The organism is Salarchaeum japonicum (assembly GCF_049705945.1).
GTDB classification, from domain to species: domain Archaea; phylum Halobacteriota; class Halobacteria; order Halobacteriales; family Halobacteriaceae; genus Salarchaeum; species Salarchaeum japonicum_A.
The window spans coordinates 379,460-430,595 of sequence record NZ_JBNAMV010000004.1 but is presented as its reverse complement, the minus strand read 5'-3'; the positions used below and the strand labels follow the sequence as shown (position 1 = coordinate 430,595).

Below are 51,136 nucleotides of genomic sequence, written 5' to 3'. Positions count from 1 at the left end.
CTGGGAGAGGAAGTCGACGTCGCCGCCGGCGTCGCGGGCGCGGGCGGTGAGGGTGTCGAGTTCGGGCGTGGTGTATGCGCCGGCGAAGTCGATGGGTTGGGTGAAGCCGGCGTAGTGGACGCGGCCGCGTTGGCTGGGGCCGAGGACGGCGTCGCGGCGGCGGAGTTTCATCGCGGCGCTGTCGAGGTCTTTCCGCGCGAGCAGTGGGGCGCGCGGGTCGACGACGGCGACGGAGGATTCGTCCTCGTCGCGGAGGAGGTGAGTGACGGTGTTGCCGACGCGCGCGTCGTAACTGGAGCCGACTTGGACTTCGAAGCGGGCGTCGTCGGGGTCTTCGAGGGCGTCGGCGACGACGCGGCGGAGGTCGGCTTCGGGCGGTCGGCCGGTCTCGTGCGCTGCCGGGATGTCCTCTGCGGGCGGGTAGTTCACGAGGAGGCGGCCGCCGCTGGTGGCGGCGGCGACGCACGCGTCCTTCACCATCGCCTCGTACAGTTCGGTCGCTTCCGATTCGGTGAGCGGCGAGGTGTCCGGGAGTTCGGGGAGGACGAGGCCGTCCCGGGGCGGGTCGGCGAGCAGGACGTGAACGGTCATACGTCCCCGTGACGCGGGCGCGCCCTAAAGTCGATGATTACGGCTAAGGGCCTCCGGGGTGAGACGCGGGTATGGACTGGGATACGCCGGTCGGCGCGCTCGCGGTGCTCGGACTGTTCGTGGGCGCGCTCGGCGCGCTGGTGACGCTCGGAACGAACACGCTCACTGACCCCGCTGGGTACACGGTTGCGTCGGCGGGTGCGACGCTCGCGTTCGTGTGGGGTGTCGTTGCCGTCGTCGCGCTCGTCGGCGCGGGGAGTGCGGCGACGAAGACGACGCCGTACTGGTAGCGTCCCGCGAAAGATGGCTTTTTGACCCCCGGCGTCGAACCCGTGCGTATGGACGACATGTACGACCCGTCGGGCCGGGACTGGCCGCACGACCCGGACGGCGAGGAGGGTAGCGAGGGCGGACGCCAGTACGGGATGGCCGTCCTGTCGAAGAAGATCGACGAGGAGGAGGACTTCCCGCTCCAGAAGGACGCGTTCGTCGAGGAGTACGGCGACGACCCCGTCCGCATCAACTACGAGAAAGTCGTCTCCGTCTCCGAGATCTTCGAGCACGTCGAACCGGCGGAGTTCGAGACGAAGGTGGAGTTCTGGAAGAAGGTCGGTGACGGGATGCGGTCGGGCGGTCTCTGGGAGTTCCAGCCGCAGGCTTAGAGCTGGTTTTCCGCTTCTCGAGCGGCCCATTCGGCGAACGCGCCGGTTTCGGCCTGCACTTTCTCTTCGAGGAGGTTCACCGCGACCGAGTTCGCGCCCTCGGGGATGATGAGGTCGGCGTTCTTCTTCGTCGGTTCGACGAACTGTTCGTGCATCGGTTTCACCGTGGAGAGGTATTGGTCCATCACGCCTTCGAGTTCGCGGCCGCGTTCGAGCACGTCGCGGTCGATGCGGCGGAGGATGCGGACGTCCGCGTCGGTCTCGACGTAGATGTGGAGGTCGAGCATCTCGTTCAGCCGGTCGTCGTAGAGCGCGAGAATGCCTTCGAGGACGATGACGTCGGTTGGTTCGACGGTGACGCGTTCGTCCTGGCGGAGGTGTTCGTTGAAGTCGTACTGCGGCATCTCGACGGCTTCGCCGGAGAGGAGGCTGTCGAGGTGGCTGCGGAGGAGGTCCCACTCGAACGCGTCGGGGTGGTCGTAGTTGGCGTCCGCGCGCTCCTCGAAGCTCATGTGGCTGAGGTCCTCGTAGTAGTTGTCGAGGGGGACGCGGGTGACGGATTCGCCGACGTTTTCCGTGATTTCGCGGGCGACGGTGGTTTTCCCCGCACCCGTTCCGCCGGCGATGCCGATGGCGAACGAGGGATCGGTCATTACTCACTCGGAGTCCGGACTGGCGTTTACAGTCTTCGGCTTCCGGCCGCGCCCGGTATGGCGTCCCACGCGCCTAAGGCTATCGGGGAAACCGTTTAGTCCGAATGTGTGGTAGGAGTTACCATGAATGGTGTGCCCGTGCGGGAGGTGATGGACCGTGACTACGTCGGCGTGAGCGAATCGGACAGTCTCAGCGCCGCCGTGGGAACCATCCGCGAGGCGGACGCGACCGGCGCGCTCGTTCTCCGCGGCGGCGACGCCGTCGGCTACCTCTCCACGAGCGACATCCTCGATTACCTCGCGGATGCGGGCGCGCTCGACGGCGCGGTCGGGGACGCGATGACTGACGTACCGCCGTCGCTTCGCCCGGAGGCCGCCGTTGAGGACGCCGCCGACCGCCTCGCGACCGCGGACACCCGGCACGTCGTCGTCGCGAACGGCGAGGGCGTACTCGGGCTCGTGGACGCGACCGACCTCGTTCGCGCCGGTCCCGACGCCACCACGCCGCTGCGCGCCGGCGACACGCCGGAGTCCGCGACGCCCGACGACCGGGTCGGCGAACCGGACGACGCGTACTCCCATCGGAGCGTCTGCGAGGTCTGCGGGTCGCTCGCGGACAGCCTCTCGAACTCGAACGGCCAGCTCGTCTGCGCGGACTGCCGGACGGTCTAGTCGAGCGTTCGTGACACCCAGCCGGTCGCGCCGCGCGGGTACGGCTCGTGGTACTCCCGCGGCTGCACGGTTCCGGTGCGGTCGGTCGCGCGCACCACGACCTCGTGTTCTTCGCCCGGTGCGTCGTACGTGAACCGCCAGCCGCGCCACGCGTCCGCCGCCGCACCGTCCAGCATGGGGTCCGTGGCGTCCGCCGGAACCCGGGCCGGGAGCGGGTCGGTGAGGTCGGCGTCCGTCCACGTCTCCCCGCCGTCCGTCGACACCTCGACGCGTTCGATGCCGCGCGTTCCCGCGTACGCGTGCCCGGCGACCTCGATTCGTCCACCCGAGCGGTCGACCGCGTGGAGTTTCGCGACGGTGTTCACGGGGCCGGTGCCGTGCCAGCCGCGTTTCTCCCAGTAGCCCTCGACGGGCGTCTCCGTGACTTCGAGTTCCGTCACCCACTTCACGTTCACCTCGCCCCAGTGACCGGGAACGAGGACGCGCGCCGGCGCGCCGTGTTCGCGGGGAAGCGGGAGGCCGTTCATCCCGAACGCGAGCAGGCCGTCCTCGACGGCGTCGAGCGGGACTTCCATGTAGAATCCGTCTTCGGCGCGCATGACGAGGCAGCACGCGTCCTCGGTGAGCGAGGCGTCGTCGAGCAACGCCCGAACCGGAACGCCGGTCCAGAGCGCGGTGTCGAGTTTCGTTCCATTGAGGGGGTCGCTCACGCAGCGCAGCGTCACGAACCGGTGTTCGGTCGGGAACGACTGCACGCTCGCGAGGTCGTGCGTCCGCTCGGCCTCCACCGCGCCGGTCACGTCGAGCGTCCAGCCGTCCCGGTCCGGCGTCGGATTGACCGCGTTGATGTCGACCTCGTAGAACTCCGTGCTGACGAGCGGCTCCAGTTCGGGCACGTCGAACGACGCCGCGAGCGCGCGGTCGAGCAATCGGCCTTCCGTTCCGGTTTGCGCGGCTCGATCGCGCCCGCCGCTCGCGGTGTCTGACGAACCCGACGACCCGAGAAGCCAGCCGCCGGCGGAGAGGCCCGCGGCGCTCAGCACGCCCGCGAGAACCGAACGGCGGTCCTCGTCCACCTGGCCGGGTTTCCGCGGGCGGAACCGGGACGCCGCGACCGGGAGCGTCGCGCCGGCGCTCGCGGCGACTGCGGACCCGAGCGCGCCGACCACGCCCCAGCCGACCGCGACCGTCGCCGCGGCGACGACGACCTCAGCCGGGAGGCCGGTGCGTCGGGCGGCCTCCCAGGCGAGCACGGTAACGAAAGCGTACAGCGCGACGACGGCGGCGAGCGCGCCCGCCAGCACGAGCGACTGCGCGGTGCTGCCGAGCGACTGGATGCCGACGCGAACGAGCACGGCCGGCGCGGCGTCCACGAACGCGGACGCCACCGGCGCCGCGACGAACTGCGGCGTCCGTCCCGCGAACCCGTAGGACGCCGCGAGCGCGCCGACTCCTGCGGCACCCGCGAGTCCGAGGGTGGTCGCGCGCGCCCGACACGCCCTCGCCGCCCGCGAAACGACGCCCATGTTTGGGGGTATTTCACACGGTTGCGTGAAGCGTCTTTCGCCAAAGGCAACGCCTATACGCGCCCCGGAGTAGGCTTCGAGTGATGGCGATTCGGACTCTCGACGACCTCGACGCCGCCGGGACGACAGTCGGCGTGCGCGTCGACATCAACAGCCCGCTCGCGAACGACCGCTCGCTCGCGGACGACGCCCGCCTGCGCGCGCACGTCGAGACGCTCGACGAACTCCTCGACCGCGGCGCTCGTGTCGCCGTGCTCGCCCACCAGGGCCGCCCGGGCGGCGACGAGTTCGCCCGCCTCGAACCCCACGCCGACCGCCTCGACGAACTGCTCGCGGGCCCGGTGTCGTACTGCGACGCCACCTTCACCGTCGGCGCGCGCGACGCCGTCGAGTCGCTCGACGACGGCGAGGCCGTCCTCCTCGAAAACACGCGGTTCTACAGCGAGGAGTACATGCAGTTCGACCCCGAGCGCGCGAGCGAGACGTTCCTCGTCGAACGCCTCGCGCCCGCGCTCGACGCGTACGTGAACGACGCGTTCGCCGCCGCACACCGAAGCCAGCCGAGCCTCGTCGGATTCCCGCCCGTGCTCGATTCGTACGCGGGCCGCGTGATGGAGACGGAACTCGACGTGCTCGGGCACGTGAACGACCAGCCCGACCCCCGCGTCGACATCGTCGGCGGCGCGAAAGTCGCGGACTCCATCGACGTGGTGCGTCACGTCCTCGAACACGACCTCGCGACTGAAGTCCTCACGACGGGCGTCGTCGCGAACGTCTTCATGCTCGCCGCGAGCGTCGACATCGGCGACGCGAGCGCCGCGTTCGTCCGCGAGGAGGGCTACTGGGACCAGGTGGAGCGCGCCGCCACCCTGCTCGACGGCCACCGCGACCGCGTCCGCCTCCCCGTCGACGTCGCGGTCGAACGCGACGGCGAGCGAACCGAAATCGACCGGGACGCGCTCCCACCGCACGCCGGCGAGGCGGTGATGGACATCGGCCACGACACCATCCAGGCGTACGCTGAGACTGTCGCGGACGCCGGCACCGTCGTCCTGAACGGACCCGCGGGCGTGTTCGAGGACGACACGTTCGCCGCGGGGACGCGCGAACTCTTCACATCGGTCGCCGAGTCCGACGCGTACAGCGTCGTCGGCGGCGGAGACAGCGCGGCCGCGATTCGACGATTCGGTATCGAGGGCTTCGACCACGTCAGCACCGGCGGCGGCGCGGCGCTCCGCATGCTCACCGGCGAACCCCTGCCCGCCGTGAACGCGCTCGACCAGTGACGACCGTCGAGGCGGCGACCACCGACGACCTCGACGCGCTCGTCGACCAGTGGGTCGCGCTCGTGGACGACCAGCGCCGCCACGGCACGCACTTGCTCGCCGCCGAGAATCGCGCCGCCGCCCGCGGCGTCCTCGGCCAACGCATCGCCGCGGACCAGCTCCGCGTCGCCCGCGACGACGACATCCTCGGCTTCGCCACGTACTACCTCGAAGAGGGACTGTACGACCAGAACGCCACCCGCGGCATCATCGAGAACATCTACGTCGCTCCCGCGCACCGCGGCCGCGGAATCGGCTCCCGACTCCTCGACGCCGCCGAAACCGAACTCGAAACACGGGGCGCGGACGCGCTCGCCATCGCCGTCATGGCCGACAACGAACCCGCCCGCCGCCTCTACGAATCCAAGGGGTACGCGGCCCACCGCGTCATCCTCGAAAAACCGGCCGAAAGCGATACCCACACAAACCCCGAGAGCTAACCTCGACTCGCGCCAAGGGAGCTTGGGCGGTTCAAGCACTCGATTTGTAATCGAGAATTCGAGGGTTCAAATCCCTCCCTTGGCTTGCACCTTTTTACTTCGTCGGGAACGCTCGCTCCGCTCGCGTCCCGCTCCTCGCAAAAACCTGCACGAAAAAGTCCCGCGCTCACTCCGTTCGCGCGGCGGGTCTCGGAGTGACTTCCCCTGCGCGTCCCCTCATCGCTGTGAGCTTCGGAGGATGAGCGGGCCGATGGCGAGGGTGCGTTTGGCGATGGTGGCGATGCGGGCGATGTAGGAGACGAGGAGGAGGAAGGGGAAGACCGAGACGGTGAAGGCGGTGGCGACGAGCCAGAGGACGTTCTGGACGCCGAGCGTGCTGCCGGGGACGGGGCCGGTGCCGAAGAACCCGAGCATGCCGCCGGTGACGACGAGGGCGGGGACGGAGACGTAGAGGATGAGTTGGGAGAGGTCGATGAGCGCCCACTGGAAGTAGAGCGTCTTGATGTGTTCGCGGGCGGGGCCGAACATGGAGAGCGCGGTGTGGAGGTCGTCGAGCAGGTGGCTGGTGTCGTCGCTGACGTCGTCGCCGTACTCGCTCTGGAGGCGTTCGACTTGGAAGATCTTCCAGCCGTAGTTGAAGTCGAGGGCGGCGTGTAGGACGTCGAATTCGCCGAACTGTGCGCCTTCGAGTTGGGTGCGGACGGCGTCCGCGTTTCCGGTGAGGCTGTCGGTGAATTCGTCGATTTCCTCGCGGAGGTCGTCGTTGTCGCTGCCGGAGACGGAGTCTCGGAGGGTTTCGGCGCGGCGCTGGGTTTCGTCGACGAGTTTGCGGAGGAACGCGGACGGGTCGACGGGCGAGGGATGGCCGTACATCTCGCCGACGAACTCGCGGAAGTCCATCGTGTTGCTCATGCGGTCGTGTTGGTCGCCGAGAGGCCCGTTCTCCTGGGAGATGACGAGCTGGCTGATGGTGACGATGAGGGTGGTGCCGGTGATGATGGCGCCGAGCATCGTGGAGAAGATGGTGGCTTTCGTGTCGCCGGTGCCGAGGTTCGCGGCGAGGCCGTTCAGGCTTCCGACGGCGACGAACGCGACGAACACGAACGCGGCGAGCGCGCCCGCGACGGCGAGGCGGTTCGCGCTCAACAGCACGCGGAGCTTGAGCGGGTTCTCGTCCGCGCGTTCGCGCATGGTGTTCGCGGTGGAGATGTCGGCGGTGTCCTCGGCTGTCTCGATGTCCGTGTCGGCCCCCGCGTCGGCGTCCACGTCCCGGTCCGGCGACGTGCTCATCGCTCCACCGGGCGTTTGAGTACGAGGAACTTCGTCCCGCCGTCCGCGTAGTCGATGGTGTCCACGAGCTCCCAGCCGTCAGCGCCGAGCTCGTTCAACGCATCCTTCGGGTCTGTGGCCTCCTTCCGCGTCGCGCCGCGCGGCGGCCGCAAGGTCTCGTACTCCCACTCCCGTGACATAGGAAGTGAAGACGGATGCAATCGGAAAAGGGGTGGCGGCTATCGGGTCCGCGTGCCGAACGCTTACCGTCCCGCGCGCAGAACGCGGGGTATGGACGAGTCACTGAGTCCGGGACTGGGTACGTCGGGGAACGACGAGGCAGCGCAGTGCGCCGAATCGGTGGAGACGGCGCTCCGCCTCGGATACCGACACGTCGACACTGCGCAGATGTACGACAACGAGGCGGCGGTCGGCGAGGGCGTCGCGAACGCCGCTGTCGACCGCGAGGACGTGTTCGTCGCGACGAAGATTCATCCGGACAACCTCGCGCCCGCGGACGTGCGCTCGACGTTCGAGGAGAGCCTCGACCGCCTCGGCACGGACTACGTGGACTTACTGTACGTGCACTGGCCGATGAGCGCGTACGACGCCGCGGAGACGCTGGCGGTGTTCGACGAACTCTACGCGGACGGCCGCGCGGCGAACGTGGGCGTGTCGAACTTCTCGCCCGACCTGCTCGCGGAGGCCGTCGACCTGCTCGACGCACCCGTGTTCGCGAACCAGTTCGAGTGCCATCCGTTCCTCCAGCAGGACGAGTGGCGCGCGGCCTGCGAGGAGCACGGCGTGATGCCGGTCGCGTACTGCCCCATCGCGCAGGGCGAGGTCGTCGGGCATCCCGTCCTCGAATCCATCGCGGACGACCACGACGCCACCGCCGCACAGGTCAGCTTGGCGTGGCTGGACGCGAAAGGCGTCGTCCCGATTCCGAAGGCGACCGGTGAACCCCACCTCCGGGAGAACTGGCACGCCCGCGACCTCGAACTCAGCGACGGCGCGGTCGCGCGCATCGACGACATCGAGCGCGAGGAACGCCTCATCGACCCCGACGCGGCCCCGTGGAACCGATAGACTCGGAAGACTGAAACGACGACCCCGCGTATTCTGGGTGTGGCTCGGCCGCTCCGATTCAGGTACTCCGGCGAGGGATGGAGCGACCAGCGGGTGCGCCGCGACCTGCTCGAACCGCTCGACGACAACCTCGGCGCGACCGCCCGCGACCCCCGGTTCAGTCCGCCGCCGGAGTACCGCGCGCGCCGCTTCGAGATGGAGAACGGCGACCTCGCCGTGTTCGCGTGGCGGACTGACGGCCCGGGGGCGTACTGGCTCGGGAACACGGAGACGCCGAGCGCGCTCTGGCGCACCGACAAGCGCGATTTCGAGGACGCGCCGTACGCGATTTCTCGCTGGGCGCAACGCGAGTTCCTCGACACGCTCTTGGAGGAGGAACCGTGGCTCGCGCCCTACCGCTATCTCGCGTGGTTCTTCCTGCCCGTGCTCTCCTCGAAGGACGGCCGGGAGACGACGCGAAAGTTCTTCCGCGAGCACGCCGCGGGATTTCCGGACGCCGACCGCGCGGACGCCCTCGAATTCTACGACGACTTCCTGAAGGCGGGTGTCTTCCAGGAATATCGTCACGAGATGGCGTCGAAACTCGGGACGAGCGCGGAGTTCGACCTCGTGCGGATGAGCGCGACGATGAGCGAGTTCAACGTCGCGTACGTCCTCACGGAAGCGGGCTACGACCTCACCCCGGAAATCGAGGTGTCCACGGGGCACTCGCTCGACTTCCGCGCGGACGACGCCGAGGGGAACGGCGTACTCGTGGAGGTGACGCGCCCGAACCCGCCGTCGCGGCGTATCGCGAACTCGCCGATAGCGGCCGTGAAGGAGACGGTGGACACGAAGACCCGCGGACAGCTACAGGCGCACGGCGGGGGCGCGGTGTTGTTCGTGGACTGTTCGAGTTTCCGTGACGACGACTGGCAGCGAATCCTCGACGAACGCCCTGACGTCGGCCATCGGCCCGCGGTCGTGTTCCGCCTGCGGCCGGACGGCTCGCGCGCCGGGTACGCGAAGGGCGGCGTTCCGCTCGACGTGGACTTCGTGCTGGAATCCGCGACTTCTTAGGTGAAGCGGCCCCATCCGCGAGTAGATGAGTGAGTCCGCCTGGGAGTCCGTGTTCGGGTTCGACGAGCCGTACGCGAACCAGGCGGACGCGATAGAGACCGCGATCGAGGTCGGCAGACACCGGGGTTTTCTCGCGATGGAGGGGCCGTGTGGGACTGGGAAGACGATGGCCGCGCTGACGGCGGGCGCGACGCTCGTCCGGGAGACGAGTCGGTTCGAGCGAGTGCTCGTCGTCACGCCCGTGAAACAGCAACTCCAGCAGTTCGTGGACGACCTCCGCACGATGAACGCCGAACGGGACGAGCCGATGAACGGCGTGTCGCTCGTGGGGAAGCGCGACCTCTGCCCGTACGGCCGTGAGGACGTGTTCCCGCGGGACGCGAGCACGCACGAGCGCTGCGACGACCTCCGAGAGAACACCGCGGCCCTGGTGGAGGGCGGGGAAGGGTCGACGCGCGGCACGACGACCGGCGAAGCGACGGCGGCGCTCCGGCCCGAGGACGCGCTGGAGGACGCGTGGTGGGACGCCGCGACCGCGCGACGCCTCGCCCGCGACGCCCGCCACGACGACCCCGAGACGCTCTCTGGCGCGCTCGCGACCGCGGGCGCGGAGTCGCCGTACGTCCGCCACCAGCCGAGCGCGCCCGACGAAGTCAGCGACGAGGACACGCTCTACTGTCCGTTCGAGGCGGACTGGTACGGCCGCGAGAAAGGGTCGCCCATCGGGTTCGAGGCGGGCGAGAACCACGTCGTCACGGTGGAGGAACTCCTGCCGGGCGCGGTCGAGTACGGGACGTGCCCGCACCGCGCGCAGTCCGTCCTCCTCGAACACGCCGACGTCATCGTCGGGAACTACAATCACCTCTTCGACCCCGGGACGCGCCCGCTCCTCGAAGGCCTGCTCGACGAGGGGACGTTCGTCGTCGTGGACGAAGCCCACCGGATGGAAGAGCGCGTTCGCGACCTTCTGAGCGACCGCATCGGCCGGCACACGCTCGTTCGCGCGCGCAACGACTTCCAGACGCTCCTCCAGTACGCCCGGCAGAGACACGAGAACGAGCGCGAGTTCGACCAGAAACTCGGTGACTACGGCGCGACCCTCGACGCCGTGGAGGACGCGAAGAACCTCGTGGACGATATCATCGGCTGGCTCGACGACCGCGTCGAATCACACCTCACCAGTGAGTACGGAACGCTCGCGCCCGACCGCCTCCCGGAGCGCGACCTCGAAATCCCGCTGCGGGACCCGGAGACGGACGAGGTCGACGACCTCACGGAGTGGGCGGAGGAGTCGGGGTACACGGGCGGGCTGTGGCGGTCGCTCGGAGAAGTGGGGTCCGCGGTGGAGGCCGTGCTGAACGAGGGCGACAACGACCGGCAGTGCGTCTGCACGAGCGTCGGCGTCCTCCTCGGCGCGTGGTGGGAGCGCGACCACGTCGAGTTCTTCCGGGAGATAGAACTCGAACACGCGCCCGCCGACGCCGCGTCCGTCTCGCGGACGTACGAGGAGGCGTACACGCCCGCGCTCGTGACCTATAACTGCATGCCCGGCGACCAGATACGGGACGTGCTCGAAGAGGTCGGCGGCGGCGTGCTGATGAGCGCGACGCTCGAACCCATCGACGTGTTCCGGGAGGTCGTCGGACTGGACGCGCTCGCCGACGCCGACGACCGGCCCGTGGTGGAGCGCACGTACGACATGGTGTTTCCGGAGTCGAACCGCGCGAGTTTCGTCGTGGACGCCGCGCCGTTCACGCGCTCGAACCGCGGTGAACCGGGCGAACCCACGCGAACGCGCGACCAGTACGAGTACGTCCTGCGAACCGTCGCGCGGAGTCCCGGGAACGTCCTCGTCTGCATGCCGAACTACCGGGAGGCGGCGTGGGCGGGCGAGTACCTCGCGGACGCCGTGGAGAAGGACGTGCTCGTGGATTCGAGTTCGTCGAACGAGGCGACGGACGAACTCAAGGCGGAGTTCTTCGCGGGAGACGGGAAGGTGCTCGTGACGAGCACGCGCGGCACGCTGACGGAGGGCGTGGACTACGACGGCGAGAAACTGGCGGCGTGTCTCGTCGTCGGGATTCCGCTCGTGAACATCGGGTCGCCGCGCGTCCGCGCGGTCCGGCACGCGTACGGCGAGGCGTTCGGCGAGGAGAAGGCGTTCGAGTACGCGCTCACGGTGCCCGCGGTTCGGCGCTCCCGACAGGCCATCGGACGCGTCATCCGCGGACGGGACGAGGTCGGCGTGCGCGTGCTCGCGGGCCGCCGGTACGTCGAGGGCGCGCGCCACTCCGTCCACGAGTACCTCTCGCCGGAGGAGCGCGCGGAGTTCGTGCGGATGTCGCCGGAGTTCCTCGGCGACCAACTCGACACGTTCTGGCGCGACCACAAGTAACGTGGTTCTCGGGCACGTACCCCGCACATGGTCGAAATCAGGACGCCCGACGAGCGGTCGTGTCTCCGCTGCGGGCGACGCGAGGTATGGGACGAGGACGCCGGCGCGTGGCAGGTCGGCGGCGACGCTGTCGGAGACGTGTACTGCATCCACGATTGGGACGTCACCGGCGAGTTCACGCCGGTCGCGAAGCCGTAGCGAACCCGCCGTCGGTCCGCTGGACGTGCCCCGTCTCGCGGAGCGACCGCAGGACGGTGAGGAGCGTGAGCTGCGAGAGGTCGAGCGCGGCCTGGATGTCCGCGAGCGACGCTGTTCCTTCGGTTTCGAGGTAGAGGTAGACGAGTTTTCCGCGTGCCGACGCCACGTCGTTCGGTATCTGTCGTTCGCTCATTCGTCAGCCGGCGAAACGGATACGACGAACATAAACACTAGCCTCGACGTTCGTCGAAACACGTGGGTTTTAGCGCGCGCGCCGCATATCGGTGGGCGTGACCGAGCGACGCCACGACCGCCTCGACCGCCATCCAACGGTCGGGCCCGGCAACTCTCTTCGGCACTGGCCGGACGCCGTCCACCCGCTCCGGGTGGCGCTCAACTACGTCGTCATCGTACTCGCGCGCATCACGCCGAGCATGCGACTGAAGAACTGGCTGTACACGACGTTCCTCGGAATGACGGTCGAACCGGGCGCATCCTGGGGACTGGAGGCGACGCCGGACGTGTTCTGGCCGCACCTCATCACGGTCGAAGCGGACGCTATCATCGGGTACGACGCGACGGTGCTCTGCCACGAGTTCCTCCAAGACGAGTACCGGACCGGCGAGGTCGTCATCGGCGAGCGCGCGATGATCGGCGCGGGCGCGATAGTGCTCCCCGGCGTCGAAATCGGCGAGGAGGCGCAAGTCGCGGCGAACAGCCTCGTCGCGGAGGACGTGCCCGACGGAGCGACGGTCGCGGGCGTCCCGGCGGAAGTCGTGGACTAGTCGATGACGCGGACGACGCCCGAGCGAAGCACGAGGTGGTTCGGTACGACGTACTCCGTGCCGTCGTCCTCGATGCGCGTGACGAACACGTCAACTTCCTGCACGAACCCCTCCATGTCCTCGACGCGAATCGTGTCGCCGATACCGTAGGGTTCGGTGAGGAGGAGGTAGAGACCGGCCGCGCCCGCGGCGAGCAGGTCGCGGGTGGCGACGACAGTGAGGACGATGCCGGCGGCGAGGTAGGCGGCGAACGCGACGACCAACGCCGTCGTCGCGACGCCGAGCTGGCTGAGCGCGACCAGCGCGGCGACGAACACGACGCTGTACCGGGCGGCGACGGGAATCACGCCGATTTCGGGGAGTTTGACGCCGCGGAGTCGTTCGCTCACGGCGAGTTCGGCTTTGTCGCCCGCGATGAGGCCGACGACGAGCACGACGAGCGCGATAACGACGTTCGGGAGGTAGCCCGTCACCTGCACCCAGAGAGCCGTCGCCAGAAGCGGGTTCACGACGCGCACCGCGAGGACGATGGCGACGCCGTAGATGACCCAGCCCGAAATGCGGGCGACGAACGCCGTCGTTGTCGTCCCGAAGTCGCGGGCGGTGCGCTCGACGCTCGTGCCCTCGACGGCGTCGCCGACGCCGAGCGCTTCCATTACGCGCTCGTTCATTCGGCGCGCGAGCACGCCGGTCACGAACCCGAGTGCGACGATGACGGCGGCGAGGATGTAGTCGTAGTTCTCCGCGACGAACTGGGATACCTCCATCAGTACGCCTCCGGGTCGAGTTCGAGGACGAGCTCGCCGCCCTTGAACGCGCGAACCAGCCCGTCGCTCTCGGAGAGCACTACCGAGACCGCGTTCGTGTCCCGCGTGATGGACGCCGCGGCCATGTGGCGGGTGCCGAGTCCCTTCGGGATGTCAACGCCCTCCGCGCTCGGTTCGAGGTAGCGGTACGCGGACGCGATCTTCCCCGAGTCCGTGATGACGAACGCGCCGTCGAGCCGGGAGAACTCCTTCAGCATCACGTTCACGATGGGGTCGCCGACGTGGACGTGCGACTTCTCGAACGGATTGTAGGAGAGCGGCCGGCTCTTGTTCATCACCTTCCCGGCGTCCCCGACGACGAACAGCGCGCCCACGGGCTTGCCCTTCTGGCCCTTCCGGCCGAGTTCGATGACCACGTCGAGCACGTCCCGGATGACGCTCGGGTCCGCGCGCGAATTCACGAAGAGGTCGTAGATGCCGGAGTGCGCGGAGTCGTCGGCCCGTACGCGACTTATGGTGTCGATGTCGTCCCCGAAGACGCTCGTCGCGCACGCGAGCAGTTCACCGTCCTCCACGACGCCGTTGTCGAGCGCGCCCTCGACGCCGAATCGAACGCGCTCCGTCACCTCCGCGAAGTCCAGGGGGAGTTCGACGAACTCGTCCGCGCCGACCGTGTTCTCCTGCGCGACCACGACCACGTCGGTGTCTTCCAAGTCGGTCGCGCGCTCGTAGTACGACCCGCTCGGCGAGAACAGGAAGAGCGCGTCGACGCCGTCCACGAGGTCGGTCGCGAGACCGGGGAGCGAACTCATTACTGCTACGTCGTGTGCGGGTTACGAAAAGGATTGTGGGCCGTCAGACGCCAGTCAAACGACTTCGTCGTCGAGGTACGCGCGGATGCGGTCGTCGTCGATGTGTTCGAGCAGGCGGTCGTGCGCGCGCTCCCGGAGGTCCGCGACCGCTTCGGGGCTGCGCCGGGTGGCGAACGCGTCGTCGATGTACTGCTCTCTGCGGTCGTCGTCCGCGTCGTCGGGCGTCTCGCTGTCGTACCACTCGCGCCAGCGCTCGCGCTCGGCCCAGTCGCCGGTGAACTCGGAGTGGGGGCGCAGCCAGTCGTAGTGCGCTCGAACGCCCTCGGGGTAGCCCTCGCTCGCGCGGTGGTCGGCGATGAGTTCGCGCGCGACGTGCGCGCCCGTTCCCGCGGCGATGATGGCTTGCGCGTTCCGCTCGCCCGCAGGCGCAGCGACGTACAAGCCTTCGACGCCCACGCGGCCGTCCGCGTCGGCGTACTCGGGGTCGAAGTGCTCGTAGGTCTCGCCGCCGTGGGCGTGCTTCTGGAACGCCTCGTCGCCCAGAATCTCGCGGAGATAGCTGCCGTCGTACCACGCCGCCGCGACCACGTACCGCGTCTCCACGGTCCGGCCCTCCTGGGTTTCCACGACGAAGCCGTCCTCGGTCTCCTCGACCGATTCGACCATGTCGGAGACGAGCGCCGCGCCCGCTTCCTCGACGTGGTCGTGCAGGCGGTCGCGGAGGGTTTCGGTGTCGATGCCCGCGGGGAACCCCGGGTAGTTTTCGATGAACGCCGCACGCGCGAGCGCCGCGTTCCCGCGGTCGAACACCATCGTATCGAGGCCGTACCGCGCGGTGAACACGCCGGTCGAACAGCCGGTCGGGCCGCCGCCGACCACGACCACGTCCCGGTCCGCCATCAGGACTCACCCCGCACGATGGAGGCGACGCGGGCGCGGTCGAACAGTTCCTCCTCGGCGTCGAACGTGTCCGGGAAGAGCCCGCGCGCGGCGGTTTCGAGCTGGAACAAGTGGATGATCGGGCCCTGGTAGGTGAGGCCGCCGTAGAACACGCGGCCGTCCTGCACCGCGGTGAGCCGGCTCGCCACCTCGTCCTCCTGCATGGGCTTCACGATGTTCTCCTGGAAGTAGGCGTCCGAGATGTTCCCGGAGAGACGGACGGCGATTGCGTCCGGGTCGATGTCGAGGAGCGTTTCGTAGTCCACGGTCGCGCCGCCCGCCTGCGCGTCCGTCACGCCCGCCTCGGCGAGCGCGTCGTCCACGCCGAGGTCGCGCCACTGCTTCGATGCCGTTCCCTCCCCGACGAGATAGGGGTAGAACGAGTCCGGCGGAACGCCCGCCGACCCCGATTTCTCTCAACCATACTCGTTTAGGCCAACCTAAACACTAAAGCACTTTCGAAAATTTGGCGAGCCTAAAACTCGCCCAACACGCACACCGAACCACTCACTCTATGTCGTTCCTCACCCAGAACCGGATTCGAACTATCGTCAGACTCACTCCGTTCGTCTAACTGAGTTCAGAATCCGCTCCGAGCGACTTTCGTCCTCGCGTCGCTCGGACAGAAAGTGCGCGGGACCGGATTCGAACCGGCGAAGGTCTACACCATAGCGTCCTAAGCGCTACGCCTTTGGCCTGGCTTGGCGACCCGCGCGCGTTCGTCGGTAGCCGCGTCCCCCACAAGTACGTAACGCATCCCTCCGTGGGTTTAAATTCGGGAACGCCCAATCCGGGGTATGTACCGGGCGGGCGACGAGGTGGACCAACGGGAGTGGCTCGCGGAACTCGACGCGGTCGCGGACCGACTGGAACTCGAAAGTAGTGCGCGGTCGAACGCACACGACATCTTCCTGTCCACGCTCCCGGACGAGGACCGCTCGAAGCAGGCGGCGCTCGCGGCGAGCGTGTACGCGGGCGCGCTCATCGCGGGCGACCAGCGCTCCCAGTCACGAGTCGCGGACGCCGCGGGAGTGTCACGGCTCTCCGTGCAAGGAAAATGGAAGGACTTGGTCGAGGAAGCCGGGTTCGACGCGCCGGACTGGTAGTCTACTGTTCCTGCGCCCGCCCCTCGCGTTCGGGCGTGACGGTTCCGTGCTCGTCGATTTCGCCCTTCACGATGCGCGTCGAGGAGATGACGTCGCCGTCGTCCGCCGTCACGTGGTCGACGACCTCGATGTCGAGCGGGTCGAACCCGCGTTCCGCCCGGAGTTCGTTGATGCGCTCTGCGCCCGCCTCCGTCTCCGGGGAGACGATGAGCACGTCGAACTTCTCCTCCGTCGCCGCGATACCGGTCGGTTCGTCCAGTTTCCGTACGTCGAACTCGCGGTCGTACTCGTCGGCAAACCGAGAGAGTTCGCGTTCGAGGTCGGCCTTCCGCTCCGCGAACGGCCGCACGTACCGCTCCTCTACGCGGGTCTTCGGCGCGAGGTCGTCGCTCGTCAGCCCGACGGTAACGTCACCGAGTTCGAACGCACGCTCGAAGAGCGCGCGATGGCCGTCGTGAATAGGGTCGAACGTCCCGCCGAGGGCCACGTCCATATCCCGGGGGAAACGCCGCGCGCGTTTATCGGTTGGGGTTCTCCTGCTCCGCGTCCTCCGTCCCTTCTACCTCGATGTGCACTGGTTCGTTCTCGTCCGCCGCGTCCTGGTCGCCGCCGAGGTACGTGTCGAGGTTGAACACGGTGTTCAGTTCGTCCTGCACGCGCCCGACGACGCCGCCGACGAGGTCGCTCGGCGCGATCGCCGTGTACTCGTAGGGATTGTTGCCCGCGCCCTCGCTCTCGCGCTTCCGCCGGTCCACGGTGTCCTCGTCGTTCAACTCCGCGAGCGCCTCCCGGACGGTGCTCGGGTAGAGTCCGGTGCCTTCCGCGATTTCCTCGCTCGTGCTGTTCGGGTGCTGGCGGAGGTAGACGTAGATCTTCGCACGCGTCTCCGTGTCGAGCACCCACGAGAGGATGTTCACCACGCGGTCGTCGAATCCGGCCTTCGCTCGGTCCCGGGCGTTCCGGGCGTCCTCGCTGTCCTCTGAATCAGACATGTGTCGCCTCTTGCCCGACGAAAGTCGTCCAGCGATTAAAACGCTTTGCTCAGAGCCGAATCGAGTCGTAGAGCGCGCCAGCACCGTCTTCCTCACGGATGCGTCGCTGTCGCGCAGCCCCGCTCTCCCGGTCGTACACGTCCCGGATGCCCGAGACGCCGAGTCGGTCCGCCTCCCGCTCCACGACCTCCCCGAGTTCGATGACGCCGCCCGCGGGTTCGAGGAAGGACGCGTCGTGTCCGTGGCGAAGCGCCCGCCACTTGTTCTCGTCCAGGAGTTCCCGCCGAACGTCCGTCCCCGGTTCGCCGTCCTCGTAGCGCTCCGCGAAATCGACGACGAGCGCGTGCGTGTACTCCACGAACGCCTCCACGACCGCGGGGTCGTGCTGGCCGTCCGGCGCGCGGATTTCGACCGTTCCGTGGCCCGAGTGCGGGCGCACGTCGAACCAGAGTTCGCCGCGGTCCTCGATGCTCCCGTCCTCGACCATCCGGCGCTCGTACGCCTCGAACGCGTCGTAGTCCGTGAACGCGGTTGGCATCCCCGTGTTCGGGAGGTTCTCGAAGACCTTCGCGCGCGCCGACGCCAGCCCCGTGTCGAACCCGTTCCAGAACGGCGAGTTCGCGGATAACGCGAGCATCACGGGCAGGTACCAGCGGATCTCGTTCGCCACCCACACCGCCTTGTCCGGGTCGTCCACGCCGACGTGGACGTGGAGGCCCGCGGTCGTGTTCCGGTGCTGTGGGTACTGGATGCGCTCCAACTGCGAGCGATACCGCGGTTTCTCCGCGTGCTCGTGCTCGCGCCACCGAGCGCCCGGATGCAGGCCGGCGGCCGCGATGCCGAGCCCGTGCGACTCCGCGTACTCCACGAGCGCCTCACGGACATCCCGAATCGCGTCGCTCGCGTCCGCGAGGCCGTCGAGGCGCGGCGTCTGCGTCTCCACCACGAACTTGAACAGTTCGTGGTCGAGGCGGTCGTCGAGCAACGCCGGCGGGTCGCCGTCGTACACCAACTGGTCGCTCCCCGCGGTCGGTACGCCCGACTCGTCGACCACGAAGAACTCCTCCTCGACGCCGAGCGTCCCGAGTTCCGTGAACGCGTCCCGCGAACCCGTTACCATTCGCTCGTCCGTTCTTCGGCCGCGAATAAATAAGCCCGGATGCCGGCGAGCACCCGCCGCACGTCCACGCCCTACTTCGGTCGCGCGACCACGCCGAGGTGGTCGGCGTGATAGGGTTCGAGGCGCTGGGTCTCCAGGACCTCATAGGCGGATTCGAGGTCGGCGAGCACGTCGTCGAACACGTCCGCGGGGTCACGGGTCACGTCCTCGCTGCGCGCCTTGAACGCGGCGACCAATCGGCCGTCGTCCGCGAGGAACTCGGCGTTCTCGGTCGCGACGCGCGCCTGTCCGCGGGTCGCCACGTCCTGCACCACGGCGTCCACGTCCGCCTCGACGACGTGCGCGTACGTCGCCGGCTTCCGCGCGTCCTTCAGGAGCGGGAACAACCGCGGCCGGGATTCGGCCACGTCGAGCAGGTCGCGGACGGGCCGGGGCGCGAACTCCACGGCATACGTCGGTCCCGCGAAGTCCGCGACGTGACTCACGGTCGTGCCGTTCGCCGCACCGAGGTAGAGCACCGTCTCGCCGCCCGCGAGCCCCGTCTCCATCTCGTGTTCGAACATCGCGCCCAGTTTCGAGCGGTTCGGGTTCCAGCGCCGCCAGCCGTCCGCGACGGGTTCGCCGTAGGCCGGTTCGCCGCGGGTCGCCAGCCACTCCTCCTCGTTTCCGTCGAACGCGCGCCGCTCGACGCCGTCGGGGAGACTCATTCGTCACCCCGCGAGCGAATGCGCTCGATGCGCTCGTCCAGTTCGTCCTCGAGTTCGGGCCGCCGGTCGCCCGCGTAGTGGTCGATGCGCGCCGCGATGCTCAGCTTTCCGGCGAGCGCCCGCGCGGCCGACCCGCGCTCTTCGGGGCGCGTCCCACGGACGTACTCGTGGACGTAGATGACGCCGTGCTTCGGGGACGGCGCGTGCCCGCGGAGGTGCGCGAACAGCGCGTCCTCCGCTCCGAGCACCTGCACCGTGCCGGACGGCATCTTCGCGAGCGACTCCAGGCCGCCCGCCTGCTCGACGAGCTGCGCCGCGAGCGTCGGCCCGGCGAGCATCGAGAGGTTCGGCGCGACCACACGCGCCTGCTCCTCCACGTACGCTTCGAGGTCCGCGCGCTCGTTCGCCAGGTCGCGCACGCGCTCCGCGAGCGACACCACGCGCTCCTCCGTCACGTCCTCGGGGTCGCGCGCCGCGACCTCCCGAGCGTACTCGACGCCCGTCCCGGACTCGTCGAACAGGCTTCCCGCCCACTCGGCAACGCGCTCCGCGAGTTCGTTCACGGTGTCCGTGAGGTCCGCGACGCCGCGGACCGCGTGCACCAACTGCTGGTCGCTCGCGCGCTCGCGCTCCCGAACCTCCGTTCGCGCGGCCGCCACCGTCGCGGCGTGGAGCGCGTCGTAGTACTCGTCCGGGCTCTCCGCGAACCCAGCCGATACCGCCTCGTTCGGCCAGTCCGCGGGCGCGTCCGCCGACCCCTTGCGAACGCTCGCCGAGAGCGCACCCACGTCGTCGGCGTCACCGCTCGCGAACCATCCCTGCGTCATACACTGGACTGCACGCCGTCCGCGTAAAAACCTACGTCTTCGCTTACCGCGGCTGTTCGCGCCCGCCATCGGAGGGGACGATGCGGCGCACGCGGCCCTCCACGCCGGACTTCAGCTTCACGTCCGCGCCGTTCGGCTCCGCCTTGCCGAGCACGGTCGCGACCTCGCCGCGAATCGGCTCCTTGTCGTGGCCTTGTTCGATTTCGACAGTCATCCCGCGCTCCAGCTTTCGTGGGTGTGGATACTCGGGCATACCCGGAGTGTTCGACGCCACTGGAAAGAACGTGGCGGCCAAGATTCATACCGAACGCCCGCCTTGCCCAACGCATGCCGGAGCGCGAACTCGACCAGCTGTTCGACGAACTCGAAGCCCTCGAAGCCACGGTGGACGAGGACGCGCGCGAACGGGTGGCCGCCGCGCTCGACGCCGCCGAGGACGTGGAGGAGGAGGTCGCGTACCTCGAAGACCGCGGCGCGTTCGGGAACGTCATCCGCGGGTACGACACCGCCGACATCGCCGAAACAATCTTCGGCAGCCTCCTGTTCGGCATCCCGATGGCCGTCGAGGGCGGCACCACCGAGGTCGGCGAGTTCTTCGCTACTCAGCCGGTCTTCCTCGCCGGCACCGTCGCCGCGACACTCGTCGTCGTCTACGGCGTCCTCTACGTCGCCGACATCCAGGACGTCCGCATCAAGGACCCTCTCCTTGGGTTCGCTCCCCGGCGGTTCATCGGCGTTATCAGCATCTCCGCCGCAACCGCCGTCGTCATCCTTACCGCGTGGGGGCGCGTCGACTGGGCCGACCCCGTCGTCGCACTCGGCGCGTGCGTCGCCGCGTTCTTCCCGATGGCTATCGGCGCGGCACTCGGTGACATCCTCCCCGGAAGCTAGCGCGGAAAGGACAACCGTTAAAACTGCTCCCGCGACTAACCCGAGTATGAGCGAATCAGAGACCCGGCAGGCGCGCAAGTGCGTCTCCTGCGGAATCAACATCTCCGGCACGACCGCAGCCTCGTTCAAGTGCCCGGACTGTGGCCAGCAGATCTACCGCTGCTCGAAGTGCCGAAAGCAGAGCAACCTCTACGAGTGTCCTGACTGCGGGTTCCGGGGGCCGTAACGATGGGGAAGGTCGCCGCCCGCATCAAGGTCATGCCGCAGAGCCCCGAAGTCGACCTCGACGACCTCACTGACCGCCTCGAGGACGCGCTCCCCGAGGGCGCGAAGATTTCGCGGACGGACCGCGAGGACGTCGCGTTCGGCCTCATCGCGCTCTTCCCGACCGTCATCATCCCCGACGAAGCAGGCGGCACGGAAGCCGTCGAGGACGCGTTCCGTAACGTCGACGACGTCGAATCCGTCGACGTTGACGAAGTCGGCCGGATATAAGTCCGCGCTTCTCCCGTTTTTCCGCCGTCGTAGTCGCTACACCGCGTCCGCGAGCGTCACCTCGAATCCCCAGTCGATCTGGCCGAGATAGTTCGGTTTCTCGAACCGGTAGGTCGCGGCGGTGAGACAGTCGCTCTCCGGACCGCCGAGCAGCGCGTACGTCTCGCTCCGGGTTTCGCCGGGCGCGAACTCGGCTTCGTTCACGACTTGAATGGTGGCGATGCCGTCGGTCGCGCGCCAGCATCCGTCGTTCTGTGGCGGCTCCGGGACGACCTCGTTCTCCGCGCCGCCGGGCGCGAGAAGGACGGTCGCGTCGTCGTCCACGCGGTCGCCGTAGAGCGTGGACCACGGGACGACCGCGCCGAACCGCCACGTCCGCGGGGCGTCCGCCGTGTTCGTCACTGCGACCTCGACCGTCGCGGGATGTCTCGTCGTCGCGTCCGCCGTTTCGGTCACCGACACGTCCGCGTCCACGCCGACCGGGAGAGCGTCGACCTCCACGTTCTCGACGACGAACCGCGTCTCGCCTGCCGGCGGCGTTCCGTCGGCCGTGGTTCCGTCGGTCGTCGTCTCGTCCGTCGTGGTTCCATTGATGGGCGTCTCGACCGGCCTGGGGTCGGTGGTCGTGTCGTCGCTGCCGACGGCGTCGACGAGGCTTCCGGCGACCGCGGCCGTGCCGACTGTCGCGCCGAGCGTCGTGAGGAGGGCGCGTCGCTGCATACTCGACGGAACGAACTGCCGGGATAAACAGCCCGCGGAGGGTCAAAAAGCGGTTTGTCCTAATCGAGCGCGCTCGTGATGGCCTGGTCGAGGTCGGCCTTGAGGTCGTCGACGTTCTCGATGCCGACGCTCGCGCGGATGAGCGGGTCGGTGAGACCCGCTGCCTCGCGCTCTTCCTTCGGGATGGCGGCGTGCGTCATCGCCGCCGGCTGTTCGATGAGGGACTCCACGCCGCCGAGCGATTCCGCGAGCGTGAACACCTCCGTGCTGGAGACGAACTCGCTCGCCTCGTCCAGGCTCGCGTCGAGTTCGAAGGAGAGCATTCCGCCGAAGTCGTCCATCTGTTCGGCCGCGAGGTCGTGTTGGCGGTGGCTTTCGAGGCCGGGATAGTAGACGTTCTCGACGTGCTCGTGGGCCTCAAGCCAGTGCGCGAGTTCGTTCGCGTTCTCGCAGTGACGGTCCATCCGCACGGGCAGCGTCTTCGTCCCGCGGAGGACGAGAAAGGCGTCGAAGGGGCCGGGGGTCGCGCCGACCGAGTTCTGGTAGAACCCGAACTCCTCGTCCAGTTCCTCGTCGTCCGTGATGAGTGCCCCGCCGACCACGTCGCTGTGGCCGCCGAGGTACTTCGTGAGGGAGTGCGAGACGATGTCCGCGCCGTGTTCGAGCGGCCGCTGGAGGTAGGGCGTCGCGAACGTGTTGTCCACCGCGCAGAGCGCGCCGTGTTCGTGTGCGATGTCGCTCAGGGCGTCGATGTCGTTCACGCGCATCAGCGGGTTCGTCGGGGTTTCGACCCAGAGGAGTGCCGTGTTCTCCTGCATCGCGTCGGCGACGGCGTCGTGGTCGGTGGTGTCCACGAAGTCGAACTCCACGTCGTACTTCTCGTACACCTGCGTGAACAGGCGGTGCGTCCCACCGTAGACGTCGTCGCCCGTGACGACGTGGTCGCCCGCGTCAAGGAGGTTCATCACGGTGTTGATGGAGCCCATGCCGGAGGAGAAGGCGCGGCCGTACTCGCCGCCTTCGAGCGCCGCGAGGTTGTCCTCGAGGTCGGTCCGCGTCGGATTCCCGGTTCTGCTGTACTCGTAGCCGGTGTGCTCGCCGGGCGCGGACTGTTCGTACGTGGAGTTCGCGTAGATGGGCGTCATCAACGCACCCGTCTCCTCGTCGGGTTCCTGTCCGGCGTGGATGGCGCGCGTCTCGAATCGCTCGTCGTCGTCCATACCGATGGATGGGGTGAGTTCGTGTTAGGCCTGTCCCTCCCACCCGAGACTGCCGGCGTCTCCGACGCGAACGCGTAGCGTGCGTTTTATAACTCCGACGGAAGTACGAACCTGCATACGACTATGCCGAGTTCCAACGGACCCCTCAACAGCACGCGGAAGAAACTCTCCAACAAGCCCCGAGAGCGCGGCACGTCGCCGCCGCAGCGCTCCGTCGCCGAGTTCGACGAGGGCCAGAAAGTCCACCTGAAGATCGACCCGTCCACGCCGAACGGTCGGTTCCACGCGCGCTTCAGCGGCCTCACCGGCGAGGTCGTCGGCGAGCAGGGTCGCTCCTACAAGGTCAAGATCAACGACAACGGCAAGGAGAAGATCGTGCTCGCGTACCCCGCGCACCTCCGCGCGCAGACGCAGAACTAGCATGACCATCTTCAAGGAGACGCTCGACGAGGAGTTCCTCACCACGTCGGAGGCGAAGTCCCTCCTCGAGGACATCGAGGCCGAGCGCGCCGCCGACGAGGACCGGGAACTCCGGTACGAACTCGCGCGCGCCGTCGAGCACACGAACCGGTTCGCGGTGCTGGAGGCCGAGGAGTCCCGAGAACTCGTCGAGGAACTCCTCGACCTCGACACGCTCGAAGCGCAGGCGGCGTTCAAGGTCGCGGACCTCCTGCCGCGGAGTCGGGACGAACTCCGCGCGGTGTTCGCGCAGGAGCGATACGCGCTCTCCGGCGACGAACTCGACGACGTGCTGGACATCGTCGCGAAGTACGCGTAACGCGTCCGACTTTTTAAGTATCGCGTGGTTCTAGGGCGAGTATGAGCGACGCTGCTAGCGACGAGATGTCGGAGGCGGTCGTGCTCGATGTCCTCCATCACGGCCGAAGTAACGGCGGAGCGTACAGCGGGTCCCCGCTCGCGTACGCGGTCGCCGTGGACGATTTCACTCTCTACGAACTCAGCCTGCGCGAGGACGCCGATATCTCCATCGGCGACTACGTACAGGTGACGCCTGACTTCGACGCGGGTATCGAACGCGGGCACACCGTGGACTACGAGGCCCTCACTGACGGCGCGCGTTCCGAACTCGACTACGTCGTGGAGGAACTCGTCGAGGCGCACGAGGAGCGCTACGTGGACTTCTTCAACGACGCACAACCGCTCTCGCTGCGCCTCCACCAGCTCAACCTCCTCCCCGGCATCGGGGATAAACTCCGGGACAACGTCCTGGACGAGCGCAAGCGACACGGCCCCTTCGAGAGCTTCGACGACCTGGAAGACCGCGTTTCCGGTCTCCACAGCCCGAAGGAAACGGTTGTCGAGCGAATCACGGAGGAACTCCAGAACCCGGACGACGTGAAGTACCGATTGTTCGTCCGGAGAGAGTAAGGGCCACCTGCGAGTACTACGAGTATGACCGAGTACCGGAACCCGGACGCCCTGATTCGGCGTGCGGGCCGCGGGAACCCCGACTTCGACCAGCACTTCCTCGTGGACGACCGCGTGCTCGACCGCATCCCCAGCTATGCGAGCGAGTTCGACCGGTCGCACGTCCTCGAAATCGGCGCGGGCACGGGTGCGTTGACTGACCGCTTGCTCGACGCCGCGGACCGCGTGACCGCTATCGAGCGCGACCCGGACCTCGCGGCGTTCGTGCGCGAGGAGTTCGCGTCCGCCATCGAACGCGGCGACCTCACCGTCGTCGAGGGCGACGCGCTCGACGTCGACCTCCCCGAGTACACGTGCTGCGTCTCGAACCTTCCCTACAGCGCGTCGAGCGAACTCACGTTCCGCCTGCTCCCGGACGGAAAGCCGGCGGTGTTGATGTACCAGCGGGAGTTCGCGGAGCGGATGGCGGCGGACGCGGACACGAGCGAGTACGGCCGGCTCTCCGTGGCCGCCCAGCACTACGCGGACGTGGAAATCGTCGAAATCGTGCCGAAGGAAGCGTTCGACCCGCAGCCACGCGTGGAGAGCGCCATCGTGCGGGTGACGCCGCGCGCGCCGGACTACGAGGTGCCGGACGAGGCGTTCTTCCTCGACTTCGTGAAGGCCGTGTTCACGCAGCGCCGGAAGACGATGCGGAACGCGATTCGGAACACCGCGCACATCTCGGGGCTCGGCGACCCGGACGCCGTCGTGGACGCGCTGGACGAGGACTTGCTCTCCGCGCGCCCGGAGAAATTGGACCCGCGGCGGTTCGCGGCGGTCGCGAGCGTCGCGTACGACCACGGTGACCCCTCGTGAAGGCGCTCACGGAACTGACCGAGGCCGTGCAGGCGCTCGGGCCGGCGGAACGCGCGGTGCTCTCCGCGGCCGTCCTCGTCGTACTCGTTCTCGGCTGGCGGGTGGCCGGGCGGTTCGCGTCCAACGCGCGCGAGAACCGGAGCGACCGCGTCGTGGACGTGCTCCTCGGCCTGCTCGCGCTCGCGTTTCTCGCGCTCGCCGCGGAGGCCTTTCTCGTGCTCTGGGGCGCGCACCCGCTCGCGGTGGACGCAGTGCAGGCCGTGACCGACCGCGCGGAACTCGGCGTCCGACTCCTCGTCACCATCGGCTTGCTCGTGGGCGCGTACGTCTTCACGGAGTTCCTGGACGGCCGCGTAGACGAGTTCGTCGCGGAGCGCGAGAACATCACCGACCACCAGGCCGAAATCACGTTCCGACTCCTCCAGATAACGCTCTACATCGGCGCGCTCATCACCGCGCTCGGCGTCTGGCAGGTGAACCTCTCCGGCCTCCTCATCGGCGCGGGCTTCGCGGGTATCGTGTTCGGCATGGCCGCCCGGCAGACCCTCGGCGCAGTCATCGCGGGGTTCGTGTTGATGTTCGCGCGCCCGTTCGAAATCGGCGACTGGGTGAAAATCGGGGACAACGACGGTATCGTCACGGACATCACCATCGTGAACACGCGCATCCAGACGTTCGACGGCGAGTACGTGATGCTCCCGAACGACTACGTCGGGTCCGAGGAGGTCGTGAACCGCTCGCGGAAGGGCCGACTCCGCCTCCACGTCGAGGTGGGCGTGGACTACACGACGGACGTGGACCGCGCCATCGAGGTCGCGGAGGAGACGCTGAAGGACATCGACGACGTGCTGACGGTGCCCCAGCCGCAGGTCGTGCTCACGGAGTTCGGGGACTCCGCGGTCGTGCTCGACCTGCGGTTCTGGATCGACAAGCCGAGCGCGCGCCGGAAGTGGCGCGCGCAGACCGCGGTCATCTCGCAGGTCCACGAGGCGTTCCGCGAGGAGGGAATCACCATCCCGTTCCCGCAGCGCGAACTCAGCGCGCGCGACGACGGGACGGGCGTCCGCATCCCCGACGAGTACGGGCCTTCGGGTGAGGGCGGTGAGTGACCTCGCGGACCGCCGCGGCGTCGAGACCGAGGTGTATCAGCCGGCGGAGGACTCGATGTTGCTCGCGGACGTGGCGGTGGACGAACTCGCCGCGGACGCGCGCGTGCTGGAGGTCGGCACGGGGTCGGGCGTCGTCGCCGAACGCGTCCAAGACGCGGGCGTCGAGGTGGTCGCGTCCGACTTGAATCCGCACGCGTGCCAGCAAGCCCGCGAGCGCGGCGTTCCCGTCGTCCGCGCGGACCTCGTCGCGCCGTTCCGCGACGCCGCGTTCGACGCCGTGGTGTTCAATCCGCCGTACCTCCCGGAGGACCCCGTGGCCGAGCGCGGCGACTGGATGGAGGTCGCGCTCACCGGCGGCGAGACCGGCCGGGAGGTCGTGGAGGCGTTCCTCGACGACGTGGTGCGGGTGCTCGCCTCGGACGGGTGCGTTCTCCTGCTCGTCAGCACGCTCACCGGGGTCGACGAAGTTGTCGAGTACGCCGCCGACCGCGGGTTCTCCGCGGTCGCGCTCCGCGACGAGTCTTTCCCGTTCGAGACGCTCACCGTCCTGAAACTCGTCCGGTAGCTCTTACTTCCCGGCCGCCCTCTCACTATGTATGTCCGGAGGGTCGAAGTGGCGGTACGCGGTGTACGCGATGCCCGCCGTCACGGCCATCGAGGCCACGCTCGCGCTGTTTCTCGTCGCCGTGGTCGCGCGGACGGGCGTGTCGCTGACGGCGCTCGCGGTGCTCGCCGCGCCGTTCCTGTTCGTCGCGCTCGCCGTCCGACTCCTCCTCCCGATAGCGATTCGCGCGGACTCACACGCCGTCTACGACGCGACCGAGGGGACGTTCGACGGCGAGGTGTACGCGATGGCGGCCGTCCCGGGGATTTTCGTGCCCGTGGTTGACTCGCTCATCGCGTTGCGCTACCTCAGTCGGAGCCGCCACGCGCTGGATAACCACGAAGAATAAATTTAGAAGGAAAATATTAAACAAAGGTATGGCGTAGTTCGGAGTAGATGACAGTCGTCAGCACGACACTCGGGCTGTTCCCGCTGCCGGACGACGCACGGGAACGCCTCGCCGACCTCAAAGGCCACCAGAAAGAAGACCTCGTGTCCGGGGACGAATCCGCCGACATCGAGGCCGTCTACGACGAAGCGCGCGACGACCTCCTCACCCGGCAGACGGACGCCGGCCTCGACCGCGCCGTCGAGGGCCAGGCGCGCTGGGACGACATGCTCGCCCACCCGCTCGCCGTCCACGAGAACGTCCGCACCGAGGGCATCGTCCGGTACTACGACAACAACAACTTCTACCGCGACCCCGTCGTCACCGGCGACCTCACCCACAGCGGCGACCTCGCCCGCGACCTCGAAAAAGCGAGCGGGCGCACCGACGCCCTCCAGGCCGTCGTCCCCGGTCCCTACTCGCTCTCCCGACTCGCGACCGACGAACACTACGGGAGTTCCCAGGAGTTCCTCGCCGCAGTCGGCGACTTCCTCGCCGGCGAAGTCGAGGCCTTCCCGGACGCCGTGGAGACCGTGTTCGTCCTCGAACCCAGCCTCGCAACCGACTCGCTCGACGACGGCGAGGACGAACGCGTCGCCGCCGCCATCGACGCAGTCGCCGCCGCGACGGACGCCGAAGTCGTCGTGCAGTCCTACTGGGGGACGTACGGCGAGAAACTCCACGCGCACCTCCTCGACACCCAGGTGTCGGCGCTCGGCTACGACCTCGTCACCGCACACGACGACGCCACCTACCTCGTCCAAGAGTACGGCACGCTCGACTCCGTGAGCCTCGGCGTCGTGGACGGCCAGAACACGCTCGTCGAATCCCCCGACACCATCGAGGAGCGAATCGAGTGGTTCGAGAGCCAGATTCCCGTCAGCGAGTTCGACACCGTGTACGCCACCCCCAACACCGAGTTGTTCTACCTGCCCGTGAACAAGTTCCAGGCGAAACTTCGCGCGCTCGGCGCGCTCGGAGGTGACGCGGATGAGTGAGAACCGCGAGCAGTTCCGGCCGCCCGGCCACGAGAACGACCACTTCCTCCTCACCACGGTCGTCGGGTCCTACCCGAAGCCCTCGTGGCTGAATCGTGCGCGCGACCTCCACGAGGACCCGGAGAGCGAGTTCGACGACGACGATTGGCGGGAAGCCCAGGACGACGCCAGCCGCCTCATCACGAACGAACACGAGCGCGCCGGCCTCGACGTCATCGTGGACGGCGAGATGCGGCGCAACGAGATGGTGGAGTTCTTCGCGCACCGCATCGACGGCTACGAATTCAATGGTCCTGTCAAGGTCTGGGGACACAACTACTTCGACAAACCCAGCGTCACCGACGAGGTCGAGTACGACGAGTCCTGGCTCGTCTCCGAGTACGAGTTCACCGCGGACGTCGCCGACCGCCCGGTCAAAGTCCCCATCACGGGTCCGTACACGCTCGCGTCCTGGAGTTTTAACGAGGCCTACGAGGACGAGGAAGCTCTCGCATACGACCTCGCTGACCTCGTGAACGAGGAGATCGAGAAACTCGTCGCTGCCGGCGCGCGCTACATCCAGATCGACGAACCCGCGCTCGCGACGACGCCCGACGACCACGCCATCGTCGGCGAGTGCCTCGAACGCATCGTCTCCGGCATTCCCGACGACGTGCGCATCGGCCTCCACGTCTGCTACGGCGACTACTCCCGCATCTACCCCGAACTCCTCGACTATCCCGTCGACGAGCTCGACCTCGAACTCGCGAACGGCGACTACGACCAACTCGACGTGTTCAAAGACCCCGAGTTCACGAAGGACCTCGCGCTCGGCGTCGTGGACGCGCACGTCGCCGAGGTGGAGTCCGTCGAACAGATCGAGGAGAACATCCAGAAAGGCCTCGAAGTCGTGCCGCCCGAACGGCTCACGGTCAGCCCGGACTGCGGCGTGAAACTCCTGCCGCGCGAGGTCGCGTACGGGAAGATGGAGAACCTCGTCACCGCCGCCCGGAACGTCGAGGCGAAACTCGACACCGGCGAAATCACCCCGGACGCCGAGTAAACCGCCGCACTAGGCGACTTTTTGCCGGCCGTTCGACTGTTATCGGATGCCGCGAACGAGACCGCCGAGCGTCGCGTACGCGAGCGGTATCGCGAGCGCGACGTACAGCACCTGACCGGTGCCGAGCGCGACCGAGAGCGCGCCGTGGCCCGCGAGCAATCCGACGAACACGCCGAGCGACGCGACGCCGAGGAGGAAGCCCGCGAACACGCCGCGTCGGAGCGAGCGCTGGCCGAACCCCGCGATTGCGCCGCCGGCGAGGAACCCTATCCAGGAAAGCTGGCCGAGCACTACTGCGACCGCGACGCCCGCGAGAAACCACACGAGGTTCGCGCGGGGGTTCGCGCGCCACGCGGTGTTCATCGCTCGCCCTCCACGAACCGAATGCTCGTCTCTCCCGGCGTGACGGGCAGCGGCTTGTACTCGGTGTCCGCCCACATCTCGAGCTGGTCGCTGTAGTGGTCGCTCCACACCTCGCCGTCGTTCCCGCCCGGAATCACGCCGACCGACCGGCCGCCGGGTTCGCACACCATCCGCCAACTGCTCCCGGTGGGGCGCTCCACCGCGTAGTTGTTCACGGTCGCCCGGGAGCCGTCCGTCGGATAGCTCGGGTAGTTCAGGAACGACTGACCGAACGGGTGCGTGATGGCCTCGGTCGTGTTGTAGTCGCCGTACGTCTCGTAGCCCTCGGCGTCGATGGTTTCGACGGCGGCGTCGAACGCCGCGCGCATCACGGCCGCGCGCGAGCGCTCCGCGAACCACTCGCCGTCCGGGTCGAGGTGCTGTACCACCCAGTCCCGGGGATAGTAGGCGTCGTCCAGGCCGCCCCCCTCGAAGCGAGGGTCGAACAGTTCCCGTTTGTATTCGTCGAACCAGAGCGCGAACGCGAGCGCCGCCGTCGAGCCCCGCACCATCTCGCCGTCCCAGTCGCGGAGCGCGCTCGCGTACCCCGGATAGTCGTCAGAGATTGCGTCCGCGAGCGGGCCGGCGAGGGCGCTGCGGCCGTCGTACGCGTCGTCGTGGAGGTCCTGTGCGAACTCGAACGTCACCGGGTCGTCCGACTGCACGCGCTCATCCAACCGCTCGTAGATGCGGATTCCTCTGTACGGGTCGGAGTAGGACTCCGCGAGGTAGTGCTCGGGCGTGTCGGTGACGCGCTGGTTCGCCGTCCCGACGTACGCGGGGTTCACGACGCCGGGTTTCTCGTCGAACGGCACGAACCCCTGACTCCAGTCGGTCGTGCCGTACGGCGTGAACCCCGCCCACTCGCCCTCGCCCGCGGAGCCGTCGAATAGCTGGTCTCCCCGGACTTCCTCGCCGTCTATCGTCCGAATCGGAATCTGGCCCGTCGCGTAGTAGAGGGTGTTCCCGTCGGCGTCGGCGTACACGAGGTTCTGCGTCGGTTCGTCGAACAGTTCGGTCGCCGCGAGCACGTCCGAGAGGCCGGTGCTGCGGTTGAAGTCGTAGATGGCGTCCGTCGTGCGGGTGGCGGTGAGGCCCGTCCACGCGACGGCGACGCTGTACCCCTCGCGTTCGAGGAAGGGGCCGTGTCGGGTCGTCCGCCGGGTGATGGTCTCGTCGGGCGCGTCCGCGACCGGAATCGTCACCTCCTCCGTCTCGAACGCCTCCCACTCGCCCCGGTATCGGTACTCGCCGGGGCGCGTCTCGTACTCGTAGAAGTCCATGACGTCCGCGCCGACGTTCGTGAACCCCCACGCGCCGTGGTCGTTCTCGCCGATGACGACGAACGGCACGCCCGGGAACGTCACGCCCCGGACGGTGTAGTCGGGCGCGTCCAGCACCTGCTCGAACCACACGGGCGGAGCCATCAGGGAGAGGTGGGGGTCGTTCGCGACGAGCGGCCGCCCCGACTCCGTGAGGTCGCCCGAGACCACCCACGAGTTCGACCCGATTCCGGGCGGGCTCTCGAACCCCGACAGCCACCGCGCGAGGCCGCGTGCGTCACCGCTCGGCGTCCGCATCGAGTTCTCGCGGACGGCATCCGGTCGTCCACCGTCGGTATCGCGGAGGATTGGGGCGTCGTGGTCCAGCCGATACGGGTAGAGGTCGCTCGATGTCTCCGTGCCGAGCGCGTCCGCGGCCGCCGCGTTCCGCAGCGTCTCGAAACTCCCCGTGAGCTGCCACGCGATCTGTTTCTCCATCAGCACCGTGTCCTGGGGCGTCCACGCCGCGGGCTCGTAGTCCAGCAGCCCGAACTCCACGGGCAGCGGTTCGTTCTCGATGCAGGCGTTCACGCCGTCCGCGTACGCCTCCACGAGGTCGGCCGTCTCCGAATCGGCGAGCTCGTCCCAGGTCGCGTCGGCGGCGCGCGCGAAGTCCATTCGTCGATGGAACTCGTCCGAGGAGAGCGTCGCCTCCCCGACGACTTCGCTCAACTGGCCGCGCATCTGGCGGCGCTGCAGGTCGAGCTGGAACAGCCGGTTCGCGCCGTGCACGTACCCGGTGGCGAAGTAGAGCGCGCGCTCGTCGTCCGCCTCAATGGTCGGGACGCCGTACTCGTCGTCGTACGCGACGGACGCCGGACCGTACGGGCTTCGCACGGTGTCGTTCGTCCGGTCCGTGGCGTCCGCCCACGCCCGCCCCGAGAGCGGCGCGAACCGCCGGAGATAGCTCGACACGGGCGACATCGCGCCCGCCGCCGCGCCACCGCCGACGATGGCCGCGATAAGCCCGCGACGAGTCAACTCGCTATCCATAGTCAGGCCTAGGCTACCTGATACGATAAAAGGGGAGAGAACTCGCGGGGAGTTCCTTCGCGTTTAGTGGTCGTCGGCGTCCTCGTACACCCACTGCGTGGTGGCGAGGTCCCAGTCGACGAGCTCGTCCTCGTCGAAGAACAAGCTGATTTCGCGCTCGTTCGCGCCCTCGTCCTCGTGGTCGCTCCCGTGGATGAGGTTGTGGCCGAGGTCGTTCCCGTAGTCACCGCGGATGGTGCCGGGAGCGGCCTCCTGTGCGTCCGTCGCGCCCATCATCTGCCGGACCTGCCGGGTCGCGTCCGCGCCTTCCCAGACCATCGCGAAGACGGGACCGGACGTGATGAACTCGACGAGACCGTCGAAGAACGGCTTGTCCTCGTGCTCGGCGTAGTGTTCGTGCGCGAGCTCCTCGTCGATCTGCATGAACTTCCCGCCGACCATCTTCAAGCCCTTGTCCTCCAGGCGGCCGACGATGTCGCCGATGAGGCCGCGCTGAACGCCGTCGGGCTTCACCATCACGAACGTCCGCTCGTCGTGGTGGCTCATTCGTTCTCCCCGCCCTGCGCCTGCCCTTCTTCGGTCCACTCGAGGTCGCGCGGCTCGCGACCGAGGTCCGCGTTCTTCTCGCACTTCGACGAGCAGAAGTGGACGGCGGTGCCGTTGTTGTAGACGAACATCGTCCCCGTTCCGGGTTCGATGTCGCTACCGCAGTAGTCGCATTCTCGTGTCTCGGGCATTATTGACCTCCGATGGGGTCAGCCTCGCGAGCCGTCTCGCGAAGCTGAATGACGTCGCCGACCCGGACGGGACCGAGGCAGTTCCGCGTGATGATGCGGCCCTGGTTCGACCCCTCCTGGATCCGGCACTTCACTTGCATCGCCTCGCCGTGCATCCCGGTCTTCCCGACGACCTCGATGACTTCGGCGGACGTGGAGTCGCTTGCTGGTTCTTCCGCGCTCATGAGTTATTACTTGAGTTCCTCGACTTTCGCCGAGATGTCTTCGACATCCTCGTCGGCGTCGCCGGCGTCCACGACGGCCGCGGCGGCGGAGCCGACTTCGAGACCGGCGGCGTTACCGAGTTCGTCCTGCGTGTCGACGAACACGTACGGGATTCCTTTCTCGTCGGCGATTTCGGGGATGTGGAGGACGATCTCCTCGGGGGAGACGTCTTCCGCGACGAAGACGAGGTCGGCGTTCCCGCGCTCGATGGACTTCGTGGTCTCGTTCGTACCTTTCTTCACACTCCCGGTGTCGCGAGCCACTTCGAGGGCTTCGAGGGCTCGTTCCTGGAGGTCCGCTGGGACATCGTAGTTAACGTACACTGGCATAGTTGTGTTCACCTAGTTGCCGTGGCGGGCTTGCGCTCCCCTGCCGGGTCAATCCCTAACGGCTAGGAGCATCATCGACCCCCACTGGCTGTACTACTACCGTGGGGTTCCTATGCTTAAAAGCGCTTTCAAAGCCGTCCACGGCTGCGGTCCGTCCGGGCGAGTGTCCCCGATGCGCATCCCATATCCACTGTCTTTAAGTATTTCATCGATAGCTATTTTGTGTGAATTTTTCCATCGGGGACGCGCTCTCGACCGGGTTCGACAGGGTGCGGCAGCGAAACGGACTCCTGCTCGTCGGTATCGTCTACGCACTGGTCCTCATCGAGTCGGCGTTCGGAACCACGGCGACGTTCACGTTCACCGTTCCGGGCGGCGAGGAGGTCGTCGTGAACTCGACCGCGGCCATCGAAGTCTCGCCGCTCGTCGACGCAGTCATCGCGCTCCTCGCCGGCGTCGCCGGTCTCCTCGTCACGATTGCCACGCTCCGCGTGTTCGCGAGCGGCGAGACTGAACGCCTCCCGACCGACGCGTTCACCCAGCGGGGAGTCTGGGCGTTCGCCAACGTCTTCGTCGGAGGCCTCGTGTTCGCTGTCGTTGTGGGTCTCGGGTTCGCCGCGCTCGTCCTCCCCGGCTTCTACCTCCTCGCCGCGCTCTTCATCTGGCCCGTGTTCGTCGCGGTCGAGGACGAGAACTTCATCCAATCCCTCCGCTCCGCGTGGCGACGCACCTCCGGCCACCGCTTTCGAACGTTCCTCCTCGGCGTCGCGTTCGTCGTCATCGCACTCGCCGTCGACCTCGCCGTCTCGATTCCCGCGACCGTGTTCGGCGCGTCCGCGTTCGACTTCGTGTTCACGGACCTCGGCTCCGCATTCATCACCGTGTTCGGGAACGGCGTGCTCGTCGCCGCCTACCAGCAGCTCCCCACCGACGCCGCATCGGCCGACGCGTAGGGCGAAACTGCCTTCCACGCGCCCGACGAAATCCGGCTAATGGTTCGTGAGGTCGCCGCCGCGCTCCGCGAGGAGGCGACGGCCGTGAACGAACGCCGCATGCTCGTACTTACCGGGTCCCGCGACGCGTGCTTGAACGCCGCGGACGCCGCGCTCGACGCCGCCGACGTGCCGCGCGACGCGACCACGCACCTCGGGACCGTCGGTCGCCTCGACTGCGAGCGCATCCGCCCCCGGGACTCGGACGAACTGCTCGGCACGACGCGAACAGCGGTCGTGTACGACGCGCACGATGAGTGCCGTCCGAACGCGCTCGGCCGCATCGCCGGCGCGGTGGACGGCGGCGGCCTCCTCCTCTTGCTCGCGCCCGCCCTCGACGACTGGCCGCACGTGCGCGAGGAGTTCGACGAGGGACTGGCTGTGCCGCCGTTCTCGCTCGCGGACGTGGCCGGGAACTTCCGCCGGCGACTCGTCCAGACGCTCCGCGCGCATCCCGGAATCGGCATCTACGACGCGGACGCGGACACGCTCGAACGCGACGGCCGCACCCATCCCGCGCCACGCATCCGCTCGCCGCCGCCCGAACCGCCGGCCGACCACGCGTTCCCGGACCGAGCGTACGACGCCTGCCGCACGCAAGACCAAGTGGACGCCGTCCACGCGCTCGAAGCGCTCCGCGAGCCGGACGAGGCGGTCGTCGTGGAGGCCGACCGCGGCCGCGGGAAGTCGAGCGCCGCGGGCATCGCCGCCGCCTGCCTCGCCGCCGCCGGTCTCGACGTGCTCGTCACCGCTCCCCGGAAGCGGAGCGCGAGCGAACTGTTCGAGCGAGCCGAAGAACTCGGCTGCGACGGTCTCCGGTTCGAGAAACCGCCGGACGCCGCGGAACTGCCGGGCGACCCCGACGCCGTGTTCGTGGACGAGGCCGCGGCGCTTCCCGTCCGCCTCCTCGAAGCCTTCCTCGACGCCGACCGCGTCGCGTTCACCACGACGATTCACGGCTACGAAGGCGCTGGCCGCGGGTTCGACGTGCGATTTCACGACCGACTCGCCGACAGCGACCTCGCCGTCACCGAATCGCGGATGACTGACCCCATCCGGTACGCCGCCGGCGACCCCATCGAGGTGTGGGCGTTCCGCGCGCTCCTGCTCGACGCCCGCCCGCCCGTCGACCCGCTCGTCGCGGACGCGAACCCAGCCAACGCGACTTACGACGTGCTGTCGAGCGACGACCTGCTCGCCGACGAAACGCTGCTGAGCGAGGCGTTCGGCCTGCTCGTTTACGCGCACTACCGAACGGAGCCGAACGACCTCGCGCGCCTCCTCGACGCCCCGAACCTCCGCGTGCGCGCGCTCCGCCACGACGGCCACGTCGTCTCCGTCGCCCTTCTCGCCCGCGAGGGCGGTCTCGACGCCGACACACGCGCGGAGATGTACGCGGGCGGCCGCATCCTCGGGAACATGATTCCCGACGTGCTAACGAGCCAACTCCGCGACGAGGACGCCGCCGTCCCCGTCGGCTGGCGTGTGATGCGCATCGCCACCCACCACGCCGCCCGCTCCCGCGGATTCGGCAGCCACCTCCTCGACCGAATCCGGCGCGAAATCGCGGGCGCCCTCGACTGGTTCGGCGTCGGCTACGGCGCGACCCCCGGACTCGTCTCGTTCTGGGACGCGAACGGCTTCGACACCGTCCACGTCTCCACCACGCGGAACGACACGAGCGGCGAGTACTCCGCCATCATGCTCGACCCGCTCAGCGAGGATGGCGAGGCGGTCCACGACCACCACGCCGGCTGGTTCGCGGACCGGGTTCCGGGCGTGTTCGGGGACGCCCTGACCGACCTCGACGCGGACGTGGCGCGCGCCTGCCTCGCCGCCGCGGACGCCCCGCCCGCCCTCTCGCTTACCGACCACCAGTGGCGGGTCGTCGTCGGCGCCTCGTACGGTCCCGGACTCTACGCCGCCGACCCCGCGCCGTTCCGCGCGCTCGCCGCCCACCACCTCACCGGCCCGCATCCCGACATCCTCACCGAACGGGAGGAGCGCCTGCTCGTCCGGAAACTCCTCCAGACCGAGGACTGGGACGCGGTCGCGGACGCCCTCGACTACCACTCCACCGGCCAGTGCATGCGCGCGCTCGGAAGCGCGCTCGAACCGCTCGTCGACGAGTACGGCACGCCCGCCGCCCACGCCGAAGCCCGGAGGTACGACTGATGGACGCGCTCGTCCTGCTCGCGTTCGCCCTGCTCGCGCTCGGCATGGTCGGCAGCATCCTCCCGCTCCTCCCAAGCGGCCTCACCAGCCTCGCCGGCGCCCTCGTCTACTGGTGGCACGTCGGCGAACCCGGCCCGCTCGCGCTCGCCGTGCTCGTCGTCCTCGGCCTCGTAGCGACGCTCGTCGACTGGTTCGGCGGCGCGCTCGGCGCGACCGCCGGCGGCGCGTCCATCCGAACCACGCTCGTCGCCGCGGTCGTCGGCCTCCTCCTACTCCCGCTCGGCGGCCCTATCGGCATCATCCTCGGTATCGCCGGCACCGTCTTCGTCCTCGAATACTACCGGCACGGCGACCGCGCCGACAGCGTAAAAACAGCCGCGTACGCCACCGCAGGCGTCCTCGCGTCCGCGCTCGCCCAACTCCTCCTCACCGGCGCGATGTTCGCGATACTCCTCGCCGTCCACTTCCTCTGAACTCGGCTTTTATCCCGAGTGACCGAGACGCCTCGGTATGGACGACCGCCCCGACAACCCGGACGTCACCGGCCAACTCCACCACGTCGAACTCTACACGGACGACTTCGACCGGTCCGTCGCGTTCTGGGACTGGCTCCTGGCCGAACTGGGATACGAGCCGAAGAACGACTGGGACGACGGGCGTTCCTGGGTGAACGGCCCGACGTACCTCGTTCTGGTCCGCGCCGGCGACGACGAACGCGCGTTCGACCGGAACGCGCCGGGCATCAACCATCTCGCGTTCCACGCGGCGTCCCGAAAACAGGTGGACGACGTGACGGAGGCCGTTCGGAACCGCGACGATTCGACGGTGCTGTACGATGACCAACACCCGTTCGCCGGCGGATACTACGCGCTGTACTGCGAGAACCCGGACGGCCTCAAAGTCGAGGTCGTCGCGCCCGACTGACCGTCAGGGGTGCGCGTAGTAAACGACGGACTCATCGTCTTCATGCCGGTCAACGCGCACGAACCCGACACGAACGAACTGGAGCGTCTGGTCCGGGTCGTAGTCGAGCAGGCCGGGTTCTGCGCGGCCCGACACGTCGCCGTCGGGCGTCCGCATTCGTACTGGCGTGCTCTCCTCAGCGGGCACCCATTGGACCACGTCCACGTCGTGCTCGCGGACGAGGTCGATGTCGTCGTCCGTCACGGTCAGCGAGTCGCCGTCGTACGCGACCGCGCCGTAGCCCTTCAGCCAGAGCTTTTCGCCCTCGGCGGGGAGGTCGTCCTCCTCGACGAGCACGGCGTCGCCGACGGGGATGTCGCGCTCGCCGCGGTCCTCGTGCTCGGGGTGGACGGGCGGGTGCGCGCTGTCCGGGCCGCCCGAAATCGGGAGTTCGACGCCATCGGAGACGAAGAAACACCGCGGGCTCTCGTCGTCGATGCGGTCGCGGTTGTTCGAGTACACCGAACTCATCGCGAGGTCCACGTCCGACGTGGACGTGCCGAGTTCCACCATCGCGTCCACGATGGCTTCCCCGCGGATGCCGCGGCGGCGCGTGGAGAGCAGCGTGGGGACGCGCGGGTCGTCCCAGCCGTCGAACTCGCCGGCCTCGATCTTCTCCCGAATCGTCGACGTGCTCATCTTCACGTCGTACTCGTCCACCTGGACGTGACCCCAGTGGACGACCTCGGGGTACTCCCAGCCGAAGTAATCGTAGACGAACCCCTGGCGTTTCGCGGAGTCCTGGAGGTCGATGCCGCGGATGATGTGCGTGACGCCGGTGAGGTGGTCGTCGATGCCGGACTGGAAGTCGAGCATCGGCCAGCACCGGTAATCCTCGGCCTCGGGACGCGGGTGCGGGGTGTCGATGATGCGGAACGCCACGAAGTCGCGGAGCGCGGGGTTCTTGTGCGTGATGTCGGTCTTCACGCGCAGCACCATCTCACCGGACTCGTACTCGCCCGCAACCATGTCCTCGAACTCGGACAGCACGGTTTCCGCGTCCTTCTCGCGGTGCGGGCACGCCTCGCCCGCGTTCTTCAACTCGGAGAACTCCTCGGCGGGACACGAACACGTGTACGCGCCGTCCATCTCGATGAGGTCGCGGGCGTACTCGTAGTAGGTGTCGAGGCGGTCGGACGCCGTGATGACCTCGTCAGGCTCGAACCCGAGGTACTCCACGTCGTCGATGACCTGGTCGTACACCCAATCGAGCGGGCGTTTCGTCTCGGGGTCGGTGTCGTCGAACCGGACGAGCATCCAGCCGTCGTAGCGCTCCTTGTAGGACCCGATGACGGCGGGCATCCGCGCGTGCCCGATATGCCAGGGGCCGTTCGGGTTCGGCGCACACCGCATCCGGACCTCGTCGTACTCCTCGACGTTCGGCAGGTCAGGAAGCGGGTGCTCCTCGCCCTCGTCCTCGGCGTCGAGTTCCGCGAGTCGCTCGGGCGCGAGTTCTCCCAGTCGCGCCCGTTGCTCCTCGGTCGAGAGAGCGTTCACGTCCTCGACGACCGGCGCGACGACGCCCGGAATCTCGTCGCCGTACTCCCGGAAATCGGGGTTCTCACCCATCATCGGGCCCATCAGCGCACCGACCTGTGCGTCGCTCCCGTGCTTGAGCGCGTTGTAGAGCGCGTAGGCTTCCGCCTCCCGGCGGACGCGCTCGCGGAGGTCTTCGTCCATTACTCGCGAGTAGCCGGGACGCGGGGAAATTCGTTTGGATTCTGCGGACAGACGACCACGGTCTCGTGCGTCGGTCGGTCGCCGTTTCCGTAGGCCCGACGCACGCTGCTCGTTACATACCGTCCGCTGGCCGCGGCCTCGTATTTGAATACTCGCACCGACACCGGGAAGCCGATCGCCTCGAAGGATGGAGTATGCCCACGGTCCGGACGAACGGCGTCGACACCTACTACGAGTCCCGCGGCGAGGGACGGCCGGTCGTGTTCCTTCACGGCGCGTTCAGCGACCACCGCGTCTGGGCCGAGCGTGCTCGTCCCCTTGCGGACGACCACCATGTCGTCGTGTACGACCTCCGCGGACACGGCCGAACCGGCGGCTCCGACCACGATGCGTACAGTATCGATACGTACGCCGCCGACCTCAGCGCGCTCGTGGACGCGCTCTCCCTCGACGCGCCAGTGGTTTGCGGGCTCTCGATGGGCGGGATGGTTGCACAGCGCTACGCCGCCAGGGATGGCCGACTTTCCGGTCTCGTCAGCATCGCAGCGCTCTCCTCGAACCCGGTCTCCCGTGCGGAGTGGGTGGAGCGTCGGCTTGCGCTCCCGGGTGCGCTCGCGCTCGCCCGCGTCGTCGGGTTCAATGCCGTCCAACCGTTCGTCTCGTGGATTACGAACCGCGGTGACGACTTCGACCCGGGCGACCTCGACGAGAAAGCCCGCATCGAAGCCGCCCACGCCAGCGACTACCCCAGCGTTTCTCGGGACGAAGCCGCGAAAATCCGTCGCGCGCTCCTCTCGTGGGGAACGCTCGCCACCGACTACGCGAGTATCGACGTGCCCGCGCTCGCGATGTGCGGCGAGAACGAGACTACTCGAATGACCGCTCACACCCGGTATCTCGCGAACACGATTTCGAACGCCCGGTATCGCGAAATCCCGAACCCGGCCACAACGCCCACGTGGACAACCCCGACTTCCTCCGCAACGCGCTTGACGACTTTCTCCGCGAAACTGCGTAGAACAAACCAAAGCGCCTGTAGGGTGGCGGTTACGGCACGGTCGCTGTGCGGTGGTGTCGTTCCGCCGCTCGACCGCGAGCGCCGTCGGGGCTCGCGGCCTTTTTCCCTCCAGGTTTTTGCTGGAGGGGGTCGCGAAGCGACCCCCTCACAGTAAAAAGGTGGGTTAGTAGCCCCGTTCGATGAGGTAGTCTGCGAGGTCGTCGAGGGTGTCGTGGGCGTCGTTGTCGGGGAGGACGCTGAGGTGGTCTTTACCTTCCTGGACGAGGTCTTCGGCGAGTTCGCGGGCGAACTGGATGCTGCCGGCGTCCTGGAGGGTTTCGACTGCGTCGTCGATTTCGGCTTCGGTGACGTTCTCGGGGTTGTCGGCGTCGACGAGGTTGTCGACGTCGACGCCTTGGTCGCGCGCGTGGAGGGTGATGACGGTGCGTTTGCCTTCGACGAGGTCGCTGCCGCGTTGTTTTCCGAGTTCCTCGCTGGGGACGGTGAGGTCGAGGACGTCGTCCTGTATTTGGAAGGCTTGGCCGATGGCGCGCCCGTATTCGTAGAGCGCGTCGATGGTGTCTTGGTCCGCGCCGAGCACGATTCCGGGGACGGAGGCGGCGGCGGCGTAGAGGACGGCGGTCTTCAGTTCGACCATGTCGAGGTACTCCTCGATGGTGACGTCCGGCCGGGTTTCGAAGTCCACGTCGTACGCTTGGCCTTCACAGATGTGGGTGCATGTGCACGCGAGCGTTCGGAGGGCGTCGAGGCCGCGTTCCGGCGGCGCGTCGGTGCGTAGCATGATTTCGAACGCCTTCGAGTAGAGGGTGTCCCCGGCGAGTATCGCGGTCTCCGTGTCGTACTCGCGGTGGACGGCGGGGACGCCCCGTCGGAGGTCGTCGTCGTCCATGATGTCGTCGTGGATGAGCGTGAACGACTGGATGACCTCGATGGAGACGGCGGCCGCCATCAGGTCAACCACGCCGTCGTTCAGCGACGGGAACGCCTGGTAGTCCTCGCTGAGCGGTTCGACGTCGAGTAACGCCTCGCCGACGAGCATCGAGACGGTCGGGCGGAGGCGTTTCCCGCCGGCTTCGAGCAGGTAGCGCGAGGCCTCGTACAGTCGCTCGGGTTCCGCCATCGGGAGTTCCTCGTCGATGGCGTCGTTCACTTGCTCCCGGCGGTCCTCGATGGCCGCGAGCACCGTTTCCTCACGCGCTTCTTGCGTCATTCTACGAGCTGAATGATGTTGCCGTTGTCGCTCAGGTGGAGATCACGCCCGATCTCGTACCCCTCGCTCTTCGCGAGTTTCGCGTACTTCCCGAAGTGTTCGAGGTCGTGGTGCGCGGGGATGACGTGCTGGGGCTGGAGAGCGTTCAACATCTCGTAGTGGCCTTCCTCGCGGAGGTGGCCGGAGACGTGGATGTCGTCGTAGATGCGTGCGCCCTGCATCCGCAGGAGCTGTTCGGACTGGTAGCGCTGGCCTTCGTTCGTCGGCTCCGGAATCACGCGCGCGGAGAAGATGACCTTGTCCCCGCTCTCGATGTCGTAGGGAGTCTCGCCGCGCCCCATCCGGGTGAGCATCGCGCGCGGTTCGCCCTGGTGGCCCGTGACGATGGGGAGGAAGTTCTCCTTGCCCTCGTTCATGATGCGCTTGAACGCGCGGTCCACGCTCTTTCGATGGCCGAACATTCCGAGGTTGTCCGGGAAGTTCACGCGACCCATGCGTTCCGCCGTTCCGGAGTAGCGCTCCATCGACCGACCGAGAAGAATCGGCTCGCGGCCGATCTCCTGGGCGAACTCGATGATGCTGGACACGCGCGAGACGTGGCTGGAGAACGTCGTGGCGACGATGCCGCCGTCGTAGTCCTCCATGCTGTGGATGGTGTCCTGGAGTTCGCGGCGCGCGACGGACTCGCTCGCGGTCCGGCCTTTCCGGCCCGCGTTCGTCGTGTCCTCGATGTACGCGAGCACGCCCTCGCCCTCGCGACCGATCTCGCGGAACCGCTTCATGTCGATGGGGTCTTCGAGGACGGGGTCGTGGTCGAGGCGCTTGTCGAGGCCGTAGACGACCGCGCCCTCCGGCGTGTGGAGGACGGGGTTGATGGCGTCGATGATGGAGTGCGTGACGTGCACGAACTCGAGCTCGCAGCGCTCGCCGATCGGCATCGTCTCGCCCGCTTCCATCTCCACGAGGTCGTTCTCGACGCCGAACTTCTGCTCGCTCTCGATCTCGTCCTTCACGAGTTCGAGCGTGAACGGCGACGCGACGATGGGCGCGTTGTAGCGGTGCGCGAGCTTGCTGAGCGCGCCGATGTGGTCGAGGTGGCCGTGCGTCGGCACGATGGCCTGCACGTCGCCCTCGAGGTCGCTCATGACGCGGTCGTCCGGAATCGCGCCCATGTCGATGAGGTCGAGGCTGTGCATCCGTTCGGTCTCGACGTTGTCGTGAATCAGGACCTGCGAGAGGTTGAGGCCCATGTCGAAGACAACGACGTCGTCACCCGCTCGGACGGCAGTCATCTGCCGACCGACTTCTTCGTATCCGCCGATTGTTGCAATCTCGATTTCCATTGTTGATCACTGAGAGCCCGAAGGCTCTATGAAACCCCCGCCGGAGTGGCGGCCGCGGGTCGCGGCGTCTTACGGCCGTCGTCCCGCCGCCGGTATCCGTCCGGCGGGACGCTTCTTGCCCAATGGTACGATTCCCGGTATTAAAAGTAGCAGGGTCTCGCGGGACGGCCGAGCCGCGTCGCTACCCGCGGACCGTGGTTCCCGCGTCCTCGCCGCGCAGGAAGTCCGCGAGGTCGCGCGGTCCGAACACGGACGCCGGCGCGCCGAGCGCGAGGAGTTCCCTGACTTTCCCCGCCATACCGCCGGTCACGTCAGTGCTCTCGCTCTCGCCGAGCACGCCCGCGACCTCGTCGTACGCGGTTATGTCGCGAATCACGTCGCCGTCGTCGTCGAGCACGCCGGGGACGGTCGAGCAGAGGCCGACGCGGTCCGCGCCCAACTGCTCGGCGAGCGCCGCGACGACTTCGTCGCCGCTGAGGATGGTCGCGCCCGCGCCCGCCTCCGCGACCACGTCCCCGTGCAGGACTGGCGTAAACCCTTCCGTGAGCATCGTCTCGACCTGATTCGTGTAGACGTCCAGGTCGCCGTCGCGGCGCGCGGCGGAGAACGGCCGGACGGGCACGCCGGGGACGCCCGCGTCGTCGAGGTAGTCGAGCACGGCCTTGTTCAGGCGCGCCATCGAGTCGTGAATCTCCCGCACGGCGCGCGCGTCGTGCGTGCCCTCGGTCGTCGAGACGTCGTGTTCGTTCGCGTAGTAGTGTCCGAAACTCCCCGCGCCGTGCACGACGACGAGGTCCTCGACTTCGGCCTGCCCGAGGACGCCGGCGAGTCGCGCGAGCGAATCGAGGTCGACCGTCTCCCGTTCGTCCTTCTCCGTGATGACGCTCCCGCCGAGTTTGAGGACGATCATTCGACGCGCACCCCGTTCTGGGCGAGCTCCGCGCGGAACGCGCGCGTGCAGTCCGGCGTCAGCGACAGCGCGGTCTTCGTGCCGTTCTCGTCGTCCAGCGCGACGATGCAGCCGCCGCCGCCCGCGCCCGTGAGTTTCGCGCCGAGCGCGCCGCCGTCACGGGCCGCCCACACCATGTTGTCGAGCGACCGACCGGACACGCCGAGCGCAGCGAGGAGGCCGTGATTGAAGTTCATCAGGCGACCGAGTTCCGCGAGGTCGCCGTCGGTGAGCGCGTCCTCGCCCTGTCGGACGAGGTCGCCGATGGCCGCGACGGTGTCGTCGGCGAAGTCGTACTCCTCCTTGAGTGCTCGAACCCCGGAGACGAGTTCGCCGGTGTCGTGGCTCGTGCCGTCGTACCCGACGACGAACGGGAGGTCGGGCGTGTCGAGCGTCCGACAGTCTCCGCCCTCGACGCGGACCGCGCCGCCCATCGCCGAGCAGAACGTGTCCGCGCGGGACGCCTGCCCCGCCTGCACGTCGTACTCCACCTGGTAGGCGCGTTCCGCGACTTCACGCGCGTCGAGGTCGCAGCCCAGCTCGGTCGTCGCCGCGGCGATGCCCGCGACCGCGACCGCCGCCGACGACCCCAGGCCGGCGCCGAGCGGAATGTCGCTCTCGATCTCTACGTTGAACCCCGCCTCCGGCGCGTCAGCGGCGTCCCGCGCCTGCTCCACCGCGGCGTCCACGTACCCGAACGCCGCCTCGATGAGCGGCGTCGGCACGTCCACGTCCGGCCGCTCGTCGCTCGACCCGCTGTACTCCACGGTGAACCCGTCGAGCGAGAGGTCGTCCGCGCTCACCCGGAGACGGTCGTCCTCCCGGGCTTCGACCGTGACCGACGCCCGGCGCTCGATAGCGCACGGAACCGCCGGCTCCCCGTAGACGACGGCGTGCTCCCCGAACAAGTAGACCTTGCCGGGAGCGCTCGCAGTAGTCGACATACCCGAGAGTCCGGGCGACCGAGTGAAAGACCGTTCGGTTCGGGCTCCCGGCGCTGTCGCTCCCCGAGCGAGAAACACGACAGAAACGAAAAACCCCGCTAGAGTCCGCTCTCGAAGTCTTCGAGCGCGTACGCCGGCTCCGCGCCGCGGCGGTCGAGCGTCTCGTTCGCGAGCAACCAGTAGACGACGCTGAGGGCGCGACGGCCCTTGTTGTTCGTCGGGACGACGAGGTCGACGTTGCTGGTCTGGTTGTTCGAGTCACACATGGCGATGACGGGAATGCCGACCGTGATGGCTTCCTTCACCGCCTGCGCGTCACCGATCGGGTCGGTGACGACGAGCACGTCAGGCTCGATGTAGCCGTCGTACTGGGGATTCGTGAGCGTTCCCGGGATGAAGCGACCCGTTCGGGCGCGCGCGCCGACCGCTTCCGCGAACTTCTCCGCGGGGAACCGGCCGTACTGGCGGCTGGAGGTCACGAGGACCTGCTCAGGGTCGTAGTTCGCGAGGAAGTCCGCGGCCGTGCGGATGCGCTCGTCGGTCTTCGCGACGTCGAGCACGTACAGGCCGTCGGTGCGGACGCGGTGGATGAACCGGTCCATGTCCTCGGTCTTCTGCTGGGTTCCGATGTGGACCCCAGCGCCGAGGTAATCCTCGACGGGAATGAGGAGGTCGGCTTCGGCGTCGCTCATGACGTCCTCCGCCGACTCCGTCGGTTCTGCGGCCGCAGCGTCCTCGGCGGCGTCCTCGGCGGCGGCCTCGGCGGCCTCCTCCTCGGACGCGGCGTCGGCCGCGTCGGCCTCGGTCGATTCTTCGGATTCGAGTTCTTCTTCGTTCTCGCTCATAGGGCTTCGTCCGCGATGCGGATGAGTTCGTTCAGTTTAGCGGTTCGCTCGCCGCCCACGGTCCCCGTCTTGATGAACGGGGCGTCCGCGGCGACGGCGAGGTGTGCGATGGTCGCGTCCTCCGTCTCGCCGCTCCGATGCGACACGACGGGCGTGTAGCTGGATTCGACGGCGAGTTCGATGGCGTCGAACGCGTCACTGAGGGTGCCGATCTGGTTCGGCTTCACGAGGATGCTGTTCGCCGCATCCCGCTCGATTCCCTCCTGGAGACGGTCCGTGTTCGTGACGAACAGGTCGTCACCACAGACGAGCGTTCGGTCGCCCACGCGGTCCGTGAGGTCCGCGAACGCCTCGTAGTCGTCCTCGTCGAGCGGGTCCTCGACGTACACGAGACCGTACTCGTCGACGAGGTCGGCGATGTACTCGACCTGCTCCTCGGTGGAGCGAGTCGTGTCACCGTACACGTACGCGTCCTCGTCGGCGTCGTAGAGTTCCGCGCCGGCCACGTCGAGTCCGAACTCGATGTCGAACCCGAACGCGTCCTCGACCTCCTCTGTGGCTTCCGCCATCAGCTCGAACGCCTCGGCGTCACTGATGCTGGGCGCCCACGCGCCCTCGTCGCCCTTCGCCGCGGGCGTCCCGCGGTCTTCGAGGAGCTCCCCCACCGTCTCGTGGACGGCGGCGTTCGCGAACACGGCGTCCCGAACGTTCGGTGCGCCGACGGGTGCCGCGAGGAACTCCTGAATGTGGGTGGCGTCCGCGGCGTGCTCGCCGCCGCCGATGACGTTCCCGAGCGGAACCGGATAGTTCCGGCCGCGGAACGCGCCGCCGAGATGCTGGTAGAGCGGCGCGCCGATGACGTCGGCACCGGCCTTCGCCGCCGCCATACTGATAGCGACCGCGGAGTTCGCGCCGATGGTGGAGAAGTCGTCGGTACCGTCCGCCGCGTGCAAGGCCTGGTCGACCTCGCGCTGGTCGGCGGCGAACGCTCGTCCTTCGAGCCGGGGAACCGCGTGCTCGCGGGCCGCGGCCACGGCTTCCTCAGCCGGAAGCTCGATAGCCTCGTACTCGCCAGTGCTCGCGCCCGACGGCGCCGCCGCGCGCCCGTGCCCACCGCTCTCGGTGTACACGTCCGCCTCGACGGTCGGATTCCCTCGGGAGTCGAGCACCGTCCGCAGTCGAACCGACTCGATTCGCGTCATTGCTCTCTCCGAACCGTGAACGGCAGCACGTCCGCGTCGTACTCCTCGGCCGCGATGAGGATAGGCTCCGTCTGGTCAGTGTCGACGAGCACGGGCGCCCCATAGGACACCTGCAGCGCTCGCGCACCGATGATTCGGGCCTTCTCGTAGCGGTTGAACTCCCCTCTCATTGGTAGGGGCTCACGACGTCCACGAGGTCTTGGTGGCTGACGAACATCCGCCGGCAGCAGTAGCGGTCGAGCCCGAGGTCGTCTAGGACTTCCTCGGGGTCCTCGTCACCCTCCTTGGAGGCGGCTCGCGCCTTGAACTCCTCCCAGTGTTCGCCGATGACTTTACCGCAACTGAAACACCGGACTGGTACCATCATGGTTTGTATACCTCAGCGGTAGGACTTCTGGTAGCGCGCCCGAGCGCCCGGGCCGCCCCACTTCTTGGACTCGCGCTGCCGCACGTCGTTCACGAGGAGCGACCGGTCGAACTCCATGAACGCATCGCGGAGTTCGGCGTCGTTCCGGAACTCCACGATGCCGCGCGCGATGGCGGTGCGGACGGCGTCAGCCTGTCCGGCGAACCCGCCGCCGTTCACGGTCACGTCCACGTCGATGTCGTCGCGGAGGTCGTCGCCTGCGATGCGGAACGGCTCCAGCATCTTCAGGCGCGCGGCCTCGGGTTCGACGAGCTCGACGGGCGTGGAGTTGATTCGCACACGACCCTCGCCGTCGCTCACGGTCGCCCGTGCGACGGCGGTCTTCTTCTTTCCGCTCGTGTTGGTTACCATGTGACGTTAGCACCGAGTTCTTCGGACACTTCTGCGAGAGTGACGAACTTGATGTTCGACAGACGGTCGAGCGAGGTGCCGTCGAGCACTTCGCCCTCTTCGTCGGTGTGGTTGCCGACGTAGATACGGACGTTCTCGAACGCCTCGCGACCGCGGTCCTGTTTGTAGGGAAGCATCCCGCGCACCGCGCGCTTGAAGATGCCGTCCGGGCGCTTCGGGTAGTAGGGACCCGAGTCAGACCCGAGTTCCGCTCGCTTCCGGTAGGTCGCGAACGTCGACTCCTTGTTTCCAGTGATGACTGCCTCCTCGGCGTTCACCACGGCGACGGACTTCCCGTCGAGCGCGAGCTCCGAGACGTTCGAAGCGACGCGACCCACGATGCAGTCGCCGGCGTCGACGACGATGTCTGCGTCGAATTCTGCGAGACTCATCGAATCACCCGGACGTTCGACCCTTCGGGGTTCTGCTGGACTGCCTGTTCTAGCTGGACGGTTTCGCCGTTCGCGTGCTCGATCTTCGTCTCTGCGCTGCCGGAGAAATCGACAGCGGCGACCGTGACGGATTTCTGGAGCACGCCGGACCCGAGCACTTTGCCGGGCACGACGACTGTTTCGTCCTCGTTCGCGTACCGTTCGATGCGACTCAGGTTCACCTCTGCGTGCGTCCGGCGCGGCTTCTGCAGCCGTTCCGCGACGTCGCCCCAGACGTCCGCGCCCTCGTCGCGAGAGACGGACTTCAGCTCGGCGATGAGACTGCTGAGTCGTGGACTCGTCTTACTCATAGTTCTGACTGTGTGTAGTTAGGAGTGGAGTGCAGGGAGCAGGATTTGAACCTGCGAACCTCTACAGGACAGCGCCCTGAACGCTGCGCCTTTGGCCAAACTTGGCTATCCCTGCACGCCCGTTGAGAAGGCGTATCTCCACGTTGGCCCCCGGCCTTCATACCGATTTCGGTCCGGCGGAGCGACTGCTCCGTTCGGACGCGAACGCCGGTAGTGTTGGTCGGGGAGATCATTTTGTTATAGTTGGACTGCCTGTTCGAGTTCGTCCGCGCGCGCACTCAGGGAGTCCACGGCGCGGAGCACCAGTTCGTCGACGGGCATCGAACCGTCGGACTCGACGTGGAAGACGAACGCCCCCGGCACGTCGTGGAGTTCGACCTCCTTCCCCTCGTATCGCTGGGTGAGGTCGTGGTCGAACTCCTCCGTCGGGACGAGTTCGCCGTCGTCCTCGATGACGCCCCGAACGATGTCGGGTTCGTCCTCTGCGTATTCGTCCGCGTCACCGACGACTTCGACGCGCTGGAGGTGGCGGTAGCCGACACCCACGCCGCCCTGATGTTTGGCGTGGTTGCGGCCCCGGCCGAGCACGGCGTCCGCTTCGAGTTCCAGCCGCTGATCCTCCTTCAGTTCGATGATGGGGACGTTCTTGTCCGCGGGTTCGACCTGCGGGTCGTCGGAGACGAGGTCGCCCGAGTAGGCGACCCCGGGACCCTCGACGTCGAGCGCGAGCGTGACGCCCTCGCCCTCCTCGAACTCGCTCTCGGGTGTCGTGAGCGGCACGAGACCCAGTCGGAGCGCGAGCTGTTCGTCGAACATCACGCTCGAGTTCTCGACGAACCGAACGCTGTCGATGGAGAGCGTCGGGACGTCCGCGATGATCGCCCGACGGATGCCGTTCGCGAACGCGGGCGTCGCGTTCCGAACGAGGAAGCGGGATTCCCGGTCGCCGTGGTCGATGAATTCGACGTCGAAGTCAGTTGCCATGTGTTAGAAGCCCGAGTTCTTGGGGGGTCGCGTCCCGTCGTGCGGGATGGGCGTGACGTCCTCGATGCGGCCGATTTCGATACCGGCACGGGCGAGCGCGCGAATCGTTGCCTGCGCACCCGGGCCCGGGTTCTGCTGGAGGTTGCCGCCGGGGCCGCGCACGCGAACGTGCACGCCCTCGATGCCCTGTTCTTTCACGTCCTCTGCGATCTTCTCCGCCATCTGCATCGCCGCGTACGGCGATGCCTCGTCCCGGTTCTGCTTCACGACCGCGCCACCGCTCGACTTCGCGAGCGTCTCCGCTCCCGTCTCGTCGGTGATGGTGAGGATCGTGTTGTTGAACGAGGCGTGCACGTGGGCGATGCCCCATTTGTCGTCTGTTTGTTCAGCCATTGGTTATTCCTGATTGTCCGCTCGCGCGGGGTGAAGCTCGTCCGTGAGCGGGCTGGTTTCGTCGAACTCGATGGCGTCCTCCGCCGCGACCTCGACCTTGTGCGACGGCGCGGTGACGCGGTGGCCGTCGAGCGTGACGTGGCCGTGCGTGATGAACTGTCGCGCCTGCTTGGGCGTGTTCGCGATGCCCTTGCGGTACGCGACCGTCTGAAGGCGGCGTTCGAGAACGTCCGTCACGTCGAGCGACAGGACGGAGTCGAGTTCGTCCGTCTCGCTGAGGACGCCGATGCGCTTCAGGCGAGCGAGGAATTCCTCGCCCTCCCGCTCCTCCTGGTTCGTGGTTCCGAGGAGGTCACGCGCCTCGCGGCGGTACGAACGCAGTTCGGACTGCGCACGCCAGAGCTCTTCCTTGTTCTTCAGGCCGTAGCGGCCGAGGAGGTCGGACTCCTCGGCGATACGTTCGCCCTGATAGGGGTGGTTCGGCGTCTCGTAGAACTTGGTGTTCTCACCGGGAAGCGCCATTATTCACCACCCTCCGCGGCTGCTTCTTCTTCGGCTTCTTCGCGGAGCTCCTCGACGTTCACGCCGATGGTGCCCTCGGTACGACCGGTGGACTTGGTGCGCTGTCCGCGGACCTTCTGTCCGCGCTCGTGGCGCACGCCCTTGTAGGACCGAATCATCCGCATCCGGTTGACGTCCTGATTCCGCGTCAGTTCGACGTCGTTGCCGGTGATGTGTTCGGTCTCGCCGGTGTAGAAGTCGTTACGTCGGTTCGTCAGCCAGTCGGGAACCTCGTCAGCGAAGCCCTCGACGGACTCGACGACGGCTTCGATCTCGTCGTCGTCGAGTCGGCCGAACGTTGCCGAGCGGTCGACGCCGGAGTTGTCGGCGACGATCCGCGCGGTGCGTCGACCGAGACCGCCGAGTTCGGCGAGGGCGCGCTCGACGGTCTTGGTGCCGTCGAGGTCCGTCTGACCGATGCGGACGAAGTACTGAAGTTCCTCGTCTTCGTCCGGTTCTTGTTGGTCTTCTGCACTCATAGTTTGATTTCGTGGGTGTTCGTTGCGGTTGAGGCGTCGTGGCGGGGATTTGAACCCCGGAGGCTTACGCCACAGAGTTAGCAACCCTGCGCCTTGACCAGGCTAGGCTACCACGACCCGTTCTCGTGTGTACTGTCGCCCTTC

The 51,136-nt window shown here is 67.8% G+C and carries 67 protein-coding genes, 4 tRNA genes and 1 pseudogene (1 of these 72 only partly in view); 29 read left to right on the top strand and 43 right to left on the bottom strand.

What is annotated here, in order from left to right:
• A protein-coding gene (locus ACOZ4O_RS03955) for a hypothetical protein (protein WP_424524011.1) crosses the window boundary here: on the bottom strand, window positions 1-591 show its 5' portion. The gene continues 153 nt to the left of window position 1, outside the view; 591 of the gene's 744 nt are visible here — the first part of the coding sequence; its start codon is at window positions 589-591; its stop codon lies beyond the left edge, outside the window.
• 71 nt (window positions 592-662) lie between these two features.
• Here ACOZ4O_RS03955 and ACOZ4O_RS03950 point away from each other — a divergent pair, with 71 nt between their 5' ends.
• Window positions 663-881 carry a hypothetical protein gene (locus ACOZ4O_RS03950; protein WP_424524010.1) on the top strand — a complete coding sequence of 73 codons (219 nt, stop codon included), beginning with the start codon at window positions 663-665 and terminating at the stop codon, window positions 879-881.
• A 48-nt stretch (window positions 882-929) separates the two neighbouring features.
• A complete protein-coding gene (locus ACOZ4O_RS03945) occupies window positions 930-1,253 on the top strand; it encodes a DUF5785 family protein (RefSeq protein ID WP_424524009.1) in 324 nt (107 codons plus the stop codon).
• Here ACOZ4O_RS03945 and udk read toward each other — a convergent pair.
• The gene (gene udk / locus ACOZ4O_RS03940; RefSeq protein WP_424524008.1) at window positions 1,250-1,906 is read right to left on the bottom strand and encodes a uridine kinase; all 657 of its coding nucleotides are present in this window, start codon (window positions 1,904-1,906) and stop codon (window positions 1,250-1,252) included. The genes ACOZ4O_RS03945 and udk overlap by 4 nt on opposite strands.
• Window positions 1,907-2,029: 123 nt before the next feature.
• Here udk and ACOZ4O_RS03935 point away from each other — a divergent pair, with 123 nt between their 5' ends.
• Window positions 2,030-2,578, top strand: coding sequence for a CBS domain-containing protein (locus ACOZ4O_RS03935; RefSeq protein WP_424524007.1), 549 nt, complete (start codon window positions 2,030-2,032; stop codon window positions 2,576-2,578).
• Here the strand turns inward: ACOZ4O_RS03935 and ACOZ4O_RS03930 are convergent.
• The gene (locus ACOZ4O_RS03930; RefSeq protein ID WP_424524006.1) at window positions 2,575-4,104 is read right to left on the bottom strand and encodes a molybdopterin-dependent oxidoreductase; all 1,530 of its coding nucleotides are present in this window, start codon (window positions 4,102-4,104) and stop codon (window positions 2,575-2,577) included. The genes ACOZ4O_RS03935 and ACOZ4O_RS03930 overlap by 4 nt on opposite strands.
• 83 nt (window positions 4,105-4,187) lie before the next feature.
• Here ACOZ4O_RS03930 and ACOZ4O_RS03925 point away from each other — a divergent pair, with 83 nt between their 5' ends.
• The 3 genes from ACOZ4O_RS03925 (at window position 4,188) to ACOZ4O_RS03915 (ending at window position 5,954) form a co-directional block, all read left to right on the top strand.
• Window positions 4,188-5,390 carry a phosphoglycerate kinase gene (locus ACOZ4O_RS03925; protein WP_424524005.1) on the top strand — a complete coding sequence of 401 codons (1,203 nt, stop codon included), beginning with the start codon at window positions 4,188-4,190 and terminating at the stop codon, window positions 5,388-5,390.
• Entirely contained in the window at window positions 5,387-5,869 is a 483-nt protein-coding gene (locus ACOZ4O_RS03920) for a GNAT family N-acetyltransferase (protein ID WP_424524004.1), read from the top strand. The genes ACOZ4O_RS03925 and ACOZ4O_RS03920 overlap by 4 nt, the downstream gene beginning before the upstream one ends.
• A gap of 11 nt (window positions 5,870-5,880) precedes the next feature.
• Window positions 5,881-5,954: transfer RNA gene (locus ACOZ4O_RS03915), tRNA-Thr, on the top strand.
• A 131-nt stretch (window positions 5,955-6,085) separates the two neighbouring features.
• Here the strand turns inward: ACOZ4O_RS03915 and ACOZ4O_RS03910 are convergent.
• Entirely contained in the window at window positions 6,086-7,159 is a 1,074-nt protein-coding gene (locus ACOZ4O_RS03910) for a hypothetical protein (RefSeq protein WP_424524003.1), read from the bottom strand.
• A complete protein-coding gene (locus ACOZ4O_RS03905) occupies window positions 7,156-7,338 on the bottom strand; it encodes a DUF4177 domain-containing protein (protein WP_424524002.1) in 183 nt (60 codons plus the stop codon). The genes ACOZ4O_RS03910 and ACOZ4O_RS03905 overlap by 4 nt, the downstream gene beginning before the upstream one ends.
• Before the next feature lie 91 nt (window positions 7,339-7,429).
• Between ACOZ4O_RS03905 and ACOZ4O_RS03900 the strand changes: the two genes are divergently transcribed.
• Genes ACOZ4O_RS03900 through ACOZ4O_RS03885 form a run of 4 tightly spaced genes read left to right on the top strand, consistent with a single transcriptional unit; the run spans window position 7,430 to window position 11,879 of the window.
• A complete protein-coding gene (locus ACOZ4O_RS03900; RefSeq protein WP_424524001.1) occupies window positions 7,430-8,227 on the top strand; it encodes an aldo/keto reductase in 798 nt (265 codons plus the stop codon).
• A 39-nt stretch (window positions 8,228-8,266) separates the two neighbouring features.
• Window positions 8,267-9,286, top strand: a complete 1,020-nt coding sequence (locus tag ACOZ4O_RS03895) for a DUF5784 family protein (protein ID WP_424524000.1) — start codon at window positions 8,267-8,269, stop codon at window positions 9,284-9,286.
• Window positions 9,287-9,311: 25 nt separating this feature from the next.
• Complete coding sequence (locus tag ACOZ4O_RS03890; RefSeq protein ID WP_424523999.1) at window positions 9,312-11,681, top strand: ATP-dependent DNA helicase; 2,370 nt, start codon at window positions 9,312-9,314, stop codon at window positions 11,679-11,681.
• A gap of 27 nt (window positions 11,682-11,708) precedes the next feature.
• Window positions 11,709-11,879, top strand: coding sequence for an HEWD family protein (locus ACOZ4O_RS03885; protein WP_424523998.1), 171 nt, complete (start codon window positions 11,709-11,711; stop codon window positions 11,877-11,879).
• On the opposite strand, the gene ACOZ4O_RS03880 is transcribed toward ACOZ4O_RS03885, so the two are convergent.
• On the bottom strand, window positions 11,857-12,072 hold the full coding sequence (locus tag ACOZ4O_RS03880; protein ID WP_424523997.1) for a TrmB family transcriptional regulator: 216 nt from the start codon (window positions 12,070-12,072) through the stop codon (window positions 11,857-11,859). The genes ACOZ4O_RS03885 and ACOZ4O_RS03880 overlap by 23 nt on opposite strands.
• Before the next feature lie 97 nt (window positions 12,073-12,169).
• On the opposite strand from ACOZ4O_RS03880, the gene ACOZ4O_RS03875 reads away from it, so the two are divergent.
• The gene (locus ACOZ4O_RS03875; RefSeq protein ID WP_424523996.1) at window positions 12,170-12,664 is read left to right on the top strand and encodes an acyltransferase; all 495 of its coding nucleotides are present in this window, start codon (window positions 12,170-12,172) and stop codon (window positions 12,662-12,664) included.
• Here ACOZ4O_RS03875 and ACOZ4O_RS03870 read toward each other — a convergent pair.
• From ACOZ4O_RS03870 to ACOZ4O_RS03850, 5 genes and pseudogenes are all read right to left on the bottom strand, one after another.
• Complete coding sequence (locus tag ACOZ4O_RS03870) at window positions 12,661-13,431, bottom strand: mechanosensitive ion channel domain-containing protein (RefSeq protein ID WP_424523995.1); 771 nt, start codon at window positions 13,429-13,431, stop codon at window positions 12,661-12,663. The two genes, ACOZ4O_RS03875 and ACOZ4O_RS03870, sit on opposite strands and share 4 nt — an antisense overlap.
• Window positions 13,431-14,243 carry a diadenylate cyclase DacZ gene (dacZ, locus tag ACOZ4O_RS03865; RefSeq protein WP_424523994.1) on the bottom strand — a complete coding sequence of 271 codons (813 nt, stop codon included), beginning with the start codon at window positions 14,241-14,243 and terminating at the stop codon, window positions 13,431-13,433. Before dacZ ends, ACOZ4O_RS03870 begins: the two co-directional genes overlap by 1 nt.
• A 54-nt stretch (window positions 14,244-14,297) precedes the next feature.
• Complete coding sequence (locus ACOZ4O_RS03860; RefSeq protein WP_424523993.1) at window positions 14,298-15,143, bottom strand: FAD-dependent oxidoreductase; 846 nt, start codon at window positions 15,141-15,143, stop codon at window positions 14,298-14,300.
• Window positions 15,143-15,583 (bottom strand): annotated as a pseudogene (locus tag ACOZ4O_RS03855) (ABC transporter substrate-binding protein); the annotation flags it as partial. The pseudogene ACOZ4O_RS03855 and the gene ACOZ4O_RS03860, both read right to left, overlap by 1 nt.
• Window positions 15,584-15,812: 229 nt before the next feature.
• Window positions 15,813-15,897: transfer RNA gene (locus tag ACOZ4O_RS03850), tRNA-Leu, on the bottom strand.
• Between the two features lie 82 nt (window positions 15,898-15,979).
• Between ACOZ4O_RS03850 and ACOZ4O_RS03845 the strand changes: the two genes are divergently transcribed.
• Window positions 15,980-16,288: a transcription initiation factor IIB family protein gene (locus ACOZ4O_RS03845; RefSeq protein ID WP_424523992.1), complete on the top strand. Its 309-nt coding sequence runs from the start codon at window positions 15,980-15,982 to the stop codon at window positions 16,286-16,288.
• Window position 16,289: 1 nt separating this feature from the next.
• On the opposite strand, the gene ACOZ4O_RS03840 is transcribed toward ACOZ4O_RS03845, so the two are convergent.
• From ACOZ4O_RS03840 to ACOZ4O_RS03815, 6 genes are all read right to left on the bottom strand, one after another.
• Complete coding sequence (locus ACOZ4O_RS03840) at window positions 16,290-16,781, bottom strand: phosphopantetheine adenylyltransferase (protein WP_424523991.1); 492 nt, start codon at window positions 16,779-16,781, stop codon at window positions 16,290-16,292.
• 25 nt (window positions 16,782-16,806) lie between these two features.
• Window positions 16,807-17,280, bottom strand: a complete 474-nt coding sequence (locus ACOZ4O_RS03835; RefSeq protein WP_424523990.1) for a helix-turn-helix domain-containing protein — start codon at window positions 17,278-17,280, stop codon at window positions 16,807-16,809.
• Window positions 17,281-17,329: 49 nt separating this feature from the next.
• Window positions 17,330-18,400, bottom strand: coding sequence for a glutamate--cysteine ligase (locus ACOZ4O_RS03830; RefSeq protein WP_424523989.1), 1,071 nt, complete (start codon window positions 18,398-18,400; stop codon window positions 17,330-17,332).
• 71 nt (window positions 18,401-18,471) lie between these two features.
• Window positions 18,472-19,107 (bottom strand): fibrillarin-like rRNA/tRNA 2'-O-methyltransferase, encoded by a 636-nt coding sequence (locus ACOZ4O_RS03825; RefSeq protein ID WP_424523988.1) that lies wholly within the window; start codon window positions 19,105-19,107, stop codon window positions 18,472-18,474.
• Window positions 19,104-19,934, bottom strand: coding sequence for an NOP5/NOP56 family protein (locus ACOZ4O_RS03820; protein ID WP_424523987.1), 831 nt, complete (start codon window positions 19,932-19,934; stop codon window positions 19,104-19,106). The genes ACOZ4O_RS03825 and ACOZ4O_RS03820 overlap by 4 nt, the downstream gene beginning before the upstream one ends.
• 43 nt (window positions 19,935-19,977) lie before the next feature.
• Entirely contained in the window at window positions 19,978-20,187 is a 210-nt protein-coding gene (locus ACOZ4O_RS03815) for a DUF2196 domain-containing protein (protein ID WP_424523986.1), read from the bottom strand.
• 74 nt (window positions 20,188-20,261) lie between these two features.
• Between ACOZ4O_RS03815 and ACOZ4O_RS03810 the strand changes: the two genes are divergently transcribed.
• From ACOZ4O_RS03810 to ACOZ4O_RS03800, 3 genes are read left to right on the top strand one after another with little or no spacing between them, the layout of a single operon-like run.
• Window positions 20,262-20,825: a DUF2391 family protein gene (locus tag ACOZ4O_RS03810; RefSeq protein ID WP_424523985.1), complete on the top strand. Its 564-nt coding sequence runs from the start codon at window positions 20,262-20,264 to the stop codon at window positions 20,823-20,825.
• A gap of 46 nt (window positions 20,826-20,871) precedes the next feature.
• Window positions 20,872-21,051 carry an HVO_2753 family zinc finger protein gene (locus ACOZ4O_RS03805; protein WP_145846749.1) on the top strand — a complete coding sequence of 60 codons (180 nt, stop codon included), beginning with the start codon at window positions 20,872-20,874 and terminating at the stop codon, window positions 21,049-21,051.
• Window positions 21,052-21,053: 2 nt separating this feature from the next.
• Window positions 21,054-21,320, top strand: coding sequence for an elongation factor 1-beta (locus tag ACOZ4O_RS03800; RefSeq protein ID WP_330991396.1), 267 nt, complete (start codon window positions 21,054-21,056; stop codon window positions 21,318-21,320).
• 36 nt (window positions 21,321-21,356) lie between these two features.
• Here the strand turns inward: ACOZ4O_RS03800 and ACOZ4O_RS03795 are convergent, their stop codons facing one another.
• Both ACOZ4O_RS03795 and ACOZ4O_RS03790 read right to left on the bottom strand, forming a co-directional pair.
• A complete protein-coding gene (locus tag ACOZ4O_RS03795) occupies window positions 21,357-22,040 on the bottom strand; it encodes a hypothetical protein (RefSeq protein WP_424523984.1) in 684 nt (227 codons plus the stop codon).
• Between the two features lie 59 nt (window positions 22,041-22,099).
• Window positions 22,100-23,260, bottom strand: coding sequence for a cystathionine gamma-synthase (locus tag ACOZ4O_RS03790; protein WP_424523983.1), 1,161 nt, complete (start codon window positions 23,258-23,260; stop codon window positions 22,100-22,102).
• A 123-nt stretch (window positions 23,261-23,383) separates the two neighbouring features.
• On the opposite strand from ACOZ4O_RS03790, the gene ACOZ4O_RS03785 reads away from it, so the two are divergent.
• The 9 genes from ACOZ4O_RS03785 to ACOZ4O_RS03745 are packed head-to-tail and all read left to right on the top strand — an operon-like array spanning window position 23,384 to window position 29,648.
• The gene (locus ACOZ4O_RS03785; protein ID WP_424523982.1) at window positions 23,384-23,680 is read left to right on the top strand and encodes a 50S ribosomal protein L21e; all 297 of its coding nucleotides are present in this window, start codon (window positions 23,384-23,386) and stop codon (window positions 23,678-23,680) included.
• Between the two features lies 1 nt (window position 23,681).
• Window positions 23,682-24,038, top strand: coding sequence for an RNA polymerase Rpb4 family protein (locus ACOZ4O_RS03780; RefSeq protein ID WP_424523981.1), 357 nt, complete (start codon window positions 23,682-23,684; stop codon window positions 24,036-24,038).
• Between the two features lie 41 nt (window positions 24,039-24,079).
• Complete coding sequence (locus ACOZ4O_RS03775; protein WP_424523980.1) at window positions 24,080-24,649, top strand: DUF655 domain-containing protein; 570 nt, start codon at window positions 24,080-24,082, stop codon at window positions 24,647-24,649.
• 24 nt (window positions 24,650-24,673) lie between these two features.
• On the top strand, window positions 24,674-25,507 hold the full coding sequence (locus tag ACOZ4O_RS03770; RefSeq protein ID WP_424523979.1) for a 16S ribosomal RNA methyltransferase A: 834 nt from the start codon (window positions 24,674-24,676) through the stop codon (window positions 25,505-25,507).
• On the top strand, window positions 25,504-26,616 hold the full coding sequence (locus tag ACOZ4O_RS03765) for a mechanosensitive ion channel family protein (protein WP_424523978.1): 1,113 nt from the start codon (window positions 25,504-25,506) through the stop codon (window positions 26,614-26,616). Before ACOZ4O_RS03770 ends, ACOZ4O_RS03765 begins: the two co-directional genes overlap by 4 nt.
• A complete protein-coding gene (locus tag ACOZ4O_RS03760; RefSeq protein ID WP_424523977.1) occupies window positions 26,609-27,181 on the top strand; it encodes a HemK2/MTQ2 family protein methyltransferase in 573 nt (190 codons plus the stop codon). Before ACOZ4O_RS03765 ends, ACOZ4O_RS03760 begins: the two co-directional genes overlap by 8 nt.
• 31 nt (window positions 27,182-27,212) lie before the next feature.
• Complete coding sequence (locus ACOZ4O_RS03755) at window positions 27,213-27,569, top strand: hypothetical protein (RefSeq protein WP_424523976.1); 357 nt, start codon at window positions 27,213-27,215, stop codon at window positions 27,567-27,569.
• A gap of 47 nt (window positions 27,570-27,616) precedes the next feature.
• Window positions 27,617-28,606, top strand: coding sequence for a 5-methyltetrahydropteroyltriglutamate--homocysteine methyltransferase (locus ACOZ4O_RS03750; protein ID WP_424523975.1), 990 nt, complete (start codon window positions 27,617-27,619; stop codon window positions 28,604-28,606).
• A complete protein-coding gene (locus ACOZ4O_RS03745; protein ID WP_424523974.1) occupies window positions 28,599-29,648 on the top strand; it encodes a methionine synthase in 1,050 nt (349 codons plus the stop codon). The genes ACOZ4O_RS03750 and ACOZ4O_RS03745 overlap by 8 nt, the downstream gene beginning before the upstream one ends.
• A 39-nt stretch (window positions 29,649-29,687) precedes the next feature.
• Here the strand turns inward: ACOZ4O_RS03745 and ACOZ4O_RS03740 are convergent, their stop codons facing one another.
• The 6 genes from ACOZ4O_RS03740 to rpl7ae all read right to left on the bottom strand — a co-directional run bounded on the left by ACOZ4O_RS03740 (window position 29,688) and on the right by rpl7ae (window position 33,695).
• Window positions 29,688-30,011 (bottom strand): hypothetical protein, encoded by a 324-nt coding sequence (locus tag ACOZ4O_RS03740; protein WP_424523973.1) that lies wholly within the window; start codon window positions 30,009-30,011, stop codon window positions 29,688-29,690.
• Complete coding sequence (locus ACOZ4O_RS03735; protein WP_424523972.1) at window positions 30,008-32,365, bottom strand: penicillin acylase family protein; 2,358 nt, start codon at window positions 32,363-32,365, stop codon at window positions 30,008-30,010. Before ACOZ4O_RS03735 ends, ACOZ4O_RS03740 begins: the two co-directional genes overlap by 4 nt.
• A gap of 63 nt (window positions 32,366-32,428) precedes the next feature.
• The gene (ndk, locus tag ACOZ4O_RS03730) at window positions 32,429-32,911 is read right to left on the bottom strand and encodes a nucleoside-diphosphate kinase (protein WP_424523971.1); all 483 of its coding nucleotides are present in this window, start codon (window positions 32,909-32,911) and stop codon (window positions 32,429-32,431) included.
• Window positions 32,908-33,102 carry a 50S ribosomal protein L24e gene (locus ACOZ4O_RS03725; protein ID WP_424523970.1) on the bottom strand — a complete coding sequence of 65 codons (195 nt, stop codon included), beginning with the start codon at window positions 33,100-33,102 and terminating at the stop codon, window positions 32,908-32,910. Before ACOZ4O_RS03725 ends, ndk begins: the two co-directional genes overlap by 4 nt.
• The gene (locus tag ACOZ4O_RS03720) at window positions 33,102-33,326 is read right to left on the bottom strand and encodes a 30S ribosomal protein S28e (RefSeq protein ID WP_330991379.1); all 225 of its coding nucleotides are present in this window, start codon (window positions 33,324-33,326) and stop codon (window positions 33,102-33,104) included. Before ACOZ4O_RS03720 ends, ACOZ4O_RS03725 begins: the two co-directional genes overlap by 1 nt.
• Before the next feature lie 6 nt (window positions 33,327-33,332).
• A complete protein-coding gene (rpl7ae, locus tag ACOZ4O_RS03715) occupies window positions 33,333-33,695 on the bottom strand; it encodes a 50S ribosomal protein L7Ae (RefSeq protein WP_424523969.1) in 363 nt (120 codons plus the stop codon).
• A 224-nt stretch (window positions 33,696-33,919) separates the two neighbouring features.
• Here rpl7ae and ACOZ4O_RS03710 point away from each other — a divergent pair, with 224 nt between their 5' ends.
• The 4 genes from ACOZ4O_RS03710 to ACOZ4O_RS03695 are packed head-to-tail and all read left to right on the top strand — an operon-like array spanning window position 33,920 to window position 37,786.
• The gene (locus tag ACOZ4O_RS03710) at window positions 33,920-34,648 is read left to right on the top strand and encodes a hypothetical protein (RefSeq protein WP_424523968.1); all 729 of its coding nucleotides are present in this window, start codon (window positions 33,920-33,922) and stop codon (window positions 34,646-34,648) included.
• Window positions 34,649-34,687: 39 nt separating this feature from the next.
• Complete coding sequence (gene tmcA / locus ACOZ4O_RS03705) at window positions 34,688-36,862, top strand: tRNA(Met) cytidine acetyltransferase TmcA (RefSeq protein ID WP_424523967.1); 2,175 nt, start codon at window positions 34,688-34,690, stop codon at window positions 36,860-36,862.
• Window positions 36,862-37,335, top strand: a complete 474-nt coding sequence (locus tag ACOZ4O_RS03700; protein ID WP_424523966.1) for a DUF456 family protein — start codon at window positions 36,862-36,864, stop codon at window positions 37,333-37,335. The genes tmcA and ACOZ4O_RS03700 overlap by 1 nt, the downstream gene beginning before the upstream one ends.
• 37 nt (window positions 37,336-37,372) lie before the next feature.
• Window positions 37,373-37,786 carry a VOC family protein gene (locus tag ACOZ4O_RS03695; protein ID WP_424523965.1) on the top strand — a complete coding sequence of 138 codons (414 nt, stop codon included), beginning with the start codon at window positions 37,373-37,375 and terminating at the stop codon, window positions 37,784-37,786.
• Between the two features lie 3 nt (window positions 37,787-37,789).
• Here ACOZ4O_RS03695 and ACOZ4O_RS03690 read toward each other — a convergent pair whose 3' ends face one another.
• Window positions 37,790-39,505 carry a glutamate--tRNA ligase gene (locus ACOZ4O_RS03690; RefSeq protein WP_424523964.1) on the bottom strand — a complete coding sequence of 572 codons (1,716 nt, stop codon included), beginning with the start codon at window positions 39,503-39,505 and terminating at the stop codon, window positions 37,790-37,792.
• Between the two features lie 194 nt (window positions 39,506-39,699).
• On the opposite strand from ACOZ4O_RS03690, the gene ACOZ4O_RS03685 reads away from it, so the two are divergent.
• Window positions 39,700-40,677, top strand: coding sequence for an alpha/beta fold hydrolase (locus ACOZ4O_RS03685; protein ID WP_424523963.1), 978 nt, complete (start codon window positions 39,700-39,702; stop codon window positions 40,675-40,677).
• A gap of 9 nt (window positions 40,678-40,686) precedes the next feature.
• Here the strand turns inward: ACOZ4O_RS03685 and idsA3 are convergent, their stop codons facing one another.
• The 17 genes from idsA3 to ACOZ4O_RS03600 form a co-directional block, all read right to left on the bottom strand.
• On the bottom strand, window positions 40,687-41,733 hold the full coding sequence (gene idsA3, locus ACOZ4O_RS03680; protein WP_424523962.1) for a geranylfarnesyl diphosphate synthase: 1,047 nt from the start codon (window positions 41,731-41,733) through the stop codon (window positions 40,687-40,689).
• On the bottom strand, window positions 41,730-43,076 hold the full coding sequence (locus tag ACOZ4O_RS03675) for an RNase J family beta-CASP ribonuclease (protein ID WP_424523961.1): 1,347 nt from the start codon (window positions 43,074-43,076) through the stop codon (window positions 41,730-41,732). Before ACOZ4O_RS03675 ends, idsA3 begins: the two co-directional genes overlap by 4 nt.
• A gap of 181 nt (window positions 43,077-43,257) precedes the next feature.
• Window positions 43,258-43,986, bottom strand: a complete 729-nt coding sequence (locus ACOZ4O_RS03670; protein WP_424523960.1) for an isopentenyl phosphate kinase — start codon at window positions 43,984-43,986, stop codon at window positions 43,258-43,260.
• Entirely contained in the window at window positions 43,983-44,969 is a 987-nt protein-coding gene (mvk, locus tag ACOZ4O_RS03665) for a mevalonate kinase (RefSeq protein WP_424523959.1), read from the bottom strand. Before mvk ends, ACOZ4O_RS03670 begins: the two co-directional genes overlap by 4 nt.
• A 98-nt stretch (window positions 44,970-45,067) precedes the next feature.
• Window positions 45,068-45,814 (bottom strand): 30S ribosomal protein S2, encoded by a 747-nt coding sequence (gene rpsB / locus ACOZ4O_RS03660; RefSeq protein WP_424523958.1) that lies wholly within the window; start codon window positions 45,812-45,814, stop codon window positions 45,068-45,070.
• Window positions 45,811-47,016, bottom strand: coding sequence for a phosphopyruvate hydratase (gene eno / locus ACOZ4O_RS03655; RefSeq protein ID WP_424523957.1), 1,206 nt, complete (start codon window positions 47,014-47,016; stop codon window positions 45,811-45,813). The genes rpsB and eno overlap by 4 nt, the downstream gene beginning before the upstream one ends.
• Window positions 47,013-47,186, bottom strand: coding sequence for a DNA-directed RNA polymerase subunit K (locus tag ACOZ4O_RS03650; protein ID WP_424523956.1), 174 nt, complete (start codon window positions 47,184-47,186; stop codon window positions 47,013-47,015). Before ACOZ4O_RS03650 ends, eno begins: the two co-directional genes overlap by 4 nt.
• Complete coding sequence (locus ACOZ4O_RS03645; RefSeq protein WP_145846812.1) at window positions 47,183-47,383, bottom strand: DNA-directed RNA polymerase subunit N; 201 nt, start codon at window positions 47,381-47,383, stop codon at window positions 47,183-47,185. Before ACOZ4O_RS03645 ends, ACOZ4O_RS03650 begins: the two co-directional genes overlap by 4 nt.
• Before the next feature lie 12 nt (window positions 47,384-47,395).
• Window positions 47,396-47,794 carry a 30S ribosomal protein S9 gene (locus ACOZ4O_RS03640; protein WP_424523955.1) on the bottom strand — a complete coding sequence of 133 codons (399 nt, stop codon included), beginning with the start codon at window positions 47,792-47,794 and terminating at the stop codon, window positions 47,396-47,398.
• Window positions 47,788-48,225, bottom strand: coding sequence for a 50S ribosomal protein L13 (locus tag ACOZ4O_RS03635; protein ID WP_424523954.1), 438 nt, complete (start codon window positions 48,223-48,225; stop codon window positions 47,788-47,790). Before ACOZ4O_RS03635 ends, ACOZ4O_RS03640 begins: the two co-directional genes overlap by 7 nt.
• Window positions 48,222-48,575: a 50S ribosomal protein L18e gene (locus tag ACOZ4O_RS03630; RefSeq protein ID WP_227260179.1), complete on the bottom strand. Its 354-nt coding sequence runs from the start codon at window positions 48,573-48,575 to the stop codon at window positions 48,222-48,224. The genes ACOZ4O_RS03635 and ACOZ4O_RS03630 overlap by 4 nt, the downstream gene beginning before the upstream one ends.
• Window positions 48,576-48,605: 30 nt before the next feature.
• Window positions 48,606-48,690, bottom strand: a tRNA-Leu gene (locus ACOZ4O_RS03625).
• 122 nt (window positions 48,691-48,812) lie between these two features.
• Entirely contained in the window at window positions 48,813-49,559 is a 747-nt protein-coding gene (locus tag ACOZ4O_RS03620; RefSeq protein ID WP_424523953.1) for a DNA-directed RNA polymerase subunit D, read from the bottom strand.
• 3 nt (window positions 49,560-49,562) lie between these two features.
• Window positions 49,563-49,952 carry a 30S ribosomal protein S11 gene (locus tag ACOZ4O_RS03615; RefSeq protein ID WP_424523952.1) on the bottom strand — a complete coding sequence of 130 codons (390 nt, stop codon included), beginning with the start codon at window positions 49,950-49,952 and terminating at the stop codon, window positions 49,563-49,565.
• A gap of 3 nt (window positions 49,953-49,955) precedes the next feature.
• Entirely contained in the window at window positions 49,956-50,474 is a 519-nt protein-coding gene (locus ACOZ4O_RS03610) for a 30S ribosomal protein S4 (protein WP_424523951.1), read from the bottom strand.
• A complete protein-coding gene (locus tag ACOZ4O_RS03605) occupies window positions 50,474-50,992 on the bottom strand; it encodes a 30S ribosomal protein S13 (protein WP_424523950.1) in 519 nt (172 codons plus the stop codon). The genes ACOZ4O_RS03610 and ACOZ4O_RS03605 overlap by 1 nt, the downstream gene beginning before the upstream one ends.
• Window positions 50,993-51,026: 34 nt before the next feature.
• Window positions 51,027-51,109: transfer RNA gene (locus ACOZ4O_RS03600), tRNA-Ser, on the bottom strand.
• Between the last annotated feature and the right edge of the window lie 27 nt (window positions 51,110-51,136).

Coding starts and splice junctions, on each gene's coding strand:
- ACOZ4O_RS03950 (WP_424524010.1), top strand. CDS start 663: ATGGACTGGGATACGCCGGTCGGCGCGCTCGCGGTGCTCGGACTGTTC.
- ACOZ4O_RS03945 (WP_424524009.1), top strand. CDS start 930: ATGGACGACATGTACGACCCGTCGGGCCGGGACTGGCCGCACGACCCG.
- udk (WP_424524008.1), bottom strand. CDS start 1,906: ATGACCGATCCCTCGTTCGCCATCGGCATCGCCGGCGGAACGGGTGCG.
- ACOZ4O_RS03935 (WP_424524007.1), top strand. CDS start 2,030: ATGAATGGTGTGCCCGTGCGGGAGGTGATGGACCGTGACTACGTCGGC.
- ACOZ4O_RS03930 (WP_424524006.1), bottom strand. CDS start 4,104: ATGGGCGTCGTTTCGCGGGCGGCGAGGGCGTGTCGGGCGCGCGCGACC.
- ACOZ4O_RS03925 (WP_424524005.1), top strand. CDS start 4,188: ATGGCGATTCGGACTCTCGACGACCTCGACGCCGCCGGGACGACAGTC.
- ACOZ4O_RS03910 (WP_424524003.1), bottom strand. CDS start 7,159: ATGAGCACGTCGCCGGACCGGGACGTGGACGCCGACGCGGGGGCCGAC.
- ACOZ4O_RS03905 (WP_424524002.1), bottom strand. CDS start 7,338: ATGTCACGGGAGTGGGAGTACGAGACCTTGCGGCCGCCGCGCGGCGCG.
- ACOZ4O_RS03900 (WP_424524001.1), top strand. CDS start 7,430: ATGGACGAGTCACTGAGTCCGGGACTGGGTACGTCGGGGAACGACGAG.
- ACOZ4O_RS03890 (WP_424523999.1), top strand. CDS start 9,312: ATGAGTGAGTCCGCCTGGGAGTCCGTGTTCGGGTTCGACGAGCCGTAC.
- ACOZ4O_RS03885 (WP_424523998.1), top strand. CDS start 11,709: ATGGTCGAAATCAGGACGCCCGACGAGCGGTCGTGTCTCCGCTGCGGG.
- ACOZ4O_RS03880 (WP_424523997.1), bottom strand. CDS start 12,072: ATGAGCGAACGACAGATACCGAACGACGTGGCGTCGGCACGCGGAAAA.
- ACOZ4O_RS03870 (WP_424523995.1), bottom strand. CDS start 13,431: ATGGAGGTATCCCAGTTCGTCGCGGAGAACTACGACTACATCCTCGCC.
- dacZ (WP_424523994.1), bottom strand. CDS start 14,243: ATGAGTTCGCTCCCCGGTCTCGCGACCGACCTCGTGGACGGCGTCGAC.
- ACOZ4O_RS03860 (WP_424523993.1), bottom strand. CDS start 15,143: ATGGCGGACCGGGACGTGGTCGTGGTCGGCGGCGGCCCGACCGGCTGT.
- ACOZ4O_RS03845 (WP_424523992.1), top strand. CDS start 15,980: ATGTACCGGGCGGGCGACGAGGTGGACCAACGGGAGTGGCTCGCGGAA.
- ACOZ4O_RS03840 (WP_424523991.1), bottom strand. CDS start 16,781: ATGGACGTGGCCCTCGGCGGGACGTTCGACCCTATTCACGACGGCCAT.
- ACOZ4O_RS03835 (WP_424523990.1), bottom strand. CDS start 17,280: ATGTCTGATTCAGAGGACAGCGAGGACGCCCGGAACGCCCGGGACCGA.
- ACOZ4O_RS03830 (WP_424523989.1), bottom strand. CDS start 18,400: ATGGTAACGGGTTCGCGGGACGCGTTCACGGAACTCGGGACGCTCGGC.
- ACOZ4O_RS03825 (WP_424523988.1), bottom strand. CDS start 19,107: ATGAGTCTCCCCGACGGCGTCGAGCGGCGCGCGTTCGACGGAAACGAG.
- ACOZ4O_RS03820 (WP_424523987.1), bottom strand. CDS start 19,934: ATGACGCAGGGATGGTTCGCGAGCGGTGACGCCGACGACGTGGGTGCG.
- ACOZ4O_RS03815 (WP_424523986.1), bottom strand. CDS start 20,187: ATGCCCGAGTATCCACACCCACGAAAGCTGGAGCGCGGGATGACTGTC.
- ACOZ4O_RS03810 (WP_424523985.1), top strand. CDS start 20,262: ATGCCGGAGCGCGAACTCGACCAGCTGTTCGACGAACTCGAAGCCCTC.
- ACOZ4O_RS03805 (WP_145846749.1), top strand. CDS start 20,872: ATGAGCGAATCAGAGACCCGGCAGGCGCGCAAGTGCGTCTCCTGCGGA.
- ACOZ4O_RS03800 (WP_330991396.1), top strand. CDS start 21,054: ATGGGGAAGGTCGCCGCCCGCATCAAGGTCATGCCGCAGAGCCCCGAA.
- ACOZ4O_RS03795 (WP_424523984.1), bottom strand. CDS start 22,040: ATGCAGCGACGCGCCCTCCTCACGACGCTCGGCGCGACAGTCGGCACG.
- ACOZ4O_RS03790 (WP_424523983.1), bottom strand. CDS start 23,260: ATGGACGACGACGAGCGATTCGAGACGCGCGCCATCCACGCCGGACAG.
- ACOZ4O_RS03785 (WP_424523982.1), top strand. CDS start 23,384: ATGCCGAGTTCCAACGGACCCCTCAACAGCACGCGGAAGAAACTCTCC.
- ACOZ4O_RS03780 (WP_424523981.1), top strand. CDS start 23,682: ATGACCATCTTCAAGGAGACGCTCGACGAGGAGTTCCTCACCACGTCG.
- ACOZ4O_RS03775 (WP_424523980.1), top strand. CDS start 24,080: ATGAGCGACGCTGCTAGCGACGAGATGTCGGAGGCGGTCGTGCTCGAT.
- ACOZ4O_RS03770 (WP_424523979.1), top strand. CDS start 24,674: ATGACCGAGTACCGGAACCCGGACGCCCTGATTCGGCGTGCGGGCCGC.
- ACOZ4O_RS03755 (WP_424523976.1), top strand. CDS start 27,213: ATGTCCGGAGGGTCGAAGTGGCGGTACGCGGTGTACGCGATGCCCGCC.
- ACOZ4O_RS03750 (WP_424523975.1), top strand. CDS start 27,617: ATGACAGTCGTCAGCACGACACTCGGGCTGTTCCCGCTGCCGGACGAC.
- ACOZ4O_RS03745 (WP_424523974.1), top strand. CDS start 28,599: ATGAGTGAGAACCGCGAGCAGTTCCGGCCGCCCGGCCACGAGAACGAC.
- ACOZ4O_RS03740 (WP_424523973.1), bottom strand. CDS start 30,011: ATGAACACCGCGTGGCGCGCGAACCCCCGCGCGAACCTCGTGTGGTTT.
- ACOZ4O_RS03735 (WP_424523972.1), bottom strand. CDS start 32,365: ATGGATAGCGAGTTGACTCGTCGCGGGCTTATCGCGGCCATCGTCGGC.
- ndk (WP_424523971.1), bottom strand. CDS start 32,911: ATGAGCCACCACGACGAGCGGACGTTCGTGATGGTGAAGCCCGACGGC.
- ACOZ4O_RS03725 (WP_424523970.1), bottom strand. CDS start 33,102: ATGCCCGAGACACGAGAATGCGACTACTGCGGTAGCGACATCGAACCC.
- ACOZ4O_RS03720 (WP_330991379.1), bottom strand. CDS start 33,326: ATGAGCGCGGAAGAACCAGCAAGCGACTCCACGTCCGCCGAAGTCATC.
- rpl7ae (WP_424523969.1), bottom strand. CDS start 33,695: ATGCCAGTGTACGTTAACTACGATGTCCCAGCGGACCTCCAGGAACGA.
- tmcA (WP_424523967.1), top strand. CDS start 34,688: ATGGTTCGTGAGGTCGCCGCCGCGCTCCGCGAGGAGGCGACGGCCGTG.
- ACOZ4O_RS03700 (WP_424523966.1), top strand. CDS start 36,862: ATGGACGCGCTCGTCCTGCTCGCGTTCGCCCTGCTCGCGCTCGGCATG.
- ACOZ4O_RS03695 (WP_424523965.1), top strand. CDS start 37,373: ATGGACGACCGCCCCGACAACCCGGACGTCACCGGCCAACTCCACCAC.
- ACOZ4O_RS03690 (WP_424523964.1), bottom strand. CDS start 39,505: ATGGACGAAGACCTCCGCGAGCGCGTCCGCCGGGAGGCGGAAGCCTAC.
- ACOZ4O_RS03685 (WP_424523963.1), top strand. CDS start 39,700: ATGCCCACGGTCCGGACGAACGGCGTCGACACCTACTACGAGTCCCGC.
- idsA3 (WP_424523962.1), bottom strand. CDS start 41,733: ATGACGCAAGAAGCGCGTGAGGAAACGGTGCTCGCGGCCATCGAGGAC.
- ACOZ4O_RS03675 (WP_424523961.1), bottom strand. CDS start 43,076: ATGGAAATCGAGATTGCAACAATCGGCGGATACGAAGAAGTCGGTCGG.
- ACOZ4O_RS03670 (WP_424523960.1), bottom strand. CDS start 43,986: ATGATCGTCCTCAAACTCGGCGGGAGCGTCATCACGGAGAAGGACGAA.
- mvk (WP_424523959.1), bottom strand. CDS start 44,969: ATGTCGACTACTGCGAGCGCTCCCGGCAAGGTCTACTTGTTCGGGGAG.
- rpsB (WP_424523958.1), bottom strand. CDS start 45,814: ATGAGCGAGAACGAAGAAGAACTCGAATCCGAAGAATCGACCGAGGCC.
- eno (WP_424523957.1), bottom strand. CDS start 47,016: ATGACGCGAATCGAGTCGGTTCGACTGCGGACGGTGCTCGACTCCCGA.
- ACOZ4O_RS03650 (WP_424523956.1), bottom strand. CDS start 47,186: ATGAGAGGGGAGTTCAACCGCTACGAGAAGGCCCGAATCATCGGTGCG.
- ACOZ4O_RS03645 (WP_145846812.1), bottom strand. CDS start 47,383: ATGATGGTACCAGTCCGGTGTTTCAGTTGCGGTAAAGTCATCGGCGAA.
- ACOZ4O_RS03640 (WP_424523955.1), bottom strand. CDS start 47,794: ATGGTAACCAACACGAGCGGAAAGAAGAAGACCGCCGTCGCACGGGCG.
- ACOZ4O_RS03635 (WP_424523954.1), bottom strand. CDS start 48,225: ATGAGTCTCGCAGAATTCGACGCAGACATCGTCGTCGACGCCGGCGAC.
- ACOZ4O_RS03630 (WP_227260179.1), bottom strand. CDS start 48,575: ATGAGTAAGACGAGTCCACGACTCAGCAGTCTCATCGCCGAGCTGAAG.
- ACOZ4O_RS03620 (WP_424523953.1), bottom strand. CDS start 49,559: ATGGCAACTGACTTCGACGTCGAATTCATCGACCACGGCGACCGGGAA.
- ACOZ4O_RS03615 (WP_424523952.1), bottom strand. CDS start 49,952: ATGGCTGAACAAACAGACGACAAATGGGGCATCGCCCACGTGCACGCC.
- ACOZ4O_RS03610 (WP_424523951.1), bottom strand. CDS start 50,474: ATGGCGCTTCCCGGTGAGAACACCAAGTTCTACGAGACGCCGAACCAC.
- ACOZ4O_RS03605 (WP_424523950.1), bottom strand. CDS start 50,992: ATGAGTGCAGAAGACCAACAAGAACCGGACGAAGACGAGGAACTTCAG.